This is a genomic window from Streptomyces mesophilus (genome assembly GCF_011044995.1).
GTDB lineage: Bacteria > Actinomycetota > Actinomycetes > Streptomycetales > Streptomycetaceae > Streptomyces > Streptomyces mesophilus.
The window spans coordinates 1-55597 of the sequence record NZ_JAAKZW010000021.1 but is presented as its reverse complement, the minus strand read 5'-3'; the positions used below and the strand labels follow the sequence as shown (position 1 = coordinate 55597).

Below are 55597 nucleotides of genomic sequence, written 5' to 3'. Positions count from 1 at the left end.
GCCGGGGACGGGTGGGTCCATACTTGCCGCGTGACCAAGCAGACTCTCGCGTACTTCGCGTTTACCTATGGCAACCGGCCCACCGGCTGCCATGGTCGTGCTGCTTGAGCAACTGACAAGCGACTTACCAGGCGCCCCGGGCCGACAAGGCCCCGGGCGCTTCGTCGTTTCCAGGGGCCGTGAGCGGACCGGGCACCCCGACCTCGACGAGGAGCCCACCCCATGAGCATCACCACCGCTGCCGAGAAGACCGGCGCACGCAGCGCCGACGCCGCCGAGCTGATCACCGGCGCACGGGACCGTATCGACGCACTGGACGACCGCATCATCGGTCTGATCCAGGAACGCATGGCCGTCTCGGCCGTGATCCAGGAGTCCCGCATCGCGTCGGGCGGGCGCCGCGTGAACCTGTCGCGCGAGATGGAGGTCCTCGCCCACTACAGGGACGCGCTGGGCAAGCCGGGTACGGCGCTCGCGATGACGATGCTGGAGCTGTGCCGGGGCCGGATCTGAAGTGCGGACCGGTGCCGGATGCACGTTCGGTCCCCTTCTCACCCGTACGGCACCGTGACCGCCCGCCCCCGCTCTTCGTTGGTCCCGGTGTCCGTGCCAGCCAGGGGCGGGCCCGTCAGAACCACGCGTGGCTCCACTGGAGCGATGAGACGTATGGACCGCTTACGCGTCCTGCGTCGTGGGACCTCGCTCCAGTACGTGACCGGTCGGCAGGGGACAGCAGCCCGGTCACAGTGAAGATCGGCCGGCTCCGGGGACGCCCGGAGCCGGCCGACGGTTCCCTCCCCCGCACGGCGTCCCGGCCCCCGACGCCGCCCGAACGGTTGCGCAGCCGTCTTGCCATCCCGCACGATGCGTAGAGGCGCGCCTTCCCAACTGCCGTACTGCACAAGCTCATTGCCAAAGGTCCACACCACGTGCGCGCCGCCTGCGAGCCCGGTCGTGCACCGGCAGACCGAACCCGCGGCGCACTCCCCCGGCGCCGCCGCCCGGCACCGACGCTGCCCTGACGTCGGCGCCGACAGCGAAGCGGCCCCGCGGATCGAGGATCCGCGGGGCCGCTTCGCCGTGTGAGCGGGTGATCAGGAAGTACGGCGCCTGCGCGCGGTCACGTAGAACACGCCACCCGCGGCCAGCGCGACCGCCGCCACCAGCGAGGTCATCAGGACCACCGAACCGGTCGAGGCGAGGCCGCCGTCCTGTGAGTCGCCGCTGCCGCCCTCGGTACCGGAGTCCGTGCCGCCGGACGAACCGCCCGTATCCGTACCGCCGTTGTCGCCGCCGCCCGAGCCGTTCGAGCCGCCGTTGTCACCGGAACCGCCGGAACCGCCGCCGGTGTCACCGGGGGTGGCCTCGTCGCCGGTGCCGTTGAGGACGATCCAGCCGTCGTCGTTGGCCGCGTTGCCCTCCTTGGGGTCCTCGAACTCCGGGAAGGAGATCTTGCCCTTCGCGCCCTCGATCACTTCGTCGATGCGGAGCTCGAAGTCGTACGCACGCTTGTCGTCCTCCATGACCGGGGTGTCGGCCCAGCACAGGTAACGGGACTTGTCCGTGCCCTTGTCGGTCTGCTCGGGCCGGCAGCCCTCCGGGGCCTTCTCGACGGACGCGCCCTTGGGGATGTCGACGTAGAAGCCGAGCGGCTCACCGCCGGCCCGCAGCGAACCGATCCAGGCCGGACCGTGGTTGCCGAAGCCGACGGGCACCTTGACGGTCTCGCCCTTCTTCCCGGCGACGCGGGCGCCGGTCAGGTCGAGGTCGTGCTTCGCGGCGAGCGCCAGCGGGACGTCGGCGGCGTACTTGCCGTACTGGGCGGCGTCACCGGCGGGCACCTCCTTGAGCTTCAGCTCGGGACCGGTGCCTTTGGTGCCGCCCGCGACGCGCTCGGTGGCGAGCTTCGCGCCGAGCGCCGAGAACCAGTAGCCGAACTCGTCGGCCGAGGCGAACTTCTCCGTGCCGACCTGGACCGGCGTCTCGAGCGCGTAGGCCGCACCCGGCTTGAACTCGCCCTCGAAGGCGCACTCCACGACCTTGCGGTAGTGGATCAGGTTGTCCTTGTCCTCTTCGGTGTACGTGCAGTTCGCGTACGTCTCGGGGTAGTTGATGCCGCGCGAGCCGAAGAAGCGGAGCAGCACACCGTCGGCCGACATGCTGCCGACATTGCGGAAGGCCAGCGGGGCCTGGTAGACGTCGCCGGCCGCGAAGCCCTTCGGCTCGGAGGGCAGCTTCTTCATACGGATCTCGGGACCGCCCACGAGCACGTCGACCTCGTGCCCGGTGAACGCGAGCCCCTCGCCCGCACCTGTCACCTTGATCTTGCCCGCGTCGCCGGCCTCGGCACCCTTGAGGAGGTCCACGCGGATGTCGAAGTCGGGGTTGAACCCGGCGCCCGGGTACAGGTCCTCCCCCGTGCACACGGCGGTCAGGCCGCCCGCCGCGATGTCGCACGGCGGCAGCTTGACCTTCGCGAAGCCCTTGAGCTCGGAGGCGTCGATCGTCACCGTCCAAGGACCCTCGTGGATCCTCTTCGGCTCCTCCTCTTCGCCCACCTCCCCCGGCGCGTCGAGCTCGATCTCGATCTGCGGGTAGGGCTCTTCCTCCGGCTCGCCGTTCAGCGACAGACCGAGACGCTCGGTGCCGGTGAGGGTCACCGGGATCGGCGCCTCGTCGGCGGCCTGCGCCAGGCCTGCCGTACCGGCGGTGGCGAGTGCGGTGGCCAGCAGCACGGCCGTTGCCGCGGGACCGCGGCGAAGGGACTGCCTCAGGACAGGTCTCATGGTCACTCTCTGGGTACGAGGTGTGGCCGCCGGGACACGTGGGGAATGGCGGTGCACAAGTGACCGGTGAGGTGCCGTACTGGTTGCGTCCGCCGGCATCACGGATTGATGACGGCGCTACTTCACGCGCATTTCGCACCGCATCCTCCGCTCATGTCCGACCTCCCGCACCGGTCCGGTCAACGTGAGCGGGACCGTGTGGTGGACATCGGTGCTCGACGCGGCGATGCGCAGTTCCAGTGCGCCGGGGTCGACCACGCGGCGGCCGTCGGCACCGGTGTACGCCGCGAGGTCGGCCGGGAAGGTGGCGTGCACCTGGGCCGAGGCACCGGGGTCGAGCGGGACCCGGGCGTAGCCGACGAGGCGGACCTCGGGGCGGGCGACGGTGCCGACGGGGTCGTGCAGGTACAGCTGGACGACCTCCGTGCCGGGCCGGTCGCCGGTGTTGCGGACGGTGAGCCGGATGGTCGTCTCGCCGTCGGTGGGCAGTTCAGGGGTGTCGCACTGCGGAGGGCCCCAGGTGAACTCCGTGTACGAAAGGCCGTGGCCGAACGGGAAGAGGGCGGTGGGGTCGACATTGCTCGGGCCGCCGTGCAGGCCGAGCGGCGGGGCGAGATACGGGGCGGGCTGGCCGCCGGGTCCGTACGGGATCCCGAGGGGAAGCCGGCCGGACGGGTCGACGCGGCCGGACAGGACGCCCGCGACCGCGGCGCCGCCCTCCTGGCCGGGGAAGAACGCCTGGACGACAGCGGCGGCACGGTCGGCCCAGCGGCCCAGGGCGTAGGGCCGGCCGCTGAGCACGACGATGACGGTCGGGGTGCCGGACGCAAGCGCCGTATCGAGCAAGGCGCCTTGGTTGTAGGGGAGTTCGAGGTCAGCGGTGTCGCAGCCCTCGCCGGACGAGCCACGGCCGAAGAGGCCCGAGCGGTCCCCCACGACGGCGAGGCACAGGTCGGCCGCCGCCGGGTCGGCCACGAAGACCGCATCGGGCAGCTCGGCGCGCAGCGCCTGCGCGAAGGTGGGGACCTCCACTCCTGCGGGCAGTTCGGGGTGGTTGACCCCGACATGCCGCGGGAACGTGTAGCAGCCGAGCATCGCGGCCTGCTCGTCGGCGAGCGGCCCGACGACGGCGATACGGAGCCCGGGCCCCAGCGGCAGCACACCGGATCCATTGGCCAGCAGGACGACGGACTCCTGCGCCACCTTCCGTGCCAGTTCCCGCATATGAGGGGGATTCAGGTCGATCGGCACGTCCCCGGTGACCGGCTCCCAGTCCGGGTCGAGGAGTCCCAGCTCGCACTTCTGGGTGAGCACGCGCAGCGCCGCGCGGTCGAGCAGCTCCTCGGGCAGATCGCCGGCCGCGGGCAGACAGCGGGCGGCGGGCAGCTCCACGTCGACGCCGGCGGCGAGCGCGAGCCGGGCGGCCTCGCCCTCGGTCGACGCGGTCCGGTGCGCGGAGTGCAGGAACGCGATGCCGAAGTAGTCGGCCACCACCGTGCCGCCGAACTCCCATTCCTCACGCAGGAGTTGGGTGAGCAGGCCGTGGTGTGCGTGCGCCGGCAGACCGTCGATGTCGTTGTACGCGGCCATCACCGAGCGGGCGCCGCCGTCCCGCAGCGCCATCTCGAACGGGGGCAGGAAGACGTCCGCGAGTTCGCGGGGGCCGACCGAGGCGGGCGCGTGGTTGCGGGCGGCCCGCGAGGCCGAGTACCCGGCGAAGTGCTTGAGGGTGGCGACGATCCCGGCGGCCTCCAACCCCCGTACGTACGCGGCGCCGATGGTGCCCACCAGATACGGGTCCTCGCCGATGGACTCCTCGGTGCGGCCCCAGCGCGGATCCCGTACGACGTCGAGGACCGGGGCGAGGCCCTGGTGGATGCCGACCGCGCGCATCGAGGACCCGATGGCCTGCGCCATCTCCGTGACCAGGGCGGGGTCGAAGGTGGCGCCCCAGGCGAGCGGGGTGGGGAACACGGTGGCCTGCCAGGCGGCGAAGCCGGTCAGGCACTCCTCGTGGGCGAGCGCGGGCAGTGCGAACCGGTTGCCGGCGCGGATGCGCTGCTGAAGTTCGGCGAGCCGGGCGGCGCCCTCGGCCGGTTCCACGGGGACGGTGCCGAAGGGGCGGGTCAGATGGCCGAGTCCGTACGGAAGGAGGGCGTCGAGTACGGCGCTCTCGGCGACGTAGGTGTGCTGGCCGGGCGCGACGGCGACCGCTTCGGTCTCGACGTCGGCGCCGAGCCAGACGCTGGACAGCTGGGCGGTCTTCTCCTCGGTGGTCATCCGGGCGAGCAGGTCCGCCGCCCGGACGTGGGCGGACAGGGTGGTGTCCTGCCATGGCTGGACCATGAGGCTCCTCAAGTGCGGTGTGTGCAAAGGGGATTCGCGGCGTGACGGCGTTGTCAGCCCTTGGTCGCGCCCATCGTGATGCCGCCGATCAGCTGGCGTTCGGCCACCGCGTAGAAGGCGAGCGCGGGCACCATCGCGAGGATCAGATACGCGAAGACGCGGGCGATGTCGGCGGAGTACTGGCCCTGGAACTGCTGGACGCCGATGGGGATCGTCCACCAGGTCTGTTCGCTGAACACGAGCAGCGGGAGCAGGAAGTTGTTCCAGCTGGCGACGATGGCGAGGACGGAGACGGTGCCGAGGGCCGGGCGGGCCATCGGCAGCAGGATCCGCCAGAAGAAGCCGAAAGGACCGCAGCCGTCGAGGGTCGCCGCCTCCTCCAGTTCGCCGGGGATGGCGCGGAAGAAGCCGCGCAGGATGACGACGGTGATCGGCAGTCCGAACGCGGCCTGCGGCAGGATCACGCCCCAGGGGTTGTCGAGCAGCCCGAAGGTACGGAGCAGCACGAACAGCGGCAGGATCGCCACCGCGAACGGGAACATCAGGCCGATCGTGAAGAGCGTGAACATCATCTCCCGGCCGCGGAAGGCGAACCGGGCGAGCGCGAACGCGGCCAGTGCCGCGGCGCCGACGGTCAGGACCGTCGTACCGACCGCGATCAGGGTCGAGGAGCCGAGCATCTTCCAGAACGAGGAAGAGGCCAGGACATCGGTGTAGTTGGACGTCACCCAGGGCGAGGGCAGCCCGAAGGCGTTCTCGGAGAGCTGGTCGGTGGTCTTGAACCCCGAGATCAGCGCGTACAGGAGCGGCGTCACCATGACGATGCCGACCAGCCAGACGACGACGTACAGCGGAAGGGACCGCGTCTTCATCGGGCACCTCGCATCGTCGTCAGGGCTCCTTCGGTGTCGCGGCGCATCACCAGACGCTGGTAGGCGATGGCGAAGACGAGGCTGATGAGGAAGAGGGCGATGCTGATCGCGCTGGCGTAGCCCATCTGGTAGCGCTTGAAGCCGAATTGGAAGAGCGTGACGGCCATCGTCTCGGAGTGGTGGTCGGGACCGCCCTGGGTCACCACCCAGACCAGGTCGAAGAGCTGGATCGCGCCGATGACGGACAGGAAGATGCTGATCCGGATCGTCGGTCCGAGCAGCGGCAGGGTGACGTGCCGGAAGCGCTGCCAGGCGTTGGCGCCGTCGATGCGGGCGGCTTCGTGCAGTTCGGCGGGGATGTTCTGGAGTCCGGCCAGGTAGAGCATCATGTGGAAGCCGAAGTACTTCCAGGTCATGACGAGGAACAGGGTCGGAAGCACGGTGTCCTGGTCGGCGAACCACAGGCCGCCGAGCCCGTCCAGGCCGATGGAGCCGAGGGCGCGGTCGGCGAGCCCCTCGTCCGGCGCGAAGATCATCATGAACAGGACGCCGGTGATCACCTCCGACAGGACGTACGGGGCGAAGAACAGCATCCGGTAGACGGCCCGGCCGCGCAGCTTCTGGTTGAGCGCCACCGCCATGGCGAGGGCGAACGGCAGCTGGACGGCGATCGAGAAGAGCACGAGCAGCAGACCGCGCCACAGGTCGCCGAGGAAGACCGGGTCGTCGAGGAGCCGGGTGTAGTTGTCGATCCCGACGTAGTCCTCGGGCGAGCCGAAGCCGCCCCAGTTGAACAGGCTGACGTACAGGGCGTAGAGGATCGGCGTGAGGACGAGCGCGCCGAACAGGATCAGGGCGGGCAGGGTGAAGGCGACGGCGGTCAGCCAGGCGGTGAAGCGCCGCATCAGCGGACGCCGGTTGGCCGGCGGCGGAGCCTCGGCCGCGGTGGGCGGCCGGGCGTCCTTGACGTAGGTGGAAGTGCTCATCGGTTACGAGCTCTTGAAGACCTGGGTGACCGAACGCGCCACGTCGTCCGGTGATTTGGACCCGGCTATCAGCGCCGCGACCGAGTCGTTGACCTCCTGGCCGACGGCGGGCGGGTAGGCCTGGTCGAGGTAGAGCTGGAAGGCGGTCGACGCCTCGAGGGTGTCGTAGACGGCCGTGAGGTTGGGGTCGGTGAGCGCGCTCTTGGCTTCCTTGACGACCGGGAGCAGGGAGGCCTTCTCGACGAGGATCCGGTCGTTGTCGGCGCTCAGGAAGAACTTCAGGAAGTCGACGGCCGCCTTCGGGGCGCCCTTGCGCACGGCGTAGCCGTTGCCGCCGCCGAACACATCGGTGAGCGCGCCCTTGCCGCCGGCGACCGACGGGAACGGGAAGAAGCCGAGGTCCTTGCCGATGCCCTTGCCCGCGTCCGCCTGCACGATGGGCGCCCACTGGCCCATCAGCTCCATCGCGGCCTTGCCGTTTCCCATGACCGCGGCCTCGCCGCCGGGCAGCGAGTACGCGGCCCCGAGGAAGCCCTTCTGGAACGGTTCGAGCGCGACCAGATCCTTCAGGTGCTCGCCCGCCTTCACGAAGTCGTCGCCGGTGAAGTCCTTCGCGTCGGCGGCCTTCTGCATGCCGTCGACCCCGGCGATGCGGGTCGCGAGATACGCCCAGTAGTACATGCCGGGCCACTTCTCCTTGCCCGCGAGGGCGATGGGGGTGATCCCGGCGGACTTCAGCTTCTCGACCGCGTCGAGGTAGTCGGCCCAAGTGGCGGGCGGCGTCTCGATCTTGGCCTTCTTGAAGAGCGCCTTGTTGTACCAGAAGCCGACGGCGCCGATGTCGAAGGGCAGCCCGTAGGTCTTGCCGTCGAGCTGATAGGGCTTCACGGCCGCGGGCACGAGGGCGTCGGCCATCGGCTCGTACGTGGCGGTGAGGTCCTCCACGAGACCCGCGTCGACCTGCTGCTGCAGGACGCCGCCGCCCCAGGTGTGGAAGATGTCCGGCAGCTTCCCCGAGCTGGTCTGCGCGGTCAGCTTCGATTTGTACGCGTCGTTCTCGAGGGTGACGAGCTTGATCCGCACATCGGGGTTCTTCGCCTCGAAGGCCTTGGCCCGCTCGGGCCAGATGGTCTTGGACGGCTCGGTGGTCTGGATGTTCCACAGCTCGACGACCGTCCGGCCGGAACTGTCCTTCCCGCTGTCGGAGTCGTCACCGCCGCAGGCGGTCAGCGCGGTGGCGCCGAGGCCGGCCGCGGAAGCGGCGCCCAGGAACCGGCGGCGGGAGAAGTCGGAGGCTGGCATGGCGCACCTTCCGGAAGTAATCCGAAAACTATCGGTCGACGGCCTGGAAAGTTACGGATACGCGAAAGGGGTGTCAACGCCCTTAACAAAAAAGGTCGTTGACACCCCTGCGGTGCCCGAGGGGTCGAACAGTCAGGCGCGCGCGGGCGCCGTGCTCGACCTCACCACCAGCTCGGTCGCCAGCTCCACCCGCGGCGACGCGGGTTCGACGGAGCGGGCGAGGCCGAGCACCGTACGGGCCGCCAACTTGCCCATGTCGGACAGGGGTTGGCGGACGGTGGTGAGCGGGGGCGCCGACCAGCGCACCTCCGGCAGATCGTCGAAGCCGACGATGCTCAGGTCCTCCGGGACGCGCAGACCGCGCCGGCGCAGCGCCTCGATCGCGCCGAGCGCCATCTGGTCGCTGGAGGCGAAGACGGCGGTGGGCGGTTCGGCGAGGTCCAACAGGCGGTTGCAGCCGGTGAATCCGGACTCGTGGTAGAAGTCGCCGGGCACGATCAGGGTGTCGTCCACCGGCACGCCCGCCGTGTCCAGCGCCGCACGGTAGCCGTCGAGCCGGGCCCGTGAGCACAGCAGGCGCGCAGGGCCCTGGATGAACCCGATCCTGCGGTGGCCGAGTTCGAGCAGATGCCGGGTCGCGGCCATCCCGCCCGCCCAGTTGGTGGCGCCCACGGTCGGCGCCTCGGAGGCGGGCGATCCGGCCGGGTCGATCACCACCAACGGCACGCCCAGGCGCCGCAGTTCGTCCTGCAGACCCGGTTCGAGCACGGAGGTCACGAGGATCACACCGTCCGAGGCGCGGGCCCGCAGATTGGTCATCCACTCCCGTGCGTCGCCCGCCCGGTCGTGGATCGCGGAGACCACCGTGCCGACCCCGTTCTCGTGCGCGACCTCCTCGACGCCCCGGATGATCTCCACCGCCCAAGGGCTGTCGAGGTCGTTGAAGACCAGGTCGAGCAGGGCCGCCCGGTCACCGGACGCGGGGATACGGCGCTGGTAGCCGTGCCGGTGCAGCAGGTCCTCGACCCGGGCCCGGGTCGCCGGCGAGACATCGGAGCGTCCGTTGACGACCCGCGAGACGGTGGGCACGGACACCCCGGCCTCCCGTGCGATCTCGGTGATCGTCACCTTGGCCGGCCCGTCCGGGCTCTGCGTGACAGTCCTGCCCTTACCGCTCTCCCCGGCCACGATCCCCACCTCCGTCGACAACGGAATCCGAAAGGTCTCCGGACGCCTTCCGGAAAACCGTATGCGAAAGGGGACCGGCCGTGGTGGCCGATCCCCTCTCGATGGGACTCAGTTGACCTACTTGACGGCTTCGATCTTCTTGATCTGGAGGTCGAGAAGGCCCTGCGGGATCTCGGACTTCGAACCGTCGGCCATGTTCATGCCGTAGAAGACCGCGAGGGTCGAGGAGCTGCGGACGACGTTGACGACCATCGAGACCGTCTGGCCCTCGACCTTGCCGCCGATCTTGTACGCGACCGCCTCGTCACCGGCCTGCGGGTCGGCCAGCGCCTCGACGGTGCTCTTGACGCCCTCGGAGTCCGTGAAGCCCTTGCAGTTCTTCGACGCCTCGCGCACCTCGCCGAGCACCTTCTCCGCGTCGGCCTGCTCGTGCGCGGAGAGCGCGACATAGGCCAGCTGGCTCATCTGGCCGTCCATGCCGGCCTTGGCGGTGTTCGCCTTGGGCTTCGGGTCGGTGTTCTCGCTCAGCACGTCGCCGAGCGGCTGGCACTCGCCGGACATCTCCTCGGACTCCGGGGCGGCCTCGTCGGTGCCTTCCGCGGAGAACTTGAGGCCCTTGACCTCGGTGTCCCCGATGATCGCCTGCTTGAGCTGCGCCTCGGTCAGGGCCGGCGCGGCCTTCTCCTCGCCACCGCCCGACTGGCCGGCGCTGGACTTGTCCTTGCCGGACTTGTCCCCACCGTCGCTGCCACTGTCACCGCTGCACGCAGCAGTGAGGCCGAGCGTGGCGACTACGGCGGCCGCGACGACGACCTGGGACAGCTTCGACTTCTTCACTTGGATTCCCCACCTGTTGTGTACGTCTGGCGCGTCATCAAAGCGTTTGCACAGGCTTTGCCGCAAGCGCGTTCGGACAACGATCCGGGGTCGGAGCGGACTTGGAGGTTCCGGGCACCGGGGCCGAGCTGGGGCGACCAAGATCAGTTGTGATTCAGCCCACATAAGAATCACGTCAGGTCAGCACAACCATTCACAGGAACCGCAGGTCAATCATGCGTAACAACGGCCACATCCGCGAACATCCCGCGAGCGGCCTTCCACCTTCCGTGCCGCACCTTGTGTGTGGTGCGCCGGACTTCGACCGAGGTTCTTTGATGAAGCTTCGCCGCTCGCTGGCCGCCGCGGCCGTCACGGCCGTCATAGCCCCCGCCGCACTGCTGGCCGCGCCGTCGGCGTTCGCCACCGAAACCCCCGGCTCGTCCGAGACGACCGCCTCCACGGAGACGCCGGGCGCGGGCGAGACGACGGCCACGACGCCGGAGGAGACGCCGGGTACGGGCGAGACGTCCACGGAGGAGGAGACCCCGGGTACGGGTGAGACCTCCGCCGCCGAGGAGACCCCGGGCACGGGCGAGACCTCCACGGAGGAGGAGACCCCCGGCACGGCCACGCCCGGCGCCACGGAGTCCACCACGACGTCGCCGTCGCCCAGCCCGACCGAGTCGCTGACCGAAGGCTGCGAGGACGCCGCGTTCAACGCGAGCATCTCGGGCCTGCCCGGCAAGATCGTCGCCGGTTCGGGTTGGAAGCAGTTCAACCTCAACCTGGACAACAGCAAGGGCAAGAAGGCCGAGGACGTCCTGCTCGGTGCCGTACTGCTGTACAAGAAGGACGCCCACGGCGACTTCACCAGCAGCCTGGCCTCGAAGTACGCCCAGATCCAGTACTTCGACGGCGAGAAGTGGACCAGCGAGCTCTCCGCGGGCGGTGAGATCGGCGGCTTCATCACGGTCGAGGCCGGCGAGAAGATCAGCCTCAAGCTGCGCCTGAGCATCAAGTCGACCGCCCCCGCCGGTTCCGCCGTCGGCATCGCCTTCGGTGTCTACACCGACGAGAAGGGCGAGAACTGCTTCGCGGACGAGAGCTGGTACAGCTTCGAGGTCCTCGCGGCCGGTTCCAAGCCGCCGACCGGTGACAACGACAACAAGCCGCAGGAGGGCAAGCCGCCGGTCAAGGTGAAGCCCGCCGCGGACGAGGTCGAGGACCTCACCGGCAACCTCGCCGAGACCGGCTCCGACTCGCAGCTCCCCGTCATCGGCCTCATCGGCGGCATCACCGTCGTCGCCGGTGCCGGTGTCGTCTTCGCCGTGAAGCGTCGCCGGACCGTGGGCGCCGAGGCGTAACACCTCGTAGCACCAAGACCCGTTGAGGACCTGCGCTCGGAGGGGGGCGCAGGTCCTCAATGCTTTACGCGGGTTCCGCGACCCCGGGCGATGACGCCTCCGCCGCCCCGGGGGGCGCCCCGGACGCCGAACCGGCCCCCGACCCGGACCCGGCCCGCACCGCCGGCATCCCCAGGAACGGCAGCTTCAGCGCCCCGAACGCCGACGCGGGCACCGCCGGCGACGCCGGCTCCACCGGGGTGAGCCGCTCGTACGCCGCACCCTGCGCGGGCCGCGGATCCTCCGCGCCCTTGTTGGGCCAGAGCGACATCGCCCGCTCCGCCTGCGCCGTGATCGTCAGCGACGGGTTCACGCCGAGGTTCGCCGAGACGGAAGAGCCGTCCACGACCGAGATCCCCGGGTGGCCGTAAAGCCGGTGGTACGGGTCGATCACGCCGGTGGACGACGACGCGCCGATCGGGCAGCCGCCCAGGAAGTGGGCGGTCAGCGGAGTGCCCATCAGCTCACCGATGTTGGAGCCCGCGAAGCCGTTGATCTCCTCCGCGAGCAGCGAGGCCGCCCGGGTCGCCGCCTCGATCTGCTGCGGGTTCGGAGCGCCGTGGCCCTGCCGGGCGGTGAGCAGTCCCTTGCCCACACCCTTCGGCTTGCGGTACGTGGTCAGCGAGTTGTCCACCGACTGCATCACCAGGCCGATGATGGTCCGCTCCGACCAGCGCCGGTTGGACAGGCCGCGCAGCGCCTGCACCGGGTGGCGGGCGCAGTTGCCCATCCAGGCCAGGACCCGGCGCGAGGAGTACGGGACCTGGAGGATGGTCATCCCGCCCATGGCGTTGGAACCCTTGCCATAGCGAACGGGCTCGATGTGCGTGTCCGCGTCCGGATGGATCGAGGACGTGATCGCCACACCCTGAGTGAAGTCCACCTTGTCGGCGCCGTGGCGCTTGCGGTAGCGCCGGTTGTCGGTCTGCGCGCCCACCAGGGCCTCGGAGTTGGTACGGGTCAGATCCCCGAGCCGGTCCGAGAGGCCCGGCAGCAGCCCCGCGTCCTTCATCCGGTGCAGCAGCGTCTGCGTGCCGTACGTGCCCGCCGCCAGGACCACGCGCGGAGCCCGGAACACCCGGCCCTCGCCCTTGCGCTTCTTGTCCGTGGGCAGCGTGGAGACCGCGTACCCGCCCCGCGAGTCCTCGGTCACCGCGACCACGGAGGTCATCGGGTGGATGACCGCACCGGCCTGCTCGGCGAGATACAGATAGTTCTCGTTGAGGGTGTTCTTCGCGCCGTGCCGGCAGCCCGTCATACACGAGCCGCACTCCGTGCAGGCCTTACGGGCGGGACCCGCGCCGCCGAAGTACGGGTCCTCGACCTCCGTACCGGGAGAGGCTTTCGCCGACCCGTCGGCGTCCTCGCCGTCCCCGAAGAACACCCCGACGGGCGCCATGTGGAAGGAGTCCCCGACGCCCATCGCCTCGGCCGTCGCCTTCAGATGGACGTCCGAGGGCGTCATCGTCGGGTTGAGCCGCACGCCCAGCATGCGCTTGGCCTGGTCGTAGTACGGCGCCAGCTCGTCCTGCCAGTCGGTGATCGAGCCCCACTGCGGGTCCTCGAAGAACGGCTTCGGCGGTACGTAGAGGGTGTTGGCGTAGTTGAGCGACCCGCCGCCGACGCCGGCGCCCGCGAGCACCATCACGTTGCCGAGCAGATGGATGCGCTGGATGCCGTAGAGACCGAGGGCCGGGGCCCAGAGGTAGTTCTTCAGGTCCCAGGAGTTCTTCGGCAGGGTGTCGCGGTCGAAGCGGCGGCCCGCTTCGAGGACACCGACCTTGTAGCCCTTCTCCGTCAGCCGCAGGGCCGACACGGATCCGCCGAAGCCGGAGCCTATGACCAGGACGTCGTAGTCGTACTCGACCTCGTTCCCGGCCTCGTTCCCCGCCTCGTTCTCCTTTGCACTCACCGCGGCCTCCCCCTCAGCGGCGCTCACCGCAGCCTCAGCGCCTTCATCGCCCGCAGGCTGCGGCTCATGAACGCCGCGTACTTCTCGTCGCTCATCCCGAACGACGGCGCCATCGGCATGATCCGCTGATGCGCCACGGTCTGCGCCTCGGTGTACTTGAGGATGCCCTCCGAGCCGTGCCGCCGGCCGAGCCCCGAGTCCTTCATGCCGCCCATCGGCGCCTGCACGCTGCCGTACGCGGGCGCGTAACCCTCGTTGATGTTGACCGTGCCGGTCCGCAGGCGCCCGGCGACCTCGCGGCCGCGGCGCGCGTCCTTCGTCCAGACCGAGGAATTGAGGCCGTACGCGGTGGAGTTGGCCTCGTCGATGACCTCGTCCTCGTCGCTGAAGCGGTAGATGGAGACGACCGGTCCGAAGGTCTCCTCACCGCATACCGCCATCGGCGCCTCGACTCCGTCGAGGATGGTCGGCTCGTAGAAGTACGGGCCGATGTCCGGGCGCGCGACACCGCCGGCCACCAGGGTCGCGCCCTTGGCGACGGCCTCGTCGACGTGCCGGCTCACGGTCTCCAGCTGGCGCGAGCTGACCAGGGAGCCCATGTCCGCGCCGTACGCGAGGGAGTTGCCGAGCCGCATCGCCTTGGTGCGGGCCGCGAAACGCTGCACGAAGTCATCGGCGAGGGACTCGTGCACGTACAACCGCTCGATGGAGACGCAGAGTTGCCCTGCGGAGGAGAAGCAGGCGCGGACCGCGCCCGCGGCCGCCTTCTCCACGTCGGCGTCCTTGAGGACCAGCATGGCGTTCTTGCCGCCGAGTTCGAGCGTGACGCCGACCAGGCGGGCCGCCGCGCTCACGGCGACCTCGCGGCCGGTACGGGTCGAGCCGGTGAAGGAGACGAAGTCGGCGTGCTTGACGACCTCGGGCCCGATCACCGGCCCCACGCCGAGCACCACCTGGAAGACCTCGGCGGGCAGCCCGGCCTCGATCAGCAGATCGCGGGCCCACAGGGCGGTCAGGCAGCTCTCGGTGTCGGGCTTCATGACGACCGCGTTGCCCGCGACGAACGCCGGGAGCGCGTCGCCGACCGAGAGCTCAAGGGGGTAGTTCCACGGGGCGACCTGACCGACCACACCGCGCGGGTGGCGGAACTCCGTGACCTTGGTGAGCGTCGGCACCGCGCCCGTGTGCCGCTTCGGGCGCAGATACGAGGGGGCCTTGCGGCCGTAGTGCCGGGCCGCGACCGCGACCGCCTGCACCTCCTCGTGCGCGTGCAGACGCGCCTTGCCGGTCTCCAGCTGGATCAGGTCGAGCACCTCGGCCTGCCGCTCGAGGACCAGATCGTGGAAGCGGAGCAGTACGGCGGCCCGGCGGCGTACGGGCGTCGCGGCCCATACGGCCTGCGCCTTGCGGGCGCGCTCGAACGCCTCGGCCACGTCCTCGGGCGTGGACTCGGGCAGATCCGCCAGCTTCTCGCCGGTGTACGGGCTGTGATTGGCGGTGCGGCCGGAGCCGACCACACCGCGCGTGAGCTGGGCGACCAGCTCGGGCGTGACCACATCGGCAGCGGTGCGCGCGCCCGCCGGAGCGGGGGCTACGGGATTGGTGCCGGTCTTCGCGCTGCCGGTCTTCTCAGGGGCCTGGGCGTCCGTCATGAGCGTGAGCGTACGGCTCCGCCGAGTGTTTGTTAACCCGTCGGTAACGGGACTTCACGGGGTCCGCACACCGTGCCAGTGGGCGCTGGCAGCAAAGGGCCTGATCAGGGGCTTGTCGGTGTGGACAAGCCCCTGAAGGTCAAGGATTGGTGATGTCGAGACCCTTGATCGCCTGCTCGGCCACCTCGCGACCGCGCTCGTAGAAGTCGCTCTTCTTGCCCGGGTAGTCGACGGCCAGCTTGTACATGTCGCCGTTCTTGGCCTTGTAGTAGAAGACCTGCATCTCACGCGGGCGCGGGGTCGTGTCCGTGGTCATGTACGTGACGGTGTTCTTGGCCGCCTTGCCGCCCTCGAAGTCCAGCTTCGTCTCCGGCTGGGTCGTGGGTGCCGGGTCCGACGCCATGTTGTAGTTGCTGCTGCCGGACTCCTTGAAGTCGGCGTTGTCCTCGTACATCTCGGCGTCGGCGGAGTCCGCGATGTTGCCGCTGTCGTCCTCCTTGCCCTTGTAGAGCGTGAGGCCGACCCACACCGAGCCGCTCGGGTCCGTGTAACTGACCCAGTGCTCGGGCGGGCCGATGCCGTCGTCCTTCTCCGGACGCCCGTCGTCGTAGTTCGCCGGCACGGAGAGCGTGGCCTTGAGCCCCTCCTCCTTCTTGGAGGTGAACCCCTCAGCCGCACCCCCGGCGAACGGATCCACGATGACCAGGCCCAGCGCCACCGCCAGCGCCACGAACGCGGCCCCGGCCCCGATCAGCACCTTCTTCCCGACCCGGACCCCACCCGTGGGCCCCGAAGCCTGCCCGGAGGTCATCACCTGCGTAGCCACCGGAGGAGCCGGCGGCTTCACGGCCTCCTCGAGGAGACGCCGCACCGTCACCGCGTCCGGCCGGTGACCGGGGTCCTTCTGCAGCAGGCCGTTGATCACGTCCGCAAGCGGGCCCGCCGCCGAAGCCGGCGCCGCGGGCGTCGCGTTGAGGACGGACTGGAGCGTGGCGGGGGTGTTGCTGCGGCGGAACGGCGAGACGCCCTCGGTCGCCGCGTAAAGCACCACGCCGAGCGACCAGAGGTCCGAGGCCGGTCCCGGCCGCTGCCCCAACACCCGCTCGGGCGCGATGAATTCGGGCGAGCCGACGAAGCCGCCCGTATCGGTCAGATTGGTCTCGCCCTCGATCTGGGCGATACCGAAGTCCGTGAGCACGACTCGGTCGTACTGCCCGAGCATCACGTTGTCCGGCTTCACATCGCGGTGCAGGATGCCCGCCTTGTGCGCGGCATCGAGGGCGCCGAGCACTTCGAGGCCGATGCGCGCGGCCTCGCGCGAGCCGAGGGTGCCCTCCTGGAGCGCGCCGCCCATCGAGCGGCCCTGCACGAACTCCATGACGATCCACGGCTGCCCGTCCTCGACCGCCACATCGTGCACATTGACGACGGCGGGGTGGTCGAGCCGGGCCGCGGCGCGCGCCTCGCGGCGCATCCGCTCGAAGGCGGTGGCCCGCTCGCGCTCGGGCAAGTGGTCCGGTACGCGCGGCTCCTTGACCGCGACCTCGCGGTCCACGGTCTCGTCCTTCGCCCGCCATACGGTGCCCATGCCGCCGTGGCCGAGCTTGGAGAGCAGCCGGTAGCGGCCGGCGATGAGCCGGCCCGCACCCGGATCGCTCTCGTGCACGACCTGGGTAGGCACGGACGCGGCCCCCGGAGCCGACGGCGGCTGCGGTGCGTCGGGTACCTGGGGCCCGCCGGGATGCGCCTGGGTCGGCGCCGACTGGTGGGCGTACGGATTGGGCGCACCGGGCCCCGGCGGCGTACCGGGAGCGCCGTAGGGACCACCCGCATACGGACCACCCGCATGCGGCTGCTCCGGCGGACGCAGTCCGAAGCTCGTCGGTTCACTGGGTCCGTAGGGCGCTCCCCCGTCGTTACTCATGCCGTCATCCCTATCGCGTACGACGCCCCGGATGCCACCTCGGTCACGGACCCGTGACCAGATGCGAGCGTTTTCACCAACCTCTTGTCCCGCAATGCCGCCTATGAGGGGCGAAATCCACCACCCCGGCGGCTAGGACGCTTTCGGCTGCCAGCTGCGCAGGACGTGGTCGAACTTCTCGCGCGTCTTCGCCCAGTCCTTCGCGGGACCCGACATGTAGATCGCGTACTCGGTGCCGTCCTGCGCCACATACAGCTGGTCGATGGCCCGCCGCTCGCCCCGCGTCACGCCCTTGGTCTCCGTCCAGCGGAACTCCCAGACGGCGCCCGGCCGGTCGCGGAAGAAGTTCGAGCGCAGCTTGATCTGCTCGTATGTGCGGATGCGGCCCATGCCCTGCTCCTCCATGTCCTGCACATGGAGGTAGGCGTTCTCGAAGTCGGGGTCCTTGTCGATGGCGATCCGCAGCAGATGGACGCCGTCGTCCGGGGTGTAGTCGATCTGCGAACCCTCGGTCTGCCGCTGCCAGCCGGGCGGGACGAGGATGCTGAAGCCGGCCTTGTCGTGCACCCGCTGCCAGCCCTTCGGGGTGCTGCCGACCGTCTGGCCCGTACCGGAGCCACCGGGTTCCCGCTGGTCCAGATACTTCAGTACGCCGAAGGCCGCGGCCGCACCGACCAGCGCGGCGGCGACCGCCAGGGCCAGCACGGAGCGCAGGCGACGGCGACGCGCGGGGACGGGAGCGGGCGCGGTGTCCGCGGGCCGTACGGCGGTGAGTTCGTCCGGTGCGACCCTGCGGGTGGGCACATAGGCCTGTGCCGACTGCGGTGCACGCCCCTCGCTCACCTCGGCGAGCATCTGCTCGGCCTCGTCGACGGACGGCCGTTGCCGCGGGTCCTTGCGCAACAGGGCGGTGATCACCGGGCCGAGCGGGCCCGCGTACACCGGGTCCCTGGGCTCCTCCTCGACCACGGCCTGCATGGTCGACAGCGGTGAGGTGCGCCGGAACGGCGACTCCCCTTCGACCGCCGCGTACAGCGTCGCGCCGAGCGCCCACAGGTCGCAGGCCGGTCCGGGCGCGTCGCCTCGTACGCGCTCGGGCGCCAAGTAGTCGATGGAGCCGACCAGTTCACCGGTCCTGGTGATGGTCGAGTCGCCCTCGATGGCGGCGATCCCGAAGTCGGTGAGCAGCACCCGGCCGTCCCGGGCGAGCAGCACATTGGCGGGCTTGACGTCCCGGTGAAGGACCCCGGCCGTGTGCGCGGCGCGCAGCGCCCGCAGCACCCACATCCCGATCCGGGCGGCCTCGCGCGGTGCCACGCGCCGGTCGTCGCGAACCGCGTCGGCGAGCGAACGGCCGTCGACCAGCTCCATGACGATCCACGGCCGCTCGTCGTGCTCGAAGACGTCGTGCACGGTGACCACGGCCGAGTGGTTGATCCGCGCCGCCGCCCGCGCCTCCTTCTGGGTGCGCGCGAGCAGGACGGCCCGCTCGCTCTCCCCCGCGTACCGCGCGGCCGTCAACTCCTTGACGGCGACCACCCGGTGCAGCACCTCGTCATGCGCGCGCCACACCTTGCCCATACCGCCGTGACCGAGACTTCCCTCGATCCGATAGCGGCCCACGAGCAGCCGGCTCTGTGCCTGCGCCCTGCCGTCGATCTGGTCCACATTCCCCCGCCTGTCCTTCGAAAGGCCAGCGTAGGGAGCGAACGGCGGGTGCGGAACCTGAGAGACCGTCCTGTGATTCAGTCGGTCGTCTCGTACGTCGCCACGGCCTGCTCGAACAGCCGTGTCACTTCGTCCCGTTCGGACTCGGGCCCCTTGACCAGGACGATGTGGTACGCGCCGTCGATGACGATCGCCGCATTGCGCACGTACACCTTCTTATCGCCCTCGTCCCAGGTGAACTGGCCCTCGGCGCGCTTCTGCTGTCCGACCTCGACCTGCCGCAGGCCGCCGGACGTGGCCCAGGTCGAGTCGCGGAACGGCTGCAGTTCGCGCTCGTCCTCACGCTGGTAGGCGAGGGGGTCGTCGCCGTAGTCCGCGGTGCTGTCCCGGCCGGGGACGACGGTGAGGGAGAAGGCGCCCTTGGCGTAGACGACTTGTCCGCGGCCGTTGGCCGGCGCCCGGTCCCAGCCGGAGGCGACCGCGAGCTGGAAGCCTTCGAGGTCCTTGCGGAGCACGAAGCCCTGCGGCAGGTCGCCGTTGTCCTTCTCCGGCGGCGCCTTGGTCTCCTTCGGCGGTGTCTTGCTCGGCTTCTTCCCGTCGTCCGGCTTCTTGTCGTCGCCGTCGGGGCTCGTCTTCCCCGGGTTCTCGGGCGCGGAACTCACTGATCCCGCCTGGTCCTTGCGGTCGTCCGAGCCCGCGCCCCGGTCGCCGGTGTCCTCCTTGGGCATGAAGACCATCGCGTACGCCACCGCCGCCGCGAGTCCGAGCAGGACGAGGATCAGGATCAGCCGGCCGAGCCGTCTCGGACTGCCACTGCCACTGCCCTGCGGCCGCCGGCTCATCTGCCGCATCTGGCGCTGCTGCTGACGCTCCCACTTCTCCGCGGAGGGCGACATGCGCTCGCGCCCGGGCCGTTCGGGCGCCCGCACCTCCGCGGCCAGGGCGCGCTGCTGCTTCTCGGGTACGTTGCGCCGGCGCTTGCCCTTCTTGTGCCGGCCGTGCCCCGGCGAGCCGCTCTCCCCGCGCCGGCCGCGCTCGCCGCGCCGCTTGCGGACCAGCTCTCCACGGCGCCGTACGACGGGCAGCCGGCTGCGGTCGTACGCGGGCGCCGGTACGACGTCCTCGCCGGCCTCGGGCTCGGGCGCCGACCGTACGAGCGAGCGCAGCCAGCCCCGCAGCTCCTCGAAGTCGGGCCGTTCGGTGGGGTCCTGGCGAAGCAGCGACTCGACGACGGGCCGCAGCGGCCCGCACTCCTCGGCGAACGCGGGCGGCTCCGCACAGACCAGCTGGACGAGTTCGTACGTGCTGTCCTCGGGGTAGGGCGCATGCCCCTGCACCGCGCGGAAGAGCAGCGCACCGAGCGCCCACAGATCGGTGGCCGGGCCGACGGGCGCGGCCAGCTGCCAGTTCTCGTGCACGGGCCCGGCCTGCTCGGGCGCCCAGCGCTCGGTGACGGCGCCGACCACGGTCATCCGGGCCTGCCGTGCGCGTTCGAGTGCGAGAGGTGTGGCGGGGTTGCGGTGCGCGCTTTGGCTCACACCGGCCAACTCGTCCCAGCGGGCGGGCCCTTCGGATCCTTCCGGCCCGGCGGGGTCCGCGGAGGGCCCGGCGACCGGCTCCGGGATGCTGCCGGGCGGCGTGATCTGGTCCTTGTAGCGCGGGAGGCCTTCGGCGGCCCTTCGGCCGTACGGGCCGTCGGCGGCGGTGAGTTCGTCAGCGAGGGCGCCCGTTCCCGTGCCGTGGGCCTCGAGTTCACCACCGGCCTCGATTGCGGCACCCGCGCCGCCGGCCGCTTCGGCGCCGCTCCCGGACCCCTGCCCCGGGATCCGCCTGCCCGCCCCGTGCCAGCCGACGCCGGACGACGGCCCGCCGGCGTCCGTTCCCGGTCCCGTCTCCCGCCCGCTCTGCGCCGCCGGTCCCGTCTCCCGTCCGCCCTGCGCCGCCCTTCCCGCCGACAGATGCCGTACCTCGGGCTGTCGCGTTCCGGGGCGGCCCGCCACTCCGTACGGGTCCGCTATCCGGCCGGGCGGGGTCCCCGGGTCCTGCCGGGTCGTCCCCTGCAGCGCCTCCCCGTCCCGTACGCCACGGTCCGACTCGCCCTGGCCCGCTCCTCGCGCGGCATCCGCGCCCGGCGGCAGGGCCCTGGCCGCCGCCGCGGACCGCACACCGGCGCGGTAGGCGGCGATCGCTCCGGCCCGCGCGGCCCGTACGTCACCGGCGGGCAGCGCGGCCCGCGCACGGGGCGCGGGCTGCTGCGAGGCGCCCGAAGTCGCCCTCGTATCCGATCCGTTGGCCGCCGTGCCGCCGGGCCCGCCGCCCGCGGCCGGTGCGGGCGACGCGCCCCGCTCCCCGCGGCCCGGCGACTGCCCGCCACCTCCCGGCGCCGGGGGCAGGGCCCCCGGAGCAGCTGCCGCGGGCACCGCTCCCGAAGCCGTTCCGCCCATGGCCCGCCCGTCGAACCCGCCGCCGACGTCCGGCACCGGGTCGTACCCGCACAGGGCCTCCTCGGCCGCGCCCGCCGCGAGCCCGGTGAGCATCACCCGGCCGTCGTCGCAGACGAGGACGGTGCGCACGGTGATGTTGCGGTGCACCCAGCCGTGCGCATGCAGCGCGCGCAGCGCGGTGAGCACATCGGAGGCCACCTCGGCCGCGCGGTACGGACTCAGCGGCCGCTCGGCGAGCAGCGCGGCAAGCGGCCGCGCGGCCACGACCTCGCTGACGATCCACAGCGAGCCGCCCTCGGCGAAGACGTCGAAGACCTGGTCGAGCCGGGGATGGTCGGGTATCCGGGCCGCCGCCTCGGCGGCCTCGATCGCCCGGCGCACGGCGGGATCGCTGGGCGCCCTGGTCGTACGGGAGTTGCGAGGGTTACGGGAGGTGCGCCCCGCGGGCCGCCGCTGCGGCTCGGCCGGTCCCGGTTCGTCGAGCACCTCGGCCTCGACGACCTCGGGCAACGGCACCTGCCGTACGAGCACTTCCTGCCCGCTGTACGTGTCGAAGGCGCGCGTCTCCGCGAACTCGTAGGCGTCCGACGGCGGCAACGGCAGGCGGTAGCGGTCGGCGAGTACCCGTCCCGCATAGTCGTCCACGTCGCCTCCCCGTCAACGCGCGCACCTCGAATCCCTGCCCCGCGCACCGCCATCAACCCGGCAGAAAACCGTCAAGTCCCGTCGAAACCCGGCACATTGCGGCTGCGTACGGTCCGCGGGCTCTCACGATACGTGGCCGAAGCGGCGTACGCGGCAGGTCTCGCCAACCCGCCGGGACCGGTCCGCCACGGATCCGTTCAGTCGCGCGGCTCGAAGGTGTCGAAGGCCGTCTTGCGCAGCGTCCGGCACTCCTTGCCGTCCCACTCGGACGCCTTGCAGGTGATCATGATCGCGTAGCCGTGGGTGTCGTCGACCTTGAAGCCGCGGTTGAGCACGCGGGTCCGCTGACCGTTGTGATCGCGCTCGAACTCCCAGTCGGAGACGGTCGGGTAGCCCTTGTAGTCGACCTGGTGGATGCCGAGCAGCTTGAAGTTCGTGCTGGCGCCGCGTATCGCGGGAAGCAGTGAGCGCCAGGCGGCCACGGCGTCGTCGCCGGGCCGGGGGTTGAAGTCGACCTGGACCCGCGGGAATCCGCCGTTCGCGCTGTAGATCGCGCCGGAGTTCTGCCCGGCGGTGCCGGTGCGGTGGAACTTCTCGGGCATCGCCATCGAGAACTTGAACTGCCCGTCGGTCACTTCCCGGTACCCGGCCGGCAGCCCGCCCGGGTCCTGGCCGTCACCCTCACCCGTGCCGGACCCGGAACCGTCCCCCGGATCCGTACTCTTGTCGCCCTGGTCTTCCTTGTCCGGGTCCTTGCCCGTGTCCTTGCCGTCACCGTTCTTGGAGTCGTCCTTCCCGGACCCTCCGTCGGTGCCGGCGCTCGCGGAGCTCTCGTCGCGCCCGCCGCCCGTGTCGCCCCCGCCGCTGAGCGCGAAGCCGATGGCGGTGCCGAGCACCGCGAGCGCCACGAGGACGGCCACGATCAGCTGCGTACGCTTCGGGACGCGGTCACCGAGCGGGGTCCGCGGCGGGGGCGTGGCGCCACCGGGCGAACCCCCGCCGGGCGCCGAGGCGTTGGCGGTCTGCGCCAACCCGGCATCCGTGGCCACCGCCGCGGCCCCACCGGCCCCCGCCGCCGGACGCTCCGGATCCCCGGGCAGCGGCACGACCTTGGTCTGCTCGGAGGCAGGCGGCTCCGGCTTCTCGGCCACCGGCTCCGGAGTGTGGACCACATCGAGCAGCAGCGCCCGCGTCCCCGCGTCGTCGAGCCGCTTCTCCGGGTCCTTCTCCAGGAGCCCGTACAGCACCTTGTCGAGGTTGCCGGCATGCTGCGGCGTCTCGAGCGGCTCGGTCATCACCGCGGTGAGCGTGGCGATCGCCGACCCCTTGTCGTACGGCGGGGTGCCCTCCACCGCCGCGTACAGCAGACCGCCGAGCGACCAGAGGTCGGCCGCGGGTCCCGGCTTGTGGCCACGGGCGCGCTCGGGCGAGATGTACGAGGGCGCGCCGACGAGCATGCCGGTCGAGGTGATGGACGGATCGCCCTCGACCTGCGCGATGCCGAAGTCCGTCAGGACCACCCGGCCGTCGTCCGCGATCAGTACGTTGGACGGCTTCACATCGCGGTGCAGGATGCCCTGGCGGTGCGCGGAACGCAGCACGTCGAGGACCGCGAGACCGACCTCGGCGGCGCGCTTCGGGGTGAGCCGGCCGTCCTCGCGGATGACCTCGGCGAGGGACTTGCCCTCGATCAGCTCCATGACGATCCACGGCCGGTCGTCCTCGTCCACCACGTCGAAGACGGTGACCGCGCCATGGTCACGGATCCGGGCGATGGCCTTGGCCTCGCGCAGGGTCCGGGTGATGAGTCTGCGCTTCTCGTCCTCGTCGATACTGGACGGAAAGCGCAGTTCCTTGACCGCGACGGTACGACCGAGCGTCTCGTCGGTCGCCCGCCAGACGGTGCCCATGCCGCCCTTGCCGAGCACATCGCCGAGCCGGTACCGCCCGGCGATCAGCCGCGCCTCCTGCTCGTGGCGGGCTTCCTCGTCCCGGCCGGCCTGCTGGTCGCGGCGAGGTGCCTCGTCCCGACGAGCCTGCTCCGGCCGCTCAGCCTCCGACATGCGTCCCCTCTGCAATCAACCCGCCCTGGCAGAGCGTCCATTGTCTCTCATGCCGGCCACCGCGGAAGTCCCGGGTCCGCCCCACGCCTGGAGGAACGCCCGGCTCCGGGCCACCATGGCAGTACGGAACGGGGGACCGCCATGACCGACGACGACGCGCGCCCAGCGGCCGCGGCCCCTGACCTCCGTACGGCGCCGGCGGCCTTCGACGTCCGTACGGTACCGGCCGATGCCCCACCACCCCGTACGAGTACCCGGAGGACGGCGACGACACCGGGGCCGGCGGTCTTTGTGGCCGTCGGGGCCCTCCTGGCCGCCACCCTCACGGGCTGCGACGCAGCCGACCGGCCGACGGTTCCCTCACCCGCCCCCTCCGTCACAGCAAGCCCGGGACCCGCGTACGACTTCGGACCGCAGAGCATCCTCGTCGAACTGGTCGAGCTGAGCAGGGTCCCCGGCGCGGCCGCCCTCGTCACGCGCGAGGGCGGGATGAGCTGGTTCGGCGCCGCGGGCCGGGCCACGCTCGGCAGCGCACGGCCGCCGCGCCGCGAGGATCACTTCCGGATCGGCGAACTGACCGAGACGTTCCTCGCCGTCGTGATCCTGCAGCTCGCGGCCGAGGGCAGGCTGCGGCTGTCCGACCCGGTGGAGGCCCACCTGCCCGGCCTGCTGGGCGGCAACGGCCACGACGGACGCCGGATCACCCTGCTCCATCTGCTCGTCCACACCGCCGGGTTGCACCCCTACATGGAGGACCCCGACAGCCCGTACCGCGCCTTCGACCGCCGTCTGGCACCGGCCGACCTGGTCCGCCTGGGCCTGGCACACCCGACGGACTCGATCCGGCCCGGCGCCTCGTACCGCCATGCGCACACGCACTACGTGGTTCTCGGCATGGTCATCGAGAAACTGACCGGACGCTCCTACGCCGCCGAGGTCGAGCGCCGCCTCATCGACCCGCTGAAACTCACCGGTACCTCGTTCCCCGGCGCCCGCCGCACCCTGCCCGCACCGCACGGCTCGGCCTACTCGGGCACGCCCGGTGGCCTGACCGACCGTACGGAGCTCGACCCGTCCGGCCTGGGCGCGGGCGGCCAACTGATCAGTACGCTCGACGACCTCAACCGGTTCTACTCCGCGCTCCTCGGCGGCCGGGTGCTGCCGAAACCCCAACTGGCCCGCATGCTCGACACCTCCGACGGCCTCGGGCACGAGGGCGTCGGCCTCACACCGTGGGAGGTCTCCTGCAAGGCGCCCCTGTACGCACGCAGCAGCATCATCGCCGGCACCCAAGTCCTGACCGTGGCCGCGGAAGGCGGCGGTCATGCGGTGACGCTGTTCGTGAACGCGGACGGCGATCTCGCCCTCGGTCCGCAGGACGACATCCTGGAGCTGGAGTTCTGCGGGCGGCGCAGCCCGGGCCGCCCGACCGAACCCTCCTGACCGCCCTACAGCGGCGCGATGTCCGGCGCCCCCAACCGCGCCGCGTCCGCCGTCAGATCGTCCGGCTGCAGCTGCGACTCCCGCTCCGCCTCCACCCGCTTCTCGTAGTGCTCGACCTCGCGCTCGATCTGGTCCTTGTCCCAGCCGAGGACCTTGGCCATCAGCTCCGCGCACTCCCGCGCGCTGCGCGTGCCCCGGTCGAAGGTCTCGATGGAGATCCGCGTACGCCGCGTCAGGACGTCGTCGAGATGCCGCGCCCCCTCGTGCGAGGCCGCGTACACCACTTCGGCGCGCAGATAGTCGTCCGCACCCGTGAGCGGCTCGGCGAGCGAGGTATCACGCGCGATGAGGTCGAGGAGCTCCTCGGTGAGCGCCCCGTACCGGTTCAACAGGTGCTCCACGCGCACCACATGGAGCCCGGTCCGCTGCGCGATCCGCGCCCGCGCGTTCCACAGCGCCTTGTACCCCTCGGCGCCGAGCAGCGGAATGTCCTCGGTGACGCATTCGGCCACCCGCTGGTCGAGCGCGTGCACCGCCTCGTCCACGGCGTCCTTCGCCATCACGCGGTACGTCGTGTACTTGCCGCCCGCGACGACCACGAGCCCCGGCACCGGATGCGCCACGGTGTGCTCGCGCGACAGCTTGCTGGTCGCGTCCGACTCCCCGGCGAGCAGCGGCCGCAGGCCCGCGTACACACCCTGTACGTCATCCCTCGTCAGCGGCACCCCGAGCACCGAGTTCACATGCTCGAGCAGATAGTCGATGTCCGCGCTGGACGCCGCCGGATGCGCCTTGTCCAGATCCCACTTGGTGTCGGTGGTCCCGACGATCCAGTGCCGCCCCCAGGGGATCACGAAGAGCACGCTCTTCTCGGTACGGAGGATCAGCCCCGTACTCGAATTGATCCGGTCCTTCGGCACGACCAGATGGATGCCCTTGGACGCCCGCACGTGGAACTGCCCGCGCTCACCGACCATGGCCTGGGTGTCGTCCGTCCACACCCCGGTCGCGTTGACGATCTGCCGCGCCCTGATCTCGTACTCGCCACCGCCCTCGACGTCCTGCACCCGCGCCCCGACGACCCGCTCGCCCTCGCGCAGGAACCCGGTCACCCGCGCACGGTTGGCGGCCAGCGCGCCGTACGAGGCGGCGGTCCGCACGAGCGTCGCCACATACCGGGCGTCATCCATCTGCGCGTCGTAGTACTGCAACGCCCCCACCAGCGCGTCCTTCTTCAAGCAGGGCGCGACGCGCAGCGCATGACGCCGCGACAGATGCCGGTGCATCGGCAGCCCCCGGCCATGGCTCTTCGCCATCGACATCGCGTCGTACAGCGCGACCCCGGACCCCGCGTACAGCCGCTCCCAGCCCTTGCCCTGCAGCGGATAGAGGAACGGCACCGGCTTCACCAGATGCGGCGCGAGCCGTTCGAGCAGCAGCCCGCGCTCCTTGAGCGCCTCCCGTACGAGCGCGAAGTCCAGCATCTCCAGATAGCGCAGGCCTCCGTGGATCAGTTTGCTGGAGCGGCTCGACGTGCCCGAGGCCCAGTCGCGCGCCTCCACGAGCCCTGTCGACAGGCCCCGGGTGACGGCGTCGAGCGCCGTCCCCGCGCCGACCACGCCGGCGCCCACCACCAGTACGTCCAGTTCCCGCTCGGCCATCGCCGCGAGGGCCTCGGCCCGCTCGGCCGGTCCCAGTGTCGCTGTCCTCACTGCTGCCTCCCGTCGCCCCCGTGTGGTCGGGCTCACACCGTCGATTCTGTCCGCAGTCCAGGTCTTCAGCCACCACGCGTCGTGCGACTTTCCGGGCGAGCCGCCCTGAGAGCCGACACTCGGGACATAGCCGACCTGCAATGCGTCATATCGGTCATATTTACCCCTAACCTGACATTGCGCTCAGCCGTTTTGTCCACCCGGCTTGCGCGTCCCGCCCGTCCCGGTTAGAGGGAAGGTTTTCGCCATGCCCGCGGATCTCGCCGTCGTAGGACTCGGCCATCTCGGCCTTCCGCTCGCCCAGGCCGCCGTCTCGGCAGGCATCGAGACCGTCGCCTACGACCCGCGTCACACCACGGAGCTCGCCGCCGGCCGGCTGCCCGCCGACGAGGGCGCCCTGACCACCGCCGATCTGCGCCGGATGCTCTCGGGGGGCTTCCGGACCACCACCAACCCGGTCGAACTCGGCCGGGTCCGCACCGCGGTCATCTGCGCCCCCACTCCCCTGGGCGCCGACCGCACACCCGACCTCACCCAGGTCGCCGAGGCCGCCCAGGCCCTGGCGGCCCGGCTGCGCCCGCACACCACGGTGATCCTCGAATCCCCCGCCTACCCGGGCACGACCGAGGAATTCCTGCGCCCCCTCCTGGAGGAGGGCTCGGGTCTGACCGCCGGCCGCGACTTCCACCTCGCGTACTCCCCCGGCCGCTTCGACCCCGGCAACCGCACGCACGGTTACGGCAATACGCCGAAGGTCATCGGCGGCCTGACCCCCGCCTGCACGGAGTCGGCCGCGGCCTTCTACGGCCGCCTCACCGACAAGGTCGTCCGGGCGCGAGGGCCCCGCGAGGCCGAGACGACCCACCTCCTGGAAACCAATTTCCGGCACGTCAACATCGCCCTGATGAACGAAATGGCCGTGCTCTGCCACGACTTGGGCGTGGACCTGTGGGACGTCATCCGCTGCGCCGAGACCAAGCCCTTCGGCTTCCAGGCCTTCCGCCCGGGACCCGGCGTCGGCGGCCACGCGGTCGCCCTCGACCCCGCGTACCTCCCGCACGCGGCGCGCACCCCGGGCCACCCGCTGCGGATGACCGGTCTCGCGCAGGAGATCAACAGCCGTATGCCCCAGTACGTCATCCAGCGCGCGGCCACGCTCCTCAACGAGCACGGCAAGTCGGTCCGCGGCGCCCGCGTCCTGCTCCTCGGCGTGACCTACAAGCCGGACATCGCGGACCAACAGGGCACCCCTGCCGAGGAGATCGCCACCCGCCTCATGCAGATGGGCGCCTCGATCAGCTACCACGACCCGCACATCCCGCACTGGCGCATCCTCGGCCGGCCCGTCCCCCGCGCCGACTCCCTCTACGAGGCCGCCGCCGACGCCGACCTGACCCTCCTCCTCCAGCCTCACCGCACGTACGACCTCCAAGGCCTCGCGGTGAAAGCCCAGTTGCTCCTGGATACGCGTGGTGCGACTCCCGTGGGGGCCGCGCACCGGCTGTGAAGCCTTTGAAACGGGCTGGGTGACTGTCGCCGCGGGCTGCTAGCCTGCGGCGTCATTCATCGCACAAGCGTGCGCCGCTCTCGCATGCGTGTGCGCACCGTTCCCATGGGGGGATCACCCGTATGTCCCAGGCCTTTCCGCCTCAGCAGCCGCAGCAGCCCGCGGGCCAGAACCCGTTCGGCCAGCCGGCCCCGTTCCAGCCGACCCCGCCGCCGGCCCGTAGTGGCAATGTCGGCGTCGCGATCGTCGTGGCCGTCGTGGCGGCGGTCGCCGCTGCCGCCGCGTACGGCGGTCTGATGCGCGCCTTCGCAGACGACGAGGGCGGCTACACCGAGATCGGTTACGTGGCCGTCGGTGTCGGCGCCCTGATCGGTTTCGCGGCCGGCAAGCTCGGCGGCCGCAACCCGCTGCTGCCCATCGTCAGCGCGGTGCTCGCCTTGGCGGCCGTCTACGTGGGCCAGATCTTCGGCATGTCGCTGATAGCCAGCCACGTGGTCGAGCAGGCCGGCATGACCGCGTCCTGGACCGATTTCCTCGGCTCCGACAACATCTTGAAGACGAGCGCCTTCGAGGGCTGGAAGGAAGACGCCGACGCCATGACGTACCTCTTCATCGCGATCGGCGGCTTCGTCGGCTTCAGCTCCGCCAAGAAGATCGGCGGCTGATCCGCAGCAGCGCATACGAAGGGGCCCGCACCGATCGGTGCGGGCCCCTTCGCGTACGTACGAGACGAACCTCAGCGCTGGTGCTGCGCGTTCGCCACCGTGACCTCGACCCGCTGGAACTCCTTGAGCTCGCTGTAGCCGGTCGTCGCCATCGAGCGGCGCAGGGCGCCGAAGAAGTTCATCGAGCCGTCGGGGGTGTGCGAGGGACCGGTGAGGATCTCCTCGGTGGTGCCCACCGTGCCCAGGTCGACCTTCTTGCCGCGCGGCACGTCCTCGTGGACGGCCTCCATGCCCCAGTGGTGCCCCTTGCCGGGCGCGTCCGTGGCACGGGCCAGCGGGGAGCCGATCATCACGGAGTCGGCGCCGCACGCGATGGCCTTGGGCAGGTCGCCGGACCAGCCCACGCCGCCGTCGGCGATGACGTGCACGTAGCGGCCGCCGGACTCGTCCATGTAGTCGCGGCGGGCCGCGGCCACATCGGCGACGGCGGTGGCCATCGGGACCTGGATGCCCAGGACGTTACGGGTGGTGTGGGCGGCGCCGCCGCCGAAGCCGACGAGCACGCCCGCCGCGCCCGTACGCATCAGGTGCAGGGCCGCGGTGTACGTGGCGCAGCCGCCGACGATCACCGGGACGTCCAGCTCGTAGATGAACTGCTTCAGGTTCAGCGGCTCGGCGGCACCAGAGACGTGCTCGGCCGAGACGGTCGTACCGCGGATGACGAAGAGGTCCACGCCGGCGTCCACGACGGCCTTCGAGAACTGCGCGGTGCGCTGCGGCGAGAGCGCGGCGGCTGTGACGACACCGGAGTCGCGCACCTCCTTGATGCGCTGTCCGATCAGCTCTTCCTTGATCGGGGCCGCGTAGATCTCCTGGAGGCGGCGCGTGGCGGCCTCGGAGTCGAGCTCGGCGATCTCGTCGAGCAGCGGCTGCGGGTCCTCGTAACGGGTCCACAGGCCCTCGAGGTTGAGCACCCCGAGGCCGCCCATCTCACCGATGCGGATCGCGGTCCCCGGCGAGACCACGGAGTCCATGGGAGCGGCCAGGAACGGCAGCTCGAAGCGGTAGGCGTCGATCTGCCAGGCGATCGAGACCTCCTTCGGGTCCCGCGTACGACGGCTCGGGACGATGGCGATGTCGTCGAACGCGTACGCGCGGCGGCCGCGCTTGCCGCGCCCGATCTCGATCTCAGTCACTTTGGGAGGTGCCTTTCCCTCTGGGTCCTACTGGGTCCTTCTCGGCCTGCCCGTCCAGTATCCCTGACACACGGAGCAGGGGCGGCCCCGGGAATCCGGAACCGCCCCTGACCTCGCTGTCCGTACGGAACAGGCGGCTACTTACGGCTGTAGTTCGGCGCCTCGACCGTCATCTGGATGTCGTGCGGGTGGCTCTCCTTGAGGCCCGCGGACGTGATGCGCACGAAGCGGCCCTTGCTCTCCATCTCCTCGATGGTGGCGGCGCCCACGTAACCCATCGTCTGGCGCAGACCGCCGACGAGCTGGTGCAGGACGTTGGCCAGCGGGCCGCGGTAGGGCACCTGGCCCTCGATGCCCTCGGGCACGAGCTTGTCGTCGGAGGCGATGTCCGCCTGGAAGTAACGGTCCTTCGAGTACGAGCGGCCCTGGCCGCGCGACTGCATGGCGCCGAGCGAGCCCATGCCGCGGTACGACTTGAACTGCTTGCCGTTGATGAACATCAGCTCACCGGGCGACTCCTCGCAGCCCGCGAGCAGGCTGCCCAGCATCACCGTGGAGGCGCCGGCGGCCAGCGCCTTGCCGATGTCGCCCGAGTACTGCAGACCGCCGTCGCCGATGACCGGGACGCCGGCCGCCTGGGCCGCGAGCGCCGCCTCGTAGATGGCGGTGACCTGCGGGACACCGATACCGGCGACCACGCGGGTGGTGCAGATGGAGCCGGGTCCGACACCGACCTTGACGCCGTCGACACCGGCGTCGATCAGGGCCTGGGCGCCGTCGCGGGTGGCGACGTTGCCGCCGATCACATCCACGTGCACCGCGGACTTGATCTTCGACATCCAGCTCAGGGCGTTGCTGTTGTGGCCGTGCGAGGTGTCGACGACCAGGAAGTCCACACCGGCGCCGGCCAGCGCCTGGGCGCGCTCCAGCGCCTCGGGGCTGGCACCGACGGCGGCACCGACGAGCAGCCGGCCCTCGCCGTCCTTGGCCGCGTTCGGGTACTGCTCGGCCTTCACGAAGTCCTTCACCGTGATGAGGCCCTTGAGCACACCGGAGTCGTCGACGAGCGGCAGCTTCTCGATCTTGTGGCGGCGAAGGAGCTCCATGGCGTCCACGCCGGAGATGCCGACCTTGCCGGTGACCAGCGGCATCGGCGTCATGACCTCGCGCACCTGACGGGTGCGGTCGGTCTCGAAGGCCATGTCACGGTTGGTGACGATGCCGAGCAGCTTGCCGTTGCCGTCCGTCACGGGAACGCCGCTGATACGGAACTTCGCACAGAGCGCGTCCGCCTCGCCGAGCGTGGCGTCGGGGTTCACGGTGATGGGGTCGGTGACCATGCCGGACTCGGAGCGCTTCACGAGGTCGACCTGGTTGACCTGGTCCTCGACGGACAGGTTGCGGTGCAGCACACCGACACCGCCCTGACGCGCCATGGCGATGGCCATCCGCGACTCGGTGACCTTGTCCATCGCGGCGGAGAGCAGCGGGATGTTCACGCGGACGTTCCGCGAGATGCGGGACGAGGTGTCGACCGCGTTCGGAAGGACCTCCGACGCGCCCGGCAACAGCAGCACGTCGTCGTAGGTCAGCCCGAGTGTCGCGAATTTCTCGGGCACTCCGTCGACGTTTGCAGTCATGACACCTTCCCCAAATGGCCTTGATCGGTGCGGATGTCCATGCTAACGGCCAGCGGGGGTGTCTCATTCCACGATCAAGATCATCGGTCTTCTTTGTACGTTCGCACGTACGCGATCTTCGTCGTGTGCTACCGGCGAAAAGCCAGGCCGCTACTGCTCGGCCAGCGCCCTGAGCCGGCTCAGGGCCCGGTGCTGCGCGACGCGCACGGCACCCGGAGACATCCCCAGCATCTGCCCGGTCTCCTCCGCGGTGAGACCGACGGCGATCCGCAGCAGCAACAGCTCGCGCTGGGTCTGCGGAAGATTGGCGAGCAGCTTCTTGGCCCACTCGGCGTCCGAACTCAGGAGCGCGCGCTCCTCGGGCCCGAGCGAGTCGTCGGGCCGCTCGGGCATCTCGTCGCTGGGCACGGCGGTCGATCCGGGGTGCCGCATGGCGGCCCGCTGCAGATCGGCGACCTTGTGCCCGGCGATGGCGAAGACGAAGGCCTCGAAGGGCCGGCCGGTGTCCTTGTAGCGCGGCAGCGCGAGCAGCACCGCGACACAGACTTCCTGCGCAAGGTCCTCGACGAAGTGCCGCGCGTCGCCCGGCAGTCGGGACAGCCGCGTACGGCAGTAGCGCAGCGCCAGCGGGTGCACACGGGCGAGCAGATCGTGCGTGGCCTGCTGATCGCCTTCGACGGCACGGTGAACGAGGGCACCGACAGTGGTGGTCTCGTCCTCGCGCATCGGTCCATGGTGCCTTGGCGTCGTCCGATCCGTGGCACCGCGTCCATAGTTGTGCACCGAAGCGTTATGAGCAGGTGCGCCGGAACTCATCTCCTGCGCCCTCCCCTCCCGCTCGACCGACTCGTCCCCGAGGAACTCCACACCCTCAAGGATGCGGCATCGCGCGGGAAACAGGGAAAACCGCTCCCGAGCGAGTGGATCCGCTCATCCGCCGGCCCGCCCGCAGCGGCGCGGGCGGGACTCGTCGGAGGTTGGTTCAGCGCACCAGGCCCCAACGGAAACCGAGCGCCACGGCGTGCGCGCGGTCGGAGGCGCCGAGCTTCTTGAACAGCCGACGGGCGTGCGTCTTGACCGTGTCCTCCGAGAGGAACAGCTCACGGCCGATCTCCGCATTGGACCGCCCATGGCTCATGCCCTCGAGCACCTGGATCTCCCGCGCGGTGAGCGTGGGCGCCGCACCCATCTCGGCCGAACGCAGCCGGCGCGGGGCCAGCCGCCAGGTCGGGTCGGCGAGCGCCTGCGTGACGGTCGCGCGCAGCTCGGCGCGCGAGGCGTCCTTGTGCAGATAGCCGCGGGCACCGGCGGCGACCGCGAGCGCGACGCCGTCCAGGTCCTCGGCGACCGTGAGCATGATGATCCGGGCGCCCGGATCGGCCGAGAGCAGCCGGCGCACGGTCTCGACGCCGCCGAGACCGGGCATGCGTACGTCCATCAGAATCAGGTCCGAGCGATCGGCGCCCCAGCGGCGGAGGACTTCCTCGCCGTTGGCCGCCGTCGTCACACGCTCTACACCGGGCACGGTAGCCACCGCACGGCGGAGCGCTTCGCGGGCAAGCGGGGAGTCGTCGCAGACGAGGACGGATGTCATGACTGTCGTCCTCCGCGGCTCCTGCAGCTGATGCGCGTCACCTTGAGCCTCCAGGCTGAATACGAATCGTCACCTGAGCGGTTGACACCCTCGGACACCTGCCCGAGCGCTTCCTATTTCAACCGCCTCCGCACTCTCAACGACGGTCACTCGAAAGAGTTACGGGTCGGTCGGCCGCCTTCGGCACTCTACGTGATGGGCCGTTCACCGGGTTGTGATCGCGGACATCAGGGCACCTGCGGGCCGCCGAGGATTCACCGAAAGCTATGCCCCATTTAGCGCCTTTTCTTCCCTTTTGGTGGTGTCTGTGACTAGATTCGCAATCAGTCATATTTACATCTACTCAGACAGTAGATGTACGGCATGGGCGTCCGACCAGCCCTCGTCCGGGCACCTGCTACCGCCCGACCGGGCATCGGATCCGCCTTCGAACGGTTGCAAGGGGACAAGCAATGGCAGATTTCTCCCGCCTTCCCGGGCCGAACGCCGACCTATGGGACTGGCAGCTGCTCGCAGCCTGCCGAGGGGTCGACAGTTCGCTCTTCTTCCACCCGGAGGGCGAGCGTGGCGCCGCACGGAGCGCTCGCGAGAACTCGGCCAAAGAGGTCTGCATGCGCTGCCCCGTCCGCGCCGAGTGCGCGGCCCACGCCCTCGCGGTGCGTGAGCCGTACGGCGTATGGGGCGGCCTGACCGAGGACGAGCGCGAAGAGCTGATGGGCCGGGCACGCAACCGGCTCGTACCGGCGACCAGCACGATGTCCGCCAACTGAGGAAACGTTTCTTCGCGCGGCTTCGTGCCGCTCGGCGGGCGGCTGCTGCGGGCCCGGCTCCTCAGTGGGCCGCGGCCGCGGACAGCCGGTCGGCGGCCGCCGCGAGCTGGTCCAGCGTGGCCGCCACGGTGGGCACGCGGGCGAGGTCGGGCAGCGTGAGCGCGACGATCTCGCGGCGTACGGCCGGCTCCACCGTGACCGTGCGGGCGCCCTTCGGGCCCACCGAATCGATGGCGAGCTCGGGCAGCACCGCGACGCCGAGACCGGCTCCGACCAGGCCGATCACCGCCGGATAGTCATCGGTCGCGAAGTCGATACGCGGTGCGAAGCCGGCGCTCTCGCAGACGTCGACCAGCTGTCGGCGGCAGCGCGGGCAGCCCGCGATCCAGGACTCGTCGGCGAACTCGGCGATGGAGACCGCCTCGTCGCCGCTCAGCCGGTGATCCGCCGGGATCAGGCCGACAAGACGGTCGGCGAGCAACGGGCGTACGACAAGGTCGCTCCACTCGTCGTCCGCGTGCGCCCCTTCGTAGCGGAAGGCGAGCGCGACATCGCAGTCGCCTTCGCGGAGCATCTCGACCGAGCGCGGCGGTTCGGCCTCGACGAGCGAGACCCGGGTGCCGGGGTGCGCCGCGCGCAGGGCCGCGAGGGCCGAAGGGACCAGTGCCGAGCTGCCGCTCGGGAACGAGACCAGACGGACCCGGCCCGCGCGCAGGCCGGCGATCGCGGCGACCTCCTCCTCGGCGGCGGTGAGTCCGGCGAGGATGCCCGCGGCATGCCTGACCAGGGCTTCTCCCGCCTGGGTCAGACGCATTTCACGGCCCGTACGGATGAGCAGCGGGGTGCCCGTGGACTGTTCGAGCGCCTTCATCTGCTGGCTGACGGCCGGCTGCGTACAGCCGAGTTCGCGGGCCGCGGCGGAGAAGGAGCCGGTGGCGGCGACGGCGCGGAGCACACGGAGATGACGGGCCTCGATCATGACGCAAGCATAAGTGAGGCTTGGGGCAAGAGGCGAAAAGTGCTCGACGACTTGGGGAATGATCTCTAGCGTGAGCGGCATGAAGCTTCTGAGTCTGAATATCGGCAAGGCCACTCCCGTCCCGTTCACGGATCATCCGAGCGGGACGTCCGGTATCGACAAGCTGCCGGTCGACGGGCCGGTCCGGGTCGCGGCGCCCGGGGCGAAGGGCAAGGGGCCGAGCGGGGTGGCCGGGGACGACGTGTGCGACCAGCGCGTGCACGGCGGGAACGATCAGGCCGTGTACGCCTACGCGCGCGAGGACCTGGACCGCTGGGAGAAGGAGTTCGGGCGCCCGCTGCGCAACGGGTCCTTCGGCGAGAACCTCACGACCTCCGGTCTCGACGTGTCCGGCGCGCTGATCGGTGAGCGCTGGAGGGTCGGCTCGCAGCTCGTCCTCGAGGTGACGTCCGGACGTATCCCGTGCCAGACGTTCGCCGGGCATCTCGGCGAGCAGCACTGGCAGAAGCGCTTCACTCAGGACGGTGCGGCCGGGGCGTATTTCAGGGTGATCGAGCCGGGTGCGATCGCGGCGGGGGATCCGATCGAGATCGTGCACCGGCCGGACCATGACGTGACGGTCGCGCTGCAGTTCCGGGCCTCGACCCTGGACCGGTCGCTGCTCTCTCAGGTGCTCGCGGCGGGTGAGGCGCTGCACTACGAGGCCTTGGCGAACGCCCGTAAGTACGTGGAGAAGTACGGGGGTTGAGCCCGAGCCCGTAGGGGGCGGCGGACCCCGCCTCCGTAGGGGGCGGGCCGGGGTCGCTTCAGGGCATTTCCCGATGGGTTGCCGCGCCCGCTGCCACGACCGTTGGGACATGACGAAAACGAGTGGCGGACGCGGCAGGCTGAAGCGGGTCCTCATCATCTTCTCCGTGGTCGTGGGCGTCCTGGTGGCGGCGGTCGGCGGGGGCTTCGCGTGGCTGTGGACCGGCGCCGACGTGAACACCGTCGGCAAGGAGCCGTTCACCAACCGGCTCGCCGTACCGCCGCTCGCGGAGTCGACCGTCGAGAAGGACGGCACCCGGGTCTTCGACCTGCGGATGCAGGCCGGCGAGAAGGAGTTCAAGTCAGGGCGGAAGACGCCCACTTGGGGCTTCAACGGCGACTACCTCGGGCCCACGCTGCGCGCCGAGCGCGGCGAGAAGGTCAAGGTGCGGATAGCCAACGGTCTGGACGAGGCGTCCACCGTGCACTGGCACGGGATGCATCTGCCGGCGGCGATGGACGGCGGCCCGCACCAGATGGTCGGGCCGGGCGGCAAGTGGGCTCCGCGGTGGAAGATCGACCAGCCCGCGTCGACGCTCTGGTACCACCCGCACCCGCACGGGCAGACCGAGCAGCATGTGCAGCGCGGGCTCGCCGGGATGTTCCTGCTCGACGACGAGAAGTCCGCCGCGCTCGATCTGCCCGACGCGTACGGGGTGAACGATGTGCCGGTCATCGTGCAGGACGTGACGTTCGACGGGGCGAAGTTCGACCACGGCCACGACTTCCTGCGGAACACCGGCTTCCTGGGCGACCGGACGATGGTCAACGGCACGCTCAATCCGTACCAGGAAGTCGGCGACGAGCTCGTACGGCTGCGGCTGCTGAACGCCTCGACCGCCCGTGTCTATGACTTCGGCTTCTCCGACGACCGGGACTTCGCGCTGATCGGCACGGACGGCGGTCTGCTCGAGAAGCCCGCGGCCATGGACCGTGTGCAGCTGTCACCGGGTGAGCGCGCCGAGATCGTCGTACGGATGAAGCCGGGCGAGAAGACCGTGCTGCGCAGCTTCCCGCAGGACAACTACGGGGGTGCCTGGCAGACGCGGTTCAGCGGGGGCGCCGACTCCTTCGACGTACTGGAGCTGCGGGCGAAGCAGTCGCTGCGGGACTCCCCGGAACTGCCCGTGCAGCTCGGCGAGTTGGAAGTACCGGACGGCTCCGAGTCCGCGAAGGAGCGGTTCTTCGGTCTGAAGATGTCCGGGATCAACGAACGCCCGATGGACATGGACCGGATCGACGAGGTGGTCACGCGCGGTACGACGGAGACCTGGACCGTGCGCAACGACGACGGGATGCCGCACAACTTCCATGTGCACGATGTGCAGTTCAGGGTCCTGGAGGTGAACGGCGAGCAGCCGCCGCCGGAGCTGCGCGGCGCCAAGGACACGGTGTTCGTGCCCGGCGCTACGACGGTGAAGCTGGCGATGCGCTTCGACGGTCCGGCCGATCCGGACACCCCGTACATGTACCACTGCCATCTGCTGTCCCACGAGGACGGCGGGATGATGGGGCAGTTCGTGGTCGTGGAGAAGGGGCAGAAGGCCGGGAAGCCCACCGGGTCGGGCGGCGCCCACGATCATCATTAGCCTTGGCCCATGACTACGGCTCTCATCACCGGTGCGACCGCCGGTATCGGCGCCGCCTTCGGGCGGCGCCTCGCGGCGGACGGGCACAACCTGGTCCTGGTGGCCCGGGACACCAAACGCCTGCGGGAGCAGGCGACCGAGCTGCACGACCGGCACGGCATCGAGGCCGAGGTGCTGACCGCGGATCTGGCGACGGAGGGCGGCATCGAGTCCGTCGAGAAGCGCCTCGCCGACCCGCGCAACCCCGTCGACCTGCTGGTCAACAACGCGGGCTTCGGCAACAAGGGCCGCTATCTCGAGGTCTCCATGGCCGACGAGCTGACCATGCTCAAGGTGCACTGCGAGGCGGTGCTCCGGCTGACGTCGGCGGCCGCCGCGTCGATGCGCGAGCGCGGCCGCGGCGGCGTGGTGAACGTCGCCTCGGTGGCGGCGTTCGTGCCGCGCGGGACGTACGGCGCGTCGAAGGCGTGGGTCGTGCAGTTCACGCAGGGCGCCGCCAAGGACCTGGCCGGTTCGGGCGTACGGCTCATGGCCCTGTGCCCCGGCTTCGTCCGTACGGAGTTCCACCAGCGGGCCGGCATGGGCACCGACAACATCCCGAGCTGGATGTGGCTCGACGCGGACAAGGTGGTCGCGACGGCCCTCGCGGACCTGGCCCGCGGCAAACAGGTCTCGATCCCGGACGCCCGCTACAAGACACTCCTCGGCGCGGCAAAGCTCGTCCCGCGCAACCTGCTGGGCGGCATCACGTCGAAGACGGGGCGCAAGTACGGGCCGCAGTAGCCCCGTTCCCTGGACGGACCGACAACGCCGACGGCCCGGCACCCCAGTGGGGCGCCGGGCCGTCGTACGAGCTGAGAGCTGAGCGCTCAGACCTCAGTGGGAGTGGCCGTGACCGTGGCCGTGGCCGGACTCGGAGTCCTCCTCGGCCGGCTTCTCGACGACCAGGGTCTCGGTCGTGAGGAGCAGGGAGGCGATGGAGGCGGCGTTCTCCAGGGCGGAGCGGGTGACCTTGACCGGGTCGATGACGCCGGCCTTGACCAGGTCGCCGTACTCGCCGGTCGCGGCGTTGAAGCCCTGGCCCTTGTCGAGCTCGGCGACCTTCGCGGTGATGACGTAACCCTCGAGGCCGGCGTTCTCGGCGATCCAGCGCAGCGGCTCGACGGCGGCGCGGCGGACGACGGCGACACCGGTGGCCTCGTCGCCCTCCTTGCCGAGGTTGCCCTCGAGGACCTTCACGGCGTGGACGAGCGCGGAGCCACCACCGGAGACGATGCCCTCCTCGACCGCGGCGCGGGTCGCGGAGATGGCGTCCTCCAGACGGTGCTTCTTCTCCTTGAGCTCGACCTCGGTGGCCGCACCGACGCGGATCACGCAGACACCGCCGGCCAGCTTCGCGAGGCGCTCCTGGAGCTTCTCGCGGTCCCAGTCGGAGTCCGTGGAGTCGATCTCGGCCTTGATCTGGGCGACGCGGCCCTGGACCTCGGAGGAGTCGCCACCGCCGTCGACGATCGTGGTGTCGTCCTTGGAGATGGTGACGCGGCGGGCGGAGCCGAGCACGTCCAGACCGGCCTGGTCGAGCTTGAGGCCGACCTCTTCGGCGATGACGGTGGCGCCCGTGAGGACCGCCATGTCCTGCAGCATCGCCTTGCGGCGGTCGCCGAAGCCGGGGGCCTTGACGGCCACGGCGTTGAACGTGCCGCGGATCTTGTTCACGACCAGGGTCGACAGGGCCTCGCCCTCGACGTCCTCGGCGATGATCAGGAGCGGACGCGAGCCGCCGGCCTGGATGACCTTCTCCAGGAGCGGGAGCATGTCCTGGATCGAGGAGATCTTGCCCTGGTTGATCAGGATGTACGGGTCGTCGAGGACGGCCTCCATACGCTCCTGGTCGGTGACGAAGTACGGGGACAGGTAGCCCTTGTCGAAGGCCATGCCCTCGGTGAAGTCGAGCTCCAGACCGAAGGTGTTGGACTCCTCGACGGTGATGACACCGTCCTTGCCGACCTTGTCCATGGCCTCGGCGATGAGCTCGCCGATCTGCTTGTCCTGGGCGGACAGCGCGGCCACGGCGGCGATGTCGGACTTCTCCTCGATCGGACGCGCGGTCGCGAGGAGCTCCTCGGACACGGCCTTGACGGCGGCGTCGATGCCCTTCTTCAGGAGGGCCGGGGAAGCACCGGCGGCGACGTTGCGCAGGCCCTCGCGTACGAGCGCCTGGGCGAGCACGGTGGCGGTGGTCGTACCGTCACCCGCGATGTCGTTGGTCTTGGTCGCCACCTCCTTCACCAGCTGCGCACCGAGGTTCTCGTACGGGTCCTCGACCTCGACCTCACGGGCGATGGTCACACCGTCGTTGGTGATGGTGGGGGCGCCGAACTTCTTGTCGATGACGACGTTGCGGCCCTTGGGGCCGATCGTCACCTTGACCGTGTCGGCAAGCTTGTTGACGCCACGCTCGAGGGCGCGACGGGCGTCCTCGTCGAACTTCAGGATCTTCGCCATGGAGCTTCTCTGTCCTCTCGAAAAAAATGAACTGCGCCCCTGACCGCCCGGCAATGAATGAATTCAGCGGGGGCCAGGGGCGCAGGTCAAAGCAAAACTGGTGAATTACTTCTCGACGATCGCGAGCACGTCGCGAGCCGAGAGGACGAGGTACTCCTCGCCGTTGTACTTCACCTCGGTGCCGCCGTACTTGCTGTACAGCACGATGTCGCCGGTCTTCACGTCGAGCGGCAGACGCTCGCCGTTCTCGAAGCGGCCCGGGCCCACGGCGAGGACGACGCCCTCCTGGGGCTTCTCCTTCGCGGTGTCCGGGATGACCAGGCCAGAGGCCGTGGTCTGCTCGGCGTCGAGCGGCTGGACCACGATGCGGTCCTCGAGCGGCTTGATGGCAACCTTGGAGCTGGCGGTCGTCACGATCCGACCTCCCCCTTCGGAGATCTCGGGGATGAACTGTCTGAGGTGGCGACCAGGTGGATCCGTCGTCGCGGGTGCCGGACCTGCCCGTCGCTGTGTTGGCACTCTCCAGTGGGGAGTGCCAGGCCCGAGACTATGACCGCGATTAGCACTCGGTCAAGCGGAGTGCCAATGAGGGGCCCGGTTTCGCGCTGAGGTGAACGCTCCGCCGGAGCCGCCGGTTCCGGGACACCGTACGAACATGCCTGCTCACAACCCGCGCAGCGGCGGCTGCTTCGACGGCCTGTTCGCGCTCCTCATGGTGGTCGCCGACATCGCGGCGCTGGCCGCCGCCGGGCTCTGGCTGGGGCTGCGCGGACTGGGACGCGGCGTGGAGGACGGGGCCGAAGGCGAGGGCGGGCCCTTTGCCGCCTCGCCGATGGACTGGACACCCGTCGTGGTGTTCGGCCTCGTGCTCGCGACGATGGCGCTCCTCACGCGCGCCTTCTGGAGCAGCGGGATCCGGATCACCACAGGCGTCCAGGCCGCGTTCACTCTGCTCACCGGCGTCCTGCTCTGCGTCGTCCTGGCACAGGAGTACGACCGCAGCCACCCCGAGCCCGCGGCGCCCGCACCCACGTCCACGTACGACGGCACGCACGGCCGATGCCGAAGCGGCGGCGACTCCCACGAGTGCCTTGGAGGCTGAGGGGAGTCACCGCCGCCGCGCGTGAGCCGCTACCAGTGGATGACGACCTTGTCGCCCGTCTTCACCTGGTTGTCGAACAGCCACTTGATGCCCTCGTAGTCGCGGACGTTCACGCACCCGTACGAGCCGCCCGTGTAGCCGTTCTGCGCGAAGTTCTCGGAGTAGTGGACGGCCTGGCCGCCGTCGAAGAACATCGCGAACGGCATCGCCGAGTCGTAGAGCGTCGAGACGTGGTCGCGGCTCTTCCAGTAGACCGAGAAGACGCCCTCACGGGTCTCGTAGCCCTCCGCGCCGAAGCGGACGTCCAGCAGCTTGTGGACCTTGCCGTCGATCACCCAGGCCAGCTTCTTGGAGGTCTTGGAGATGCACAGCACCCGGCCGGTCAGGCAGCGGTCGTCGAGGTCGGCCTTGGAGGCGTCCACCGTGGGCAGCTCGACCGGCGGCTTGAGCTCATCCTGCGTGGGTGTCTTGGTCTGGGACTTCAGCTTCTCCCAGGTGTCCTCGTAGACGGTCCCGGTGACCTCGAGGCCCGCGGCCTGCTGGTACGCCTTGACGGCCGTCAGCGTGACATCGCCGTAGAACCCGGTGGGCTTGTCCTTGAAGTGCCCCAACTGCTTGAGCCGGGCCTGCAGTTCACGCACCTTGTCGCTGTTGTCGCCGTGGCCGAGCACCTGCTTCTTCGGGAACAGCTCGTCCTGCGTGGGTGCCTTGGTCTGGGACGTCAGCTTCTTCCAGGTCGAGGCGGTGACGATGCCGGTGACCTCGAGCTTCTGCCCCGCCTGGTACTCGGCCACGGCCCCCTCGGTCGCCGGACCGTAATTGCCGTTGGGCACCGCCTTGAGGTGCTCGACCTGGACGAGGCGGGCCTGCAGCTCGCGCACCTCGTCGGAGTTGTCGCCCGGCTTGAGGACGACCTCCTCGGTCTCCTTCTCCTTCGCGCTGGGCTTCTCGCTCGGCTCGGTCTGCCCGGACGACGGAGTCCGGCTCGCCGCGACCTCGTTCGCCGCGTTCTCCGCCTGGTCACCGCCCTGACTGCAGCCGGTCAGAAGGAGCGCCGCCGCGGACAGTGCGGCGACGGCAGACAGGCGTATTCGGTTCGAGCGCACAAGTCCCCCAGCTTCGATCAGCACCTACACCTCTTTAGAGACTCCAGAAACACGGAAATGTTGCACGTCCCGCGATAACGGAAACATCACAGCTATACGGCGCTTGGGGCGGCCATGAGGAGAAGCGTCCGGGAACCCTCGCCCCCGCGTGATGCGTCTCACCGACGGCAACCGCGGCTCCCCCCACCACGTCTTCCTCGCGGAGAAACCGGAACAACAGGATCAAACCGAGTGAAACGGACGGGTGGATGGCGGCGGAGACTCCCTTCATCACGCAGGAACCCGCGGCGGTTTCACCACCACGGGTCCGGCTCGGTTCGCTCCTCGCCGCCGGCCACCGCCGCACCGAGGCGCTGCTGCTTCTGCTGACCGTCGCGATCACGACGTTCGGCCAGGCACAGGTGGGCCTCGCCGTCCACGGTCAACTGCCGGGCAACCTCGGGCAGTTCGCGCTCAGCATGGCCCTGCTGTCCTTCGCTGCCCATCTCGCCGTACGCCGGTTCGCGCCGTACGCCGATCCGCTGATCCTGCCGCTCGCGGTCCTGATCACCGGCCTCGGACTCGTCCTCCTGCACCGCCTGGACCCCGCGTACGCCGCGCGATACGGCTCCGATCCGACCGCCGGCGGACAGCTGATGTGGAGCGTGATCGGCGTCGCGGTCTGCATCGGGGCGCTTGTGGCCCTGCGCGATCATCGCCGGCTGCAGCGCTACATCTACGTGATGATGGCCGTCGCGCTCGTCCTGCTGATGGCGCCCGCCTTCTTCCCCGGCGACACCTACGGCGCCAAGCGCTGGATCTACCTCGGCGGCCTCTCCTTCCAGCCGGGCGAGTTCGTGAAGATCATGATCGCGGTGTTCTTCGCCGGCTATCTCACGGTCAACCGCAACGCCCTCGCCCTGACCGGCCGCAAGGTGCTCGGCATGCGGCTGCCGCCCGGCCGGCAGTTCGGGCCGATCCTCGCGATCTGGGCGGTCAGCCTGCTCGTGCTGATCTTCGAACGCGACCTGGGCACCTCGCTGATCTTCTTCGGCCTTTTCGTCGTCATGCTGTACGCGGCCACGCAGCGCACCAGTTGGATCGTGACCGGTCTGCTGATGGCGGCGCTCGGCGCCTTCGTCGTCGGCTCGCTCGAACCCCATGTGCACGGCCGCGTCGAGGCCTGGCTCGACCCCTTCGCCGTGTACGCGAAGGACGCGGGCGGCGGCTCCGACCAGCTCGCGCAGGCCCTGTTCAGCTTCGGCAGCGGCGGCCTGACCGGCACCGGGCTCGGCCAGGGCCACCCCGAGCTGATCGCGTTCGCCGGACGCAGCGACTTCATCCTGACCACGGTCGGCGAGGAGCTCGGGCTCGCCGGCCTGACCGCCGTACTGCTCCTGTACGCCCTGCTCGTCCAGCGCGGTCTGCGCACCGCCCTGCTCGCCCGCGACCCCTTCGGCAAACTGCTCGCGGCCGGGCTCTCCGCCGCCCTGATGCTCCAGGTGTTCGTGGTCGCGGGCGGTGTCACCGGGCTGATACCGCTGACCGGCAAGGCGCTGCCGTTCCTCGCGAAGGGCGGGTCCTCACTCGTGGCGAACTGGGTGATGATCGCGATCCTGCTGAGGATCAGCGACAGCGCGGGCCGCCACCGGGCAGCGGCCGCCGAGGGCGACCCCGAAGCGCCCGACTCCGAAGCCGGGGCCGCCGCACAGAGACATGCGGAGCCGGCCCTCGGCGATCAGAGATAGTCCTCGAGCCGCGCCACCGTGAACCCCTGCTCCTGGATCCGGCGCAGCATCCGCGTGGTCATCTCGGTCAGGGACGCCCCGTGCAGCTCGTCCGGTCCGCGGAAGTGCGCGAGCACGATGTCACCGGGCCGCAGCTTCGCCCCCTGTGCGTACCGCAGATCGTTGATCTGCATCGACGCCCGCCACAGCACCACCGCCGAGAGCCCGCAGTCCGCCGCGGCCCGCAGCGTGTCCGCGTTGTACTCCCCGTACGGAGGGCGGAACAGCCGCGGCCGCTGGCCGAAGCGCTCCTTGAGCTTGTCCTGCTGGCCGCAGATCTCCCAGCGCTGCCCCTCGTAGGGAAGTCCCGGCAGATACGGGTGGTCGAGGGTGTGGTTCTGGACGGTGGCGCCCACCGAGGCCAGCTCGCCGAAGTGCGCGTAGCCGGGCCCGGCCACGCTGTCGGTGAGGAACATGCTGACGGGCAGCCGCAGTTCCTTGACCATCCGTACGAAGCGCGGGTCGCGCTCGGCGCCGTCGTCGAAGGTCAGGAAGACGACCTTGTCCTTGGTCGGTACGCGGTCGAGCACCGGTGGAAGGCCGGGGCCCGCACCCTTCGGCAGCGAACGAGGCGGCGGTTTCGGGGCGGGCGCGAGCGGCTTGTCCAGGCCCCAGCGGCGGGCGGTGGCCTGGCTGACGCGGCGCTCCTCGACCTTCTGCGCGGCCTTGCGCCCCAGCCGTTCGATCGGGTCGACGGACTGGGCACAGCCGGTGAGGCCCCCGGACAGAGCGAGCGCACCGGCTGCGAGCACGCCGGCCAGCAGCCGGTGCGCGGGCCTCACAGGTAATCCTCCAGGCGGGCCACCGCATACCCCTTGTCGGTGACCGTCTTCATGAACTTGCGGATCATGTCGGGCATCGAGCCCTTCCAGTCCTCCTTGCCGCGGAAGTGCGTGAGGATGATGTCGCCGGGGTGGATGTCGCGGTCCCATTCGCGGTAGTCCATGCGGTCCACGAAGACCTCGGCGTTCCACAGCGGCACGGCCTTGATGCCACAGGCCTTGGCGGCCTTCAGGGTGTCGCGGTTGTAGTTGCCGTACGGCGGGCGGAAGAGCTCGGGCCGCTTGCCGTAGCGCTTCTCGATCACGTCCTGCATCCCGCAGATCTCACGCTTCTGCTGGTCGTACGTGAGGCCGGGCATGTAGCGGTGGTTGAGCGTGTGGTTGTTCAGGGCGACGCCGCGGTTCTGCATCTTCTTGAAGTAGCCGTAGTCCTCCTTGACCAGGTAGTCACTGAGGAAGGCCGTGTACGGGATCTTCAGATCGCTCATCATCTTGAGGAACTGAGGATCCTTCTCGGCCCCGTCGTCGATGGTCAGGAAGACGACCTTGTCCTTGGTCGGGATCGTGGTGAAGATCTGCGGCAGACCCTTCTGGCCGGAGACCTCGAAGCCCTTGCGCGTGGTCGGCTTCGTCTTCTTCAGGGGCGCCTCGGGCGCGGTGAGCGGCATCTTGGCCAGACCCCAGCGCTTGACCGCCTTGAGCTTCGCGGCGTGCGCGGCGGCACGCTGCTTGGCGAGGGCGGCGGCCTGCTGGCCGGGGGCGGGCTTGACCGGCTCGCTGCCGCCGCCGCTGGAACAGGCGGTGGCGACGACGGCGGTGGTGGCGATCAGGGCCACCCCGGACACGGCCAGGCGCAACCGATTTTTGTCGTTTTGTCGTACTAGTTGCATGGAGCCGGATCCTGTCAGCGCCGTAGGCGTGGACCCGGCTGACAACGCCGCCCGGGGCCGCACGATCCACCGACTGGCCGACACGGCGGGCTCGCGGTCCGGTGGCGGACAATGGCGGGGTGAACGACCCCGCCGCCACCGATCCCGCCGGCCTCGCCGCTTTCCGCGCCCTGCTCACCGACGAGGGCCGCGCCCTCCTTGCCGAGCTGCACGACCACGACCCGGCCGACGAACTCACCCTCGCCACCCGCCTGCGCCGCAGCTACGCCCCCGAACTGGTCTCGGCCGCGCTGGCCCAGGCCCGGCTGCGGCAGCGCGCGGCGGTCAAGTTCGGGGCGGACGCGGCCCGGATGTTCTTCACCCCGAACGGGGTCGAGCAGGCGACGCGGACCAGTGTCGCGGCGTATCGCGCACGGGAGTTCAAGGGCCTCGGGGTGCGCTCGCTCGCCGATCTGTGCTGCGGCATCGGCGGCGACGCGATCGCCCTGGCGCGCGAGGGCATCGCGGTGCTCGCGGTCGACCGCGACCCGCTGACCTGCGAAGTCGCCCGCGCCAACGCCGAGGCGCTAGGCCTCGCCGAGCTCATCGAGGTGCGCGAGGCGGACGTCGCCGAGATCGACACCTCTTCGTACGACGCGGTCTTCGTGGACCCGGCCCGCAGAGGCGGACGCGGCCGGATCTTCGATCCCGAGGCCTATTCACCGCCCCTGTCCTGGGCGATCGAAGCCGCCCGCAAAGCCCCGCACGCCGCGCTGAAGATCGCGCCGGGCATTCCGCACGAGGCCGTCCCCGACGATGTGTACGCGGAGTGGATCTCGGACTCCGGCGATGTGAAGGAGGCCGTGCTCTGGTTCGGAACGCGGCCCGGTGCGTTCGGCGCGACGCTGCTGCCGGCCGGGGCCTCGCTGTGGTCCGCGCGCGCGACGATGCTGCCGGATCCCGAGCCGCGGCCGGTGGGGCGTTTCCTGTACGAGCCGGACGGCGCCGTCATCCGCGCGCATCTGGTCGCCGAGGTGGCGAAGGCGGTCGGGGGCGGGCTGATCGACCCCATGATCGCCTACGTCACGTCCGACGGGCTGCACAGCACCCCGTACGCGACCTCGTACGAGATCACCGACCAACTCCCCTTCAACATCAAGAAGTTGAAGGCCCTGCTGCGCGAGCGCGAGGTCGGGATCCTGACGGTCAAGAAGCGCGGCTCCGCGGTCGAGCCGGAGGAGCTGCGCAAGAAGATGAAGCTGCGGGGGCGGAACTCCGCGACCGTGTTCCTCACGCGGGTGGCGGGGGCGCCGACGATGCTCGTCGGCCACCCCGCTCCCACCGGGTGACACGAAAAGGGCTCAGCCCTCGGCGAGCTCGCGCAGCTCGCAGGTGATCGTCCACTCTTCCTCGTGGACCTTGAGGAAGCGCTTGGTCCACTCCAGGGCCTCGGCCTCGTCCTTGGTCTGGAAGACCGCGTACCCGCCGATGACCTCCTTGGTCTCGGTGAACGGGCCGTCGGTGACGGACAGTTCGCCGCCGCTGTAGAGGACGCGCTTGGCCTCGGAGGTCGGGTGCAGACCGGCGGTGTCGAGCAGCACGCCCGCCTTGGTCATCTCCTCCATGAGCTTGCCCATGCGCTCCATGAGCTCCTCGCTCGGACCACCGGGGTTGTTGTTCTCGTCGACGCGGATCAACGACATGTAGCGCGGCATGGTGACTCCTCGGTTGCGGTGACGGGGGCTTCTCCCCTGCCTCTCACCCTTGTGTCGAACGGGGACGACCGCGATCGACACATGCCGCGGATTATTTCGAGAAACTTTTCTCCGGCTGCCGCGAACGCTCCGCGGGCCCCCGTCGAGGCCGCCAGAACACCCCGGCGAACAGCCACAGCGCCAGGAAGAGCGCCCCCTCGACCTGCATCAGGCCCGCGTTCTCGCCCAGCGTGCCGGACCGGCCCGCCAGCGCGAGACCGAAGCCGAGCAGCGCCAGGGAACCCACGACGGAGAGCGCCCCGAGGATCATGCGCGTGCGGACGTGGCGCCCCGGCACGCTGCCGCCCTTCTCGTCATGCCGGCGGGCCGCCTCGCGCGCCCCGTGCCGCCGCTCCAGAAAGCCCCACGTGATCCACGACAGCAGGCCGATGAACGCCAGGATCACAGCGATGTTCAGCAGGATGTCGATCCAGGCCACTTCCGTGTAGTCGACGAACTTGTCGGCCAACGGCACCTCTTGCGCGGAGAGTTCCGAGAAAGCGGAGTGTTCCCAGAAAGTCGCCATACCTGGCGGGTACCCACCAGGCGCCGGCTATCCGTACAGGTTGCCCTTCGCCACCTCGTGCACGTGATCGTGACTGTGGCTGTGGCCCGGTACATGCGGCTCCGTGACCGGGAGTGAGGAGTCCGCCGAGAGGTCCCAGTCCGAGGCGGAACGGCCCCGGGCGACCATCTCGGCGCCGAGCGCCGCGACCATCGCACCGTTGTCCGTGCAGAGCTTCGGGCGCGGGACGCGCAGCTGGATGCCCGCCTTCTCGCAGCGCTCCGCCGCCAGTGCGCGCAGCCGGGAGTTGGCCGCCACACCGCCGCCGATCATCAGGTGCTCGACGCCCTCGTCCTTGCAGGCCCGCACGGCCTTACGGGTGAGCACATCGACGACCGCCTCCTGGAAGGACGCCGACACATCCCGTACGGGAACGTCCTCGCCCGCATTGCGCTTCGCCTCGATCCAGCGCGCGACCGCGGTCTTCAGGCCGGAGAAGGAGAAGTCGTATGCGGGGTCGCGCGGGCCCGTGAGACCCCGCGGGAACGCGATCGCGTTCGGGTCGCCCTCCTTGGCGTACCGGTCGATGACCGGACCGCCGGGAAAGCCGAGGTTGAGCACGCGCGCGATCTTGTCGAAGGCCTCACCGGCCGCGTCGTCGATCGTCGCGCCGAGCGGCCGTACATCCGAGGTGATGTCCGAGGACAGCAGCAGCGAGGAGTGGCCGCCGGAGACGAGCAGCGCCATCGTCGGCTCGGGCAGCGGACCGTGTTCCAGCTGGTCGACGCAGATGTGCGAGGCGAGGTGGTTGACGCCGTACAGCGGCTTGCCGAGCGCATACGCGTACGCCTTCGCGGCCGAGACGCCGACGAGCAGCGCACCCGCGAGACCGGGCCCGGCCGTCACGGAGATGCCGTCGAGGTCGCGAGCCGACACACCGGCGTCCTTCAGGGCGCGCTCGATGGTCGGCACCATCGCCTCGAGGTGCGCGCGCGAGGCGACCTCGGGCACGACACCGCCGAAGCGGGCGTGCTCGTCGACGCTGGAGGCGACGGCGTCGGCGAGCAGGGTGGTGCCGCGCACGATGCCGACGCCGGTCTCGTCGCAGCTGGTCTCGATGCCCAGTACGAGCGGTTCGTCAGCCATGGGTCTCGGTTCCTTGTACGAAATCCGCGGTGGCGGAGTCTGCGGTGGCGGTCGAAGGGTCGGTCAGGCGCATCACGAGGGCGTCGACATTGCCCGGCTGGTAGTAGCCGCGCCGGAAGCCGATGGGGACGAAGCCGAAGCGTTCGTAGAGCTTCTGGGCGCGGGCGTTGTCGACGCGCACTTCGAGCAGCACCTCGGTGCATTCGAAGGCGGTCGCGTGCCGCAGCAGATCGGTGAGCAGCGCCGAGCCGAGTCCGGTGCCCTGGTGGTCACGGGCCACGGCGATGGTCTGCACGTCACCGAGCCCGCCGACGGCCGCGAGGCCCGCGTACCCGACGATCCGCTCGCCTTCTGCCGAGGACTCGACGGCGGTCACATAGCGGCGGGAAGCGCCGGGGCCGCGCGCGTGGGCCAGCTCGGACCAGAACATCCCCCGCGACCAGGCGTCGTCGGGGAACAGCTCCTTCTCGAGCTCCAGCACCGGCTCGATGTCCCACCAGCGCATCTCGCGCAGTACCGGGGTCACTTGGGGGTGACCACCTTGTAGTTCTTCGGGACCTGGGCGTCCGGGCGGCGCAGATACAGCGGCCGCGGATCGGTCAGCTCCTCGCCCGCGGCGAGCTTCTCGGCGGCGAGCGCGGCCAGCGCGCCGGCGCTGACGTGCTCGGGCGTACGCGCGTCCGGGAACGTGTCCGGGTAGAGCAGCGCACCCGCGCCGACCGCGGGCAGCCCCACGACCTGCTCGGCGATGTCGGCGGGACGGTCGACGGCCGGGTCGGTCACCCTCGTACGGCTGCCGTTGTAGCGCGCCCAGTAGACCTCTTTGCGGCGCGCGTCCGTCGCGACCACGAACTCGCCTTCGAGGCCCGAGGCGTACGCGAGTCCGTCGAGCGTGCACAGTCCGTGCACGGGGATGCCGAGCGCCGAGCCGAAGGTCATGGCCGTCATCAGGCCGACGCGCAGTCCGGTGTACGGGCCGGGGCCCGTGCCCACCACGATCTCGGTGACGGCGTCGAGTTTCACACCCGCCTCGGCGAGCACCCGGTCGACGGCCGGAAGCAGCAGCTCACCGTGTCTGCGGGCGTCGACGCCGCCCGACTCGGCGAGGACGGTGCGGCCGTCGTGCAGGGCGGCCGTGACGGCGGGGGTGGCGGTATCCAGAGCGAGCAAGAGCACGCGAACAGCCTACGGCGTACGAGGGCTCTGCACGGCGCCCCTGCCTAGCAGGACCCGGCTGCTAACGTCGCTCCCAGTACGTATATGACGTACCCAGTCGTATGTACGAAGGGTGTGGAGGTAGCTCGTGGCACGCAGCAGCTCGGGATTCGTGGCCGGGCTGACCGCGGCGGCGCTCGCGGCGGTCGGCTTCCTCGCGTACCAGGCGTCCGCCTCCGCCCCGGAGACTCTCAGCAAGCCCAAGACGCCGGCCTCGTCGAGCGCCTCCAAGAAGCCCGGGGGCAAGACGAAGCCCGACGGGCTGCCGGCGCTGTCCGGCCAGGGTCAGCGGGTCGTGTACTCGCTGGGCTCCGACCGCGTCTGGCTCGTGGGCGAGGGCGACAAGGTCGAGCACACGTTCAAGGTCACGCCGAGCACGGTCGATCCGCTGCCGGGCGAGTACGCGGTGACGACGCGGTCCGGCTCGATCACGGGCTCGGACGGGACCCCGATCGAGCACGTGGTGCGCTTCGCGACGAACGACGGCGTGACGATCGGATTCAGCGCGGCCAAGGACGGCTCGACGCCGGAGCCCGACCCGTCGAGGAAGACCGGCGGCATCCGGGAGTCGCGCGAGGACGGGCTCGCGATGTGGGAGTTCGCGACCGTGGGGACGAGCGTGATCGTGGTCCAGTAGGGCCACGCAGCGGTACGGATATGTCAGGCGGCGTCGCGATGCGGCGCCGCTTGTGTCTGTTCCGCCTCGACCTGTACGCGCTCGGGGAACACCGGCGGCGTGGAGACCGCGGTGGCCGCGGCACAGGACGCGAGCAGCTCGCTCATCGACGGCTGCACCTTGGGTGTCTCACGTTCCGGGGCCGACATGGTGCCTCCCGAGTGCAGGGCGCGGTTAGGTATCCCTAACCAAGTCTCGGTCTCCATGTGAACACGGGGCGAGCCCGGTACGCAATATCTTCCCGACGGCTTGTCGGAAACTGTCGCCACGCGGGTGTGCTCACGCCGCGAGCGCCTCCAGGTCCACCCCGGCCCAGCGCTCCCCGAGCCCGGTCAGCGTGACGGTCCGTACGTCCGAGGACGTGTCGCCCTCCTCGCGGTGGATGACCACATGCAGCCGGTCGTCCGTGAGCTCCTCGACCTTGCCCTCGCCCCACTCCACGACGATCACGGACTCGGGCAGCGAGACATCGAGGTCGAGGTCCTCCATCTCGTCGAGCCCGCCGCCGAGGCGGTACGCGTCCACGTGGACCAGCGGCGGCCCGTCGCCCAGCGAGGGGTGGACGCGGGCGATGACGAACGTCGGCGAGGTGACCGCGCCGCGGACGCCGAGGCCCGCGCCGAGGCCGCGGGTGAGGGTGGTCTTGCCGGCGCCGAGCTCACCGTTGAGCATCACGAGGTCGCCGGCGCGCAGGATCTTGGCCAGGCGCTGACCCAACTCACCCATCTGCTCAGGGGAGTTGATGATGATACGGACCCTATTTGCCGGGTTGTGCGGTGCTTCCATGAGCAACCACGTTAGCGGCCGGAGCGGCCACCCCCGCACGCACCAGGAGATCGGCGAGACGGTCCGTCACCAGCTCCGGGTGCTCGAGCATCACCAGATGCCCGGCGTCCGGCACGATCACCAGCTCGGCATCGGGCAGCTCGTCGGCGATCGACTCGCTGTGCTCGCTGGGCGTGACCAGGTCCTTGTCGCCGGCGAGCACCAGGACGGGAAGGTCCGCGAAGTGCCGTAGGGCGTCCTGCTTGTCGTGATCGCCGAAGGCCGGGTAGAACTCCGCGACCACGTCGATGGGTGTCGACTCGATGAGACGTTCGGCAAAGCGGGCGACCGCCGGGTCCACCTCGCGGGACGCGAACGAGTAGCGCTTGATGATGCCCGCGAACAGGTCCGCGGTGGCCCCCCGGGCGCGCTCGACCAGCTCGACGCGCGAGCCGAGCGCCTTGAGCACCCCGGGCAGGACCCGGCGTACGGCGTTCATGCCGGCGACCGGCAGACCGTAGTTGACCTCGCCGAGCCGCCCGGAGGACGTACCGACGAACGCGGCGCCCACGACCCGGTCGCGGATCAGCTCGGGGAACTGGTCGGCCAGCGCCATCACGGTCATGCCGCCCATGGAGTGGCCGACCAGGACGAGCGGACCCTCGGGCGCGGCCTCGTCGATGACGGCCTTGAGGTCGCTGCCCAACTGGTCGATGGTGACCGGTTCCTGGCGCTCGGTCTGCGCCTTGCCGCGCTCGGAGCGGCCGTGGCTGCGCTGGTCCCAGTAGACGGTGCGCACGACGCCGCGCAGGGCCGCGCGCTGGAAGTGCCAGGAGTCCTGGCTGAGGCAGTAGCCGTGCGAGAAGACCACGGTGACGGGCGCGGGGGCCTTGCGGCCGAAGAGGCGGCGGCCGCGGCGGCCCTTCGCGCTGTCCGGTTCGACCTCGTCGACCTCGTAGTAGAGGACCGTGCCGTCCTCGGCCCGCGCCTTGCCGGGCAGACCGCGCAGCGAGCCGTAGGGACCGGCGGAGTCGAGCGCGAGGCGGGCCTTCTTGCGCATGCCGCGCCCGACGGTGAGCCGCTCGACCGCGACACCGGCGGCCGCGCCCGCGGCGATCACGCCTATCGCGGCGCCCGCGATGCCCGCCCTGCGCCAGCCGCCGCCGACCGCCTCCTCGGCGGCCCGGGCGATCTGGGTGCCTGTGTCACTCACGTGCCGCTCCTGCCTCCTGCGTTACGACGTTCACGAGCCCTGCGCGTACACCGGACCGGACACTCGGTCACGTCCGGCCGGTCACTCGTTCACATAGACGCGGGGAACGCGTGTTCCGATGCGCGTGACGATCTCGTACCCGATGGTGCCCGCCGCCTGCGCCCAGTCCTCGGCGGTCGGCTCGCCCCGGTCGCCCGGGCCGAAAAGGACCGCCTCGTCGCCGGCCGCGGGCTCGTCCCCGTGCAGATCGACCACGAACTGGTCCATGGCGATCCGCCCGGCGGCCGTCCGCACCTTGCCGCCGACCAGGACGGGGCCGGTCCCGGAGGCGTGCCGGGGCAGTCCGTCGCCGTAGCCGACGGGGACGAGAGCGAGCGTGGTGGGCTCGGGTGTGACGTAGTGATGCCCGTAACTGACGCCGAGACCCGCGGGTACACGCTTCACCAGGGCGAGCTGTGCGCCGAGGGTCATCACCGGACGCAGACCGAAGTCCGCGGACGTGCCGACCTCGGGGCTCGGCGAGAGCCCGTACATCGCGATGCCGGGACGGACGAGGTCGTAGTGCGACTCGGGCAGCGTCAGCGTGCCCGGGGAGTTGGCGATGTGGCGGACCTCGGGGGTCAGGCCCGCCCGCTCGGCGAAGCGCACCGCGTCGGCGAACTCGGCGGACTGGAGGGCGATCGAGGGGTGCCCGGGCTCGTCCGCGCACGCGTAGTGCGACCAGATGCCGGTGACCTTGACCGTGCCCTCGGCCTCAGCCTTCAGACAGGCCTCGACCAGCTCGGGCCAGTCGGCGGGCATACAGCCGTTGCGCCCGAGCCCGGTGTCGATCTTCAGCTGCACCCGTGCCGTACGCCCGGCCGCACGCGCCGCCGCGGTCAGCTCACGCAGCGCCCACATGCCGCTCACCCCGAGGTCGACGTCGGCCTCGATGGCCGCGCGCCAGGGGCCGCCTGGCGTCCACAGCCAGCACATGACGCGGGCGTCGTCGACGCCGATGCCGGCCGCGCGCAGCGCGAGCGCCTCCTCGGGGGTGGCGGTGCCCAGCCAGGTGGCGCCGCCCTGCAACGCGGCCTTGGCGCAGGGCACCATTCCGTGCCCGTACGCGTCCGCCTTCACCACGGCCATGAACGCGGCGCGGGGCGCGCGGGCACGCAGCGCCCGCACGTTGGCCCGCAGAGCGGCCAGATCGATCTCGGCGCGGACGCGCACAGGTGTCTCAGTCATCGCGCCCCAGTGTCTCAGAGCCGTGGGTCACGGCCTGCGGCCCCAGATGTACACGCGGTCCCCCTTGTACAGCTTGTTCCACAGTCGCTTGGCGTCCCGGTGGCTCAGGTTCACGCAGCCCGGGGAGCCCGACGTGCTGTAGACGCTGCTGTAGACGGCATGAAAAGCCTGCCCACCGCTGAAGAACTGGCTGTACGGCATGGGCGTCCGGAACAGCGTCGAGTAGTGGTTCTTGTGCTTCCAGAACACCTTGTGCCAGCCGGTGCGCGTCGGCGTCGACCTCTTGCCGCTGCGCACGGCCACGGGTCCGAAGGTCACCTTCCCGCCCTTCTGCACCCACATCAGCTGCCGCGCGAGATCCACGCAGGCGATCCGGTACGCGCGCGCCGGGCACTTCTTCAGCGCCTTCGGATCGCGTACGGCACTCAGCCAGCGCATCCGGGCCCAGGTCACCGGCCCGGCGAAGCCGATGTCGGGCCGGATCCCCTGCTTCCGCTGGAACGCGCGGATCGCCGCACAGTCCTTGGCCGACTGCTTGCCGTCCACCTTGAGCTTCAGCCACGCCTCGACCCGGCGCTGATGCGGCCCGGTCCGCTTGCTGCAGAAGGGCGCCGCGGCACTGCGGACGACCTCGCTCGGCGGCACGTACTCGATCAGCGCGTCGAGCTCGACGGGCGGCTCCATCGGCTCGACGGAGTCCTCGGCGGCACTCGGCTCGTAGACGAACGGCGCCATGCCCTGATCGGGAGTGTCCAACTGCCACCGGTGATACGGAGTGAGCGGCACACCCGGGACCAACTCCTGCTGAGGAGCGGGCACGGGCGGAGGGCCAGGGTCGGCCGCGACGGCGGGGGTGGCGAGGGCCGCGAGGGCAAGTACCACGGCGAGGGTGAGACGGGTCGTACGGCGTGCGGTGCGGTGAATCATGCCTTCAGGAAACGACCAAACTTGAACAATTAGCCGAAGGCACACCCAGACCGACGACGGTTGGGGCCAACTATCAGCCCCTGCGGCGATTGAGCAGATCCGAACGAAGTTCGGATGCAGGGGGCCC

General features: G+C 70.4%; 47 protein-coding genes. 13 read left to right on the top strand and 34 right to left on the bottom strand.

Annotated features, from left to right (window positions below; all coding sequences use genetic code 11):
• Positions 1-222 precede the first annotated feature (222 nt).
• On the top strand, positions 223-513 hold the full coding sequence (locus tag G6045_RS09215; protein WP_206343476.1) for a chorismate mutase: 291 nt from the start codon (positions 223-225) through the stop codon (positions 511-513).
• Positions 514-1094: 581 nt separating this feature from the next.
• Here the strand turns inward: G6045_RS09215 and G6045_RS09210 are convergent.
• The 7 genes from G6045_RS09210 to G6045_RS09180 all read right to left on the bottom strand — a co-directional run bounded on the left by G6045_RS09210 (position 1095) and on the right by G6045_RS09180 (position 10317).
• A complete protein-coding gene (locus G6045_RS09210) occupies positions 1095-2786 on the bottom strand; it encodes a hypothetical protein (RefSeq protein ID WP_235967733.1) in 1692 nt (563 codons plus the stop codon).
• A gap of 117 nt (positions 2787-2903) precedes the next feature.
• On the bottom strand, positions 2904-5132 hold the full coding sequence (locus G6045_RS09205; RefSeq protein ID WP_165331356.1) for a beta-glucosidase: 2229 nt from the start codon (positions 5130-5132) through the stop codon (positions 2904-2906).
• 53 nt (positions 5133-5185) lie between these two features.
• Positions 5186-6004, bottom strand: a complete 819-nt coding sequence (locus G6045_RS09200; RefSeq protein ID WP_165331355.1) for a carbohydrate ABC transporter permease — start codon at positions 6002-6004, stop codon at positions 5186-5188.
• Positions 6001-6990 (bottom strand): carbohydrate ABC transporter permease, encoded by a 990-nt coding sequence (locus tag G6045_RS09195; RefSeq protein WP_165331354.1) that lies wholly within the window; start codon positions 6988-6990, stop codon positions 6001-6003. Before G6045_RS09195 ends, G6045_RS09200 begins: the two co-directional genes overlap by 4 nt.
• Before the next feature lie 3 nt (positions 6991-6993).
• The gene (locus tag G6045_RS09190) at positions 6994-8292 is read right to left on the bottom strand and encodes an extracellular solute-binding protein (RefSeq protein WP_165331353.1); all 1299 of its coding nucleotides are present in this window, start codon (positions 8290-8292) and stop codon (positions 6994-6996) included.
• A gap of 132 nt (positions 8293-8424) precedes the next feature.
• A complete protein-coding gene (locus G6045_RS09185) occupies positions 8425-9480 on the bottom strand; it encodes a LacI family DNA-binding transcriptional regulator (RefSeq protein ID WP_165331352.1) in 1056 nt (351 codons plus the stop codon).
• 117 nt (positions 9481-9597) lie between these two features.
• Positions 9598-10317, bottom strand: a complete 720-nt coding sequence (locus tag G6045_RS09180; RefSeq protein WP_165331351.1) for a hypothetical protein — start codon at positions 10315-10317, stop codon at positions 9598-9600.
• 317 nt (positions 10318-10634) lie between these two features.
• Between G6045_RS09180 and G6045_RS09175 the strand changes: the two genes are divergently transcribed.
• Positions 10635-11663, top strand: coding sequence for an LAETG motif-containing sortase-dependent surface protein (locus G6045_RS09175; RefSeq protein ID WP_165331350.1), 1029 nt, complete (start codon positions 10635-10637; stop codon positions 11661-11663).
• A 64-nt stretch (positions 11664-11727) separates the two neighbouring features.
• Here G6045_RS09175 and G6045_RS09170 read toward each other — a convergent pair whose 3' ends face one another.
• The 6 genes from G6045_RS09170 to G6045_RS09145 all read right to left on the bottom strand — a co-directional run bounded on the left by G6045_RS09170 (position 11728) and on the right by G6045_RS09145 (position 24010).
• Positions 11728-13614, bottom strand: coding sequence for a GMC oxidoreductase (locus G6045_RS09170; protein ID WP_165331349.1), 1887 nt, complete (start codon positions 13612-13614; stop codon positions 11728-11730).
• 23 nt (positions 13615-13637) lie between these two features.
• Positions 13638-15266: a succinic semialdehyde dehydrogenase gene (locus G6045_RS09165; RefSeq protein ID WP_165331348.1), complete on the bottom strand. Its 1629-nt coding sequence runs from the start codon at positions 15264-15266 to the stop codon at positions 13638-13640.
• Positions 15267-15405: 139 nt separating this feature from the next.
• Positions 15406-17190, bottom strand: a complete 1785-nt coding sequence (locus G6045_RS09160) for a serine/threonine-protein kinase (RefSeq protein ID WP_165331347.1) — start codon at positions 17188-17190, stop codon at positions 15406-15408.
• Between the two features lie 132 nt (positions 17191-17322).
• Positions 17323-18858 (bottom strand): serine/threonine-protein kinase, encoded by a 1536-nt coding sequence (locus G6045_RS09155; RefSeq protein ID WP_328707713.1) that lies wholly within the window; start codon positions 18856-18858, stop codon positions 17323-17325.
• Between the two features lie 77 nt (positions 18859-18935).
• Positions 18936-21947: a protein kinase gene (locus tag G6045_RS09150; RefSeq protein ID WP_165331346.1), complete on the bottom strand. Its 3012-nt coding sequence runs from the start codon at positions 21945-21947 to the stop codon at positions 18936-18938.
• A 197-nt stretch (positions 21948-22144) separates the two neighbouring features.
• Positions 22145-24010 (bottom strand): serine/threonine-protein kinase, encoded by a 1866-nt coding sequence (locus G6045_RS09145; RefSeq protein WP_165331345.1) that lies wholly within the window; start codon positions 24008-24010, stop codon positions 22145-22147.
• A gap of 141 nt (positions 24011-24151) precedes the next feature.
• On the opposite strand from G6045_RS09145, the gene G6045_RS09140 reads away from it, so the two are divergent.
• The gene (locus G6045_RS09140; protein ID WP_165331344.1) at positions 24152-25453 is read left to right on the top strand and encodes a serine hydrolase domain-containing protein; all 1302 of its coding nucleotides are present in this window, start codon (positions 24152-24154) and stop codon (positions 25451-25453) included.
• A 5-nt stretch (positions 25454-25458) separates the two neighbouring features.
• Here the strand turns inward: G6045_RS09140 and G6045_RS09135 are convergent, their stop codons facing one another.
• Positions 25459-27165: a glycerol-3-phosphate dehydrogenase/oxidase gene (locus G6045_RS09135; RefSeq protein WP_165331343.1), complete on the bottom strand. Its 1707-nt coding sequence runs from the start codon at positions 27163-27165 to the stop codon at positions 25459-25461.
• A 247-nt stretch (positions 27166-27412) separates the two neighbouring features.
• Here G6045_RS09135 and G6045_RS09130 point away from each other — a divergent pair, with 247 nt between their 5' ends.
• Both G6045_RS09130 and G6045_RS09125 read left to right on the top strand, forming a co-directional pair.
• Complete coding sequence (locus G6045_RS09130; RefSeq protein ID WP_165331342.1) at positions 27413-28672, top strand: nucleotide sugar dehydrogenase; 1260 nt, start codon at positions 27413-27415, stop codon at positions 28670-28672.
• Positions 28673-28794: 122 nt separating this feature from the next.
• Positions 28795-29337, top strand: coding sequence for a hypothetical protein (locus G6045_RS09125; protein WP_165331341.1), 543 nt, complete (start codon positions 28795-28797; stop codon positions 29335-29337).
• Between the two features lie 71 nt (positions 29338-29408).
• On the opposite strand, the gene G6045_RS09120 is transcribed toward G6045_RS09125, so the two are convergent.
• From G6045_RS09120 to G6045_RS09105, 4 genes are all read right to left on the bottom strand, one after another.
• Positions 29409-30533, bottom strand: a complete 1125-nt coding sequence (locus G6045_RS09120; RefSeq protein ID WP_165331340.1) for a GuaB3 family IMP dehydrogenase-related protein — start codon at positions 30531-30533, stop codon at positions 29409-29411.
• Between the two features lie 137 nt (positions 30534-30670).
• Positions 30671-32173 (bottom strand): IMP dehydrogenase, encoded by a 1503-nt coding sequence (guaB, locus tag G6045_RS09115; protein WP_165331339.1) that lies wholly within the window; start codon positions 32171-32173, stop codon positions 30671-30673.
• A 150-nt stretch (positions 32174-32323) separates the two neighbouring features.
• Complete coding sequence (locus G6045_RS09110) at positions 32324-32899, bottom strand: sigma-70 family RNA polymerase sigma factor (RefSeq protein WP_328707712.1); 576 nt, start codon at positions 32897-32899, stop codon at positions 32324-32326.
• 256 nt (positions 32900-33155) lie between these two features.
• Positions 33156-33767 (bottom strand): response regulator transcription factor, encoded by a 612-nt coding sequence (locus G6045_RS09105; RefSeq protein ID WP_003948568.1) that lies wholly within the window; start codon positions 33765-33767, stop codon positions 33156-33158.
• A gap of 452 nt (positions 33768-34219) precedes the next feature.
• Between G6045_RS09105 and G6045_RS09100 the strand changes: the two genes are divergently transcribed.
• On the top strand, positions 34220-34537 hold the full coding sequence (locus tag G6045_RS09100) for a WhiB family transcriptional regulator (RefSeq protein ID WP_165331338.1): 318 nt from the start codon (positions 34220-34222) through the stop codon (positions 34535-34537).
• A gap of 61 nt (positions 34538-34598) precedes the next feature.
• Here the strand turns inward: G6045_RS09100 and G6045_RS09095 are convergent, their stop codons facing one another.
• The gene (locus tag G6045_RS09095; protein ID WP_165331337.1) at positions 34599-35516 is read right to left on the bottom strand and encodes a LysR family transcriptional regulator; all 918 of its coding nucleotides are present in this window, start codon (positions 35514-35516) and stop codon (positions 34599-34601) included.
• 79 nt (positions 35517-35595) lie between these two features.
• On the opposite strand from G6045_RS09095, the gene G6045_RS09090 reads away from it, so the two are divergent.
• From G6045_RS09090 to G6045_RS09080, 3 genes are all read left to right on the top strand, one after another.
• Positions 35596-36264, top strand: coding sequence for an MOSC domain-containing protein (locus tag G6045_RS09090; RefSeq protein ID WP_165331336.1), 669 nt, complete (start codon positions 35596-35598; stop codon positions 36262-36264).
• 109 nt (positions 36265-36373) lie between these two features.
• On the top strand, positions 36374-37912 hold the full coding sequence (locus G6045_RS09085; protein WP_165331335.1) for a multicopper oxidase family protein: 1539 nt from the start codon (positions 36374-36376) through the stop codon (positions 37910-37912).
• A gap of 9 nt (positions 37913-37921) precedes the next feature.
• Positions 37922-38695: an SDR family NAD(P)-dependent oxidoreductase gene (locus G6045_RS09080; RefSeq protein ID WP_165331334.1), complete on the top strand. Its 774-nt coding sequence runs from the start codon at positions 37922-37924 to the stop codon at positions 38693-38695.
• A gap of 93 nt (positions 38696-38788) precedes the next feature.
• On the opposite strand, the gene groL is transcribed toward G6045_RS09080, so the two are convergent.
• Both groL and groES read right to left on the bottom strand, forming a co-directional pair.
• Positions 38789-40417 carry a chaperonin GroEL gene (groL, locus tag G6045_RS09075; RefSeq protein ID WP_165331333.1) on the bottom strand — a complete coding sequence of 543 codons (1629 nt, stop codon included), beginning with the start codon at positions 40415-40417 and terminating at the stop codon, positions 38789-38791.
• Positions 40418-40522: 105 nt separating this feature from the next.
• The gene (gene groES, locus G6045_RS09070; protein ID WP_016434667.1) at positions 40523-40831 is read right to left on the bottom strand and encodes a co-chaperone GroES; all 309 of its coding nucleotides are present in this window, start codon (positions 40829-40831) and stop codon (positions 40523-40525) included.
• A 241-nt stretch (positions 40832-41072) separates the two neighbouring features.
• On the opposite strand from groES, the gene G6045_RS09065 reads away from it, so the two are divergent.
• Positions 41073-41519 carry a DUF6234 family protein gene (locus G6045_RS09065; RefSeq protein WP_165331332.1) on the top strand — a complete coding sequence of 149 codons (447 nt, stop codon included), beginning with the start codon at positions 41073-41075 and terminating at the stop codon, positions 41517-41519.
• Between the two features lie 29 nt (positions 41520-41548).
• On the opposite strand, the gene G6045_RS09060 is transcribed toward G6045_RS09065, so the two are convergent.
• The gene (locus tag G6045_RS09060; protein ID WP_328707711.1) at positions 41549-42649 is read right to left on the bottom strand and encodes a L,D-transpeptidase family protein; all 1101 of its coding nucleotides are present in this window, start codon (positions 42647-42649) and stop codon (positions 41549-41551) included.
• A gap of 224 nt (positions 42650-42873) precedes the next feature.
• Between G6045_RS09060 and G6045_RS09055 the strand changes: the two genes are divergently transcribed.
• Positions 42874-44352: an FtsW/RodA/SpoVE family cell cycle protein gene (locus G6045_RS09055; protein WP_165331331.1), complete on the top strand. Its 1479-nt coding sequence runs from the start codon at positions 42874-42876 to the stop codon at positions 44350-44352.
• On the opposite strand, the gene G6045_RS09050 is transcribed toward G6045_RS09055, so the two are convergent.
• Together G6045_RS09050 and G6045_RS09045 are read right to left on the bottom strand one after the other, a co-directional pair.
• Positions 44343-45173 carry a polysaccharide deacetylase family protein gene (locus G6045_RS09050; protein WP_408056321.1) on the bottom strand — a complete coding sequence of 277 codons (831 nt, stop codon included), beginning with the start codon at positions 45171-45173 and terminating at the stop codon, positions 44343-44345. The genes G6045_RS09055 and G6045_RS09050 overlap by 10 nt on opposite strands.
• Complete coding sequence (locus tag G6045_RS09045; RefSeq protein WP_165331330.1) at positions 45170-46063, bottom strand: polysaccharide deacetylase family protein; 894 nt, start codon at positions 46061-46063, stop codon at positions 45170-45172. The genes G6045_RS09050 and G6045_RS09045 overlap by 4 nt, the downstream gene beginning before the upstream one ends.
• A gap of 119 nt (positions 46064-46182) precedes the next feature.
• Between G6045_RS09045 and G6045_RS09040 the strand changes: the two genes are divergently transcribed.
• Complete coding sequence (locus tag G6045_RS09040; RefSeq protein WP_165331329.1) at positions 46183-47391, top strand: class I SAM-dependent methyltransferase; 1209 nt, start codon at positions 46183-46185, stop codon at positions 47389-47391.
• 12 nt (positions 47392-47403) lie between these two features.
• On the opposite strand, the gene G6045_RS09035 is transcribed toward G6045_RS09040, so the two are convergent.
• The 5 genes from G6045_RS09035 to tsaB all read right to left on the bottom strand — a co-directional run bounded on the left by G6045_RS09035 (position 47404) and on the right by tsaB (position 50623).
• Complete coding sequence (locus G6045_RS09035) at positions 47404-47757, bottom strand: YciI family protein (RefSeq protein ID WP_165331328.1); 354 nt, start codon at positions 47755-47757, stop codon at positions 47404-47406.
• 91 nt (positions 47758-47848) lie between these two features.
• On the bottom strand, positions 47849-48265 hold the full coding sequence (locus G6045_RS09030) for a hypothetical protein (RefSeq protein WP_165331327.1): 417 nt from the start codon (positions 48263-48265) through the stop codon (positions 47849-47851).
• Between the two features lie 84 nt (positions 48266-48349).
• The gene (tsaD, locus tag G6045_RS09025; protein ID WP_165331326.1) at positions 48350-49447 is read right to left on the bottom strand and encodes a tRNA (adenosine(37)-N6)-threonylcarbamoyltransferase complex transferase subunit TsaD; all 1098 of its coding nucleotides are present in this window, start codon (positions 49445-49447) and stop codon (positions 48350-48352) included.
• Positions 49440-49952: a ribosomal protein S18-alanine N-acetyltransferase gene (rimI, locus tag G6045_RS09020; protein WP_165331357.1), complete on the bottom strand. Its 513-nt coding sequence runs from the start codon at positions 49950-49952 to the stop codon at positions 49440-49442. Before rimI ends, tsaD begins: the two co-directional genes overlap by 8 nt.
• Before the next feature lie 17 nt (positions 49953-49969).
• Complete coding sequence (gene tsaB, locus G6045_RS09015; protein WP_165331325.1) at positions 49970-50623, bottom strand: tRNA (adenosine(37)-N6)-threonylcarbamoyltransferase complex dimerization subunit type 1 TsaB; 654 nt, start codon at positions 50621-50623, stop codon at positions 49970-49972.
• A gap of 127 nt (positions 50624-50750) precedes the next feature.
• Here tsaB and G6045_RS09010 point away from each other — a divergent pair, with 127 nt between their 5' ends.
• Positions 50751-51299 carry a hypothetical protein gene (locus tag G6045_RS09010; protein ID WP_165331324.1) on the top strand — a complete coding sequence of 183 codons (549 nt, stop codon included), beginning with the start codon at positions 50751-50753 and terminating at the stop codon, positions 51297-51299.
• A gap of 23 nt (positions 51300-51322) precedes the next feature.
• Here the strand turns inward: G6045_RS09010 and G6045_RS09005 are convergent, their stop codons facing one another.
• The 5 genes from G6045_RS09005 to G6045_RS08985 form a co-directional block, all read right to left on the bottom strand.
• The gene (locus G6045_RS09005; RefSeq protein ID WP_165331323.1) at positions 51323-51487 is read right to left on the bottom strand and encodes a hypothetical protein; all 165 of its coding nucleotides are present in this window, start codon (positions 51485-51487) and stop codon (positions 51323-51325) included.
• 130 nt (positions 51488-51617) lie between these two features.
• Entirely contained in the window at positions 51618-52124 is a 507-nt protein-coding gene (gene tsaE, locus G6045_RS09000; RefSeq protein WP_165331322.1) for a tRNA (adenosine(37)-N6)-threonylcarbamoyltransferase complex ATPase subunit type 1 TsaE, read from the bottom strand.
• Positions 52096-53316, bottom strand: a complete 1221-nt coding sequence (locus tag G6045_RS08995) for an alpha/beta fold hydrolase (protein ID WP_165331321.1) — start codon at positions 53314-53316, stop codon at positions 52096-52098. The genes tsaE and G6045_RS08995 overlap by 29 nt, the downstream gene beginning before the upstream one ends.
• An 81-nt stretch (positions 53317-53397) precedes the next feature.
• The gene (alr, locus tag G6045_RS08990) at positions 53398-54543 is read right to left on the bottom strand and encodes an alanine racemase (protein ID WP_165331320.1); all 1146 of its coding nucleotides are present in this window, start codon (positions 54541-54543) and stop codon (positions 53398-53400) included.
• Between the two features lie 27 nt (positions 54544-54570).
• The gene (locus G6045_RS08985) at positions 54571-55470 is read right to left on the bottom strand and encodes a L,D-transpeptidase family protein (protein WP_165331319.1); all 900 of its coding nucleotides are present in this window, start codon (positions 55468-55470) and stop codon (positions 54571-54573) included.
• Positions 55471-55597: the final 127 nt, after the last annotated feature.

Coding starts and splice junctions, on each gene's coding strand:
- G6045_RS09195 (WP_165331354.1), bottom strand. CDS start 6,990: ATGAGCACTTCCACCTACGTCAAGGACGCCCGGCCGCCCACCGCGGCC.
- G6045_RS09110 (WP_328707712.1), bottom strand. CDS start 32,899: ATGCGCGAGGACGAGACCACCACTGTCGGTGCCCTCGTTCACCGTGCC.
- G6045_RS09035 (WP_165331328.1), bottom strand. CDS start 47,757: ATGCCGCGCTACATGTCGTTGATCCGCGTCGACGAGAACAACAACCCC.
- tsaE (WP_165331322.1), bottom strand. CDS start 52,124: ATGGAAGCACCGCACAACCCGGCAAATAGGGTCCGTATCATCATCAAC.
- G6045_RS09215 (WP_206343476.1), top strand. CDS start 223: ATGAGCATCACCACCGCTGCCGAGAAGACCGGCGCACGCAGCGCCGAC.
- G6045_RS09175 (WP_165331350.1), top strand. CDS start 10,635: ATGAAGCTTCGCCGCTCGCTGGCCGCCGCGGCCGTCACGGCCGTCATA.
- G6045_RS09190 (WP_165331353.1), bottom strand. CDS start 8,292: ATGCCAGCCTCCGACTTCTCCCGCCGCCGGTTCCTGGGCGCCGCTTCC.
- G6045_RS09095 (WP_165331337.1), bottom strand. CDS start 35,516: ATGATCGAGGCCCGTCATCTCCGTGTGCTCCGCGCCGTCGCCGCCACC.
- G6045_RS09090 (WP_165331336.1), top strand. CDS start 35,596: ATGAAGCTTCTGAGTCTGAATATCGGCAAGGCCACTCCCGTCCCGTTC.
- G6045_RS09100 (WP_165331338.1), top strand. CDS start 34,220: ATGGCAGATTTCTCCCGCCTTCCCGGGCCGAACGCCGACCTATGGGAC.
- groL (WP_165331333.1), bottom strand. CDS start 40,417: ATGGCGAAGATCCTGAAGTTCGACGAGGACGCCCGTCGCGCCCTCGAG.
- G6045_RS09130 (WP_165331342.1), top strand. CDS start 27,413: ATGCCCGCGGATCTCGCCGTCGTAGGACTCGGCCATCTCGGCCTTCCG.
- G6045_RS09085 (WP_165331335.1), top strand. CDS start 36,374: ATGACGAAAACGAGTGGCGGACGCGGCAGGCTGAAGCGGGTCCTCATC.
- G6045_RS09055 (WP_165331331.1), top strand. CDS start 42,874: ATGGCGGCGGAGACTCCCTTCATCACGCAGGAACCCGCGGCGGTTTCA.
- alr (WP_165331320.1), bottom strand. CDS start 54,543: ATGACTGAGACACCTGTGCGCGTCCGCGCCGAGATCGATCTGGCCGCT.
- rimI (WP_165331357.1), bottom strand. CDS start 49,952: ATGCGCTGGTGGGACATCGAGCCGGTGCTGGAGCTCGAGAAGGAGCTG.
- G6045_RS09045 (WP_165331330.1), bottom strand. CDS start 46,063: ATGCAACTAGTACGACAAAACGACAAAAATCGGTTGCGCCTGGCCGTG.
- G6045_RS08985 (WP_165331319.1), bottom strand. CDS start 55,470: ATGATTCACCGCACCGCACGCCGTACGACCCGTCTCACCCTCGCCGTG.
- G6045_RS09080 (WP_165331334.1), top strand. CDS start 37,922: ATGACTACGGCTCTCATCACCGGTGCGACCGCCGGTATCGGCGCCGCC.
- G6045_RS09160 (WP_165331347.1), bottom strand. CDS start 17,190: ATGAGTAACGACGGGGGAGCGCCCTACGGACCCAGTGAACCGACGAGC.
- tsaD (WP_165331326.1), bottom strand. CDS start 49,447: ATGGCTGACGAACCGCTCGTACTGGGCATCGAGACCAGCTGCGACGAG.
- G6045_RS09145 (WP_165331345.1), bottom strand. CDS start 24,010: ATGTCGGAGGCTGAGCGGCCGGAGCAGGCTCGTCGGGACGAGGCACCT.
- G6045_RS09210 (WP_235967733.1), bottom strand. CDS start 2,786: ATGAGACCTGTCCTGAGGCAGTCCCTTCGCCGCGGTCCCGCGGCAACG.
- G6045_RS09005 (WP_165331323.1), bottom strand. CDS start 51,487: ATGTCGGCCCCGGAACGTGAGACACCCAAGGTGCAGCCGTCGATGAGC.
- guaB (WP_165331339.1), bottom strand. CDS start 32,173: ATGACTGCAAACGTCGACGGAGTGCCCGAGAAATTCGCGACACTCGGG.
- G6045_RS09065 (WP_165331332.1), top strand. CDS start 41,073: ATGCCTGCTCACAACCCGCGCAGCGGCGGCTGCTTCGACGGCCTGTTC.
- G6045_RS09200 (WP_165331355.1), bottom strand. CDS start 6,004: ATGAAGACGCGGTCCCTTCCGCTGTACGTCGTCGTCTGGCTGGTCGGC.
- G6045_RS09140 (WP_165331344.1), top strand. CDS start 24,152: ATGACCGACGACGACGCGCGCCCAGCGGCCGCGGCCCCTGACCTCCGT.
- G6045_RS09125 (WP_165331341.1), top strand. CDS start 28,795: ATGTCCCAGGCCTTTCCGCCTCAGCAGCCGCAGCAGCCCGCGGGCCAG.
- G6045_RS09205 (WP_165331356.1), bottom strand. CDS start 5,132: ATGGTCCAGCCATGGCAGGACACCACCCTGTCCGCCCACGTCCGGGCG.
- G6045_RS09105 (WP_003948568.1), bottom strand. CDS start 33,767: ATGACATCCGTCCTCGTCTGCGACGACTCCCCGCTTGCCCGCGAAGCG.
- G6045_RS09165 (WP_165331348.1), bottom strand. CDS start 15,266: ATGACGGACGCCCAGGCCCCTGAGAAGACCGGCAGCGCGAAGACCGGC.